The sequence below is a fragment of the Microbacterium karelineae genome, assembly GCF_009745985.1.
Lineage (GTDB): Bacteria > Actinomycetota > Actinomycetes > Actinomycetales > Microbacteriaceae > Microbacterium > Microbacterium karelineae.
In genome coordinates, this window is the sequence record NZ_WFIX01000191.1 from 516,890 (window position 1) to 560,653 (window position 43,764).

General features: G+C 72.6%; 37 protein-coding genes (1 of these 37 running past the window's edge). 23 read left to right on the forward strand and 14 right to left on the reverse strand.

From position 1 onward, the window contains the following. Both secA and GB932_RS18785 read right to left on the reverse strand, forming a co-directional pair. On the reverse strand, nucleotides 1-2,542 hold the 5' portion of the coding sequence (secA, locus tag GB932_RS18780) for a preprotein translocase subunit SecA (RefSeq protein WP_156762205.1). It extends 200 nt beyond the left edge of the window; 2,542 of the gene's 2,742 nt are visible here — the first part of the coding sequence; the start codon lies at nucleotides 2,540-2,542; the stop codon falls past the left edge of the window. A gap of 112 nt (nucleotides 2,543-2,654) precedes the next feature. After that, on the reverse strand, nucleotides 2,655-3,701 hold the full coding sequence (locus GB932_RS18785; protein WP_156762206.1) for a hypothetical protein: 1,047 nt from the start codon (nucleotides 3,699-3,701) through the stop codon (nucleotides 2,655-2,657). 156 nt (nucleotides 3,702-3,857) lie between these two features. On the opposite strand from GB932_RS18785, the gene GB932_RS18790 reads away from it, so the two are divergent. The 10 genes from GB932_RS18790 (at nucleotide 3,858) to GB932_RS18835 (ending at nucleotide 15,342) form a co-directional block, all read left to right on the forward strand. Next, complete coding sequence (locus tag GB932_RS18790; RefSeq protein ID WP_156762207.1) at nucleotides 3,858-4,466, forward strand: PadR family transcriptional regulator; 609 nt, start codon at nucleotides 3,858-3,860, stop codon at nucleotides 4,464-4,466. Further along, complete coding sequence (locus GB932_RS18795; RefSeq protein WP_156762208.1) at nucleotides 4,463-5,290, forward strand: ABC transporter ATP-binding protein; 828 nt, start codon at nucleotides 4,463-4,465, stop codon at nucleotides 5,288-5,290. The genes GB932_RS18790 and GB932_RS18795 overlap by 4 nt, the downstream gene beginning before the upstream one ends. Nucleotides 5,291-5,342: 52 nt before the next feature. Continuing rightward, the gene (locus GB932_RS18800; RefSeq protein ID WP_156762209.1) at nucleotides 5,343-8,234 is read left to right on the forward strand and encodes an FtsX-like permease family protein; all 2,892 of its coding nucleotides are present in this window, start codon (nucleotides 5,343-5,345) and stop codon (nucleotides 8,232-8,234) included. A gap of 34 nt (nucleotides 8,235-8,268) precedes the next feature. Beyond that, on the forward strand, nucleotides 8,269-9,588 hold the full coding sequence (locus GB932_RS18805) for a hypothetical protein (RefSeq protein WP_156762210.1): 1,320 nt from the start codon (nucleotides 8,269-8,271) through the stop codon (nucleotides 9,586-9,588). An 80-nt stretch (nucleotides 9,589-9,668) separates the two neighbouring features. After that, nucleotides 9,669-10,355, forward strand: a complete 687-nt coding sequence (locus GB932_RS18810) for a DUF1684 domain-containing protein (RefSeq protein WP_156762211.1) — start codon at nucleotides 9,669-9,671, stop codon at nucleotides 10,353-10,355. Nucleotides 10,356-10,424: 69 nt separating this feature from the next. Continuing rightward, a complete protein-coding gene (locus GB932_RS18815; protein WP_156762212.1) occupies nucleotides 10,425-11,960 on the forward strand; it encodes an ABC transporter substrate-binding protein in 1,536 nt (511 codons plus the stop codon). Between the two features lie 25 nt (nucleotides 11,961-11,985). Further along, the gene (locus GB932_RS18820; protein ID WP_156762213.1) at nucleotides 11,986-12,951 is read left to right on the forward strand and encodes an ABC transporter permease; all 966 of its coding nucleotides are present in this window, start codon (nucleotides 11,986-11,988) and stop codon (nucleotides 12,949-12,951) included. Further along, nucleotides 12,948-13,784, forward strand: a complete 837-nt coding sequence (locus GB932_RS18825; RefSeq protein WP_156762214.1) for an ABC transporter permease — start codon at nucleotides 12,948-12,950, stop codon at nucleotides 13,782-13,784. The genes GB932_RS18820 and GB932_RS18825 overlap by 4 nt, the downstream gene beginning before the upstream one ends. Beyond that, nucleotides 13,781-14,581: an ABC transporter ATP-binding protein gene (locus GB932_RS18830; protein WP_156762215.1), complete on the forward strand. Its 801-nt coding sequence runs from the start codon at nucleotides 13,781-13,783 to the stop codon at nucleotides 14,579-14,581. The genes GB932_RS18825 and GB932_RS18830 overlap by 4 nt, the downstream gene beginning before the upstream one ends. Continuing rightward, complete coding sequence (locus GB932_RS18835) at nucleotides 14,578-15,342, forward strand: ABC transporter ATP-binding protein (RefSeq protein ID WP_156762216.1); 765 nt, start codon at nucleotides 14,578-14,580, stop codon at nucleotides 15,340-15,342. Before GB932_RS18830 ends, GB932_RS18835 begins: the two co-directional genes overlap by 4 nt. Before the next feature lie 6 nt (nucleotides 15,343-15,348). Here the strand turns inward: GB932_RS18835 and hpf are convergent, their stop codons facing one another. The 5 genes from hpf to mtrA all read right to left on the reverse strand — a co-directional run bounded on the left by hpf (nucleotide 15,349) and on the right by mtrA (nucleotide 21,003). Continuing rightward, nucleotides 15,349-16,011: a ribosome hibernation-promoting factor, HPF/YfiA family gene (gene hpf / locus GB932_RS18840; protein WP_156762217.1), complete on the reverse strand. Its 663-nt coding sequence runs from the start codon at nucleotides 16,009-16,011 to the stop codon at nucleotides 15,349-15,351. A gap of 130 nt (nucleotides 16,012-16,141) precedes the next feature. Next, complete coding sequence (locus GB932_RS18845) at nucleotides 16,142-16,804, reverse strand: ComF family protein (RefSeq protein ID WP_156762218.1); 663 nt, start codon at nucleotides 16,802-16,804, stop codon at nucleotides 16,142-16,144. 91 nt (nucleotides 16,805-16,895) lie between these two features. Beyond that, nucleotides 16,896-18,623, reverse strand: a complete 1,728-nt coding sequence (locus GB932_RS18850; RefSeq protein ID WP_156762219.1) for an LpqB family beta-propeller domain-containing protein — start codon at nucleotides 18,621-18,623, stop codon at nucleotides 16,896-16,898. Continuing rightward, nucleotides 18,620-20,314, reverse strand: a complete 1,695-nt coding sequence (gene mtrB, locus GB932_RS18855) for an MtrAB system histidine kinase MtrB (RefSeq protein ID WP_156762220.1) — start codon at nucleotides 20,312-20,314, stop codon at nucleotides 18,620-18,622. Before mtrB ends, GB932_RS18850 begins: the two co-directional genes overlap by 4 nt. Nucleotides 20,315-20,322: 8 nt before the next feature. Further along, nucleotides 20,323-21,003 carry an MtrAB system response regulator MtrA gene (gene mtrA, locus GB932_RS18860; RefSeq protein WP_156762221.1) on the reverse strand — a complete coding sequence of 227 codons (681 nt, stop codon included), beginning with the start codon at nucleotides 21,001-21,003 and terminating at the stop codon, nucleotides 20,323-20,325. Between the two features lie 100 nt (nucleotides 21,004-21,103). Between mtrA and GB932_RS18865 the strand changes: the two genes are divergently transcribed. The 6 genes from GB932_RS18865 to GB932_RS18890 are packed head-to-tail and all read left to right on the forward strand — an operon-like array spanning nucleotide 21,104 to nucleotide 27,044. Beyond that, nucleotides 21,104-22,351 carry a DUF7847 domain-containing protein gene (locus GB932_RS18865; protein WP_156762222.1) on the forward strand — a complete coding sequence of 416 codons (1,248 nt, stop codon included), beginning with the start codon at nucleotides 21,104-21,106 and terminating at the stop codon, nucleotides 22,349-22,351. Then, the gene (locus GB932_RS18870; RefSeq protein ID WP_156762223.1) at nucleotides 22,348-22,998 is read left to right on the forward strand and encodes a DUF4129 domain-containing protein; all 651 of its coding nucleotides are present in this window, start codon (nucleotides 22,348-22,350) and stop codon (nucleotides 22,996-22,998) included. Before GB932_RS18865 ends, GB932_RS18870 begins: the two co-directional genes overlap by 4 nt. Beyond that, nucleotides 22,995-24,176 carry a DUF4350 domain-containing protein gene (locus GB932_RS18875; protein WP_156762224.1) on the forward strand — a complete coding sequence of 394 codons (1,182 nt, stop codon included), beginning with the start codon at nucleotides 22,995-22,997 and terminating at the stop codon, nucleotides 24,174-24,176. The genes GB932_RS18870 and GB932_RS18875 overlap by 4 nt, the downstream gene beginning before the upstream one ends. Further along, nucleotides 24,173-25,240 carry an AAA family ATPase gene (locus tag GB932_RS18880; RefSeq protein ID WP_156762225.1) on the forward strand — a complete coding sequence of 356 codons (1,068 nt, stop codon included), beginning with the start codon at nucleotides 24,173-24,175 and terminating at the stop codon, nucleotides 25,238-25,240. Before GB932_RS18875 ends, GB932_RS18880 begins: the two co-directional genes overlap by 4 nt. Nucleotides 25,241-25,250: 10 nt before the next feature. Next, on the forward strand, nucleotides 25,251-26,561 hold the full coding sequence (locus tag GB932_RS18885; RefSeq protein ID WP_156762226.1) for a DUF58 domain-containing protein: 1,311 nt from the start codon (nucleotides 25,251-25,253) through the stop codon (nucleotides 26,559-26,561). A 48-nt stretch (nucleotides 26,562-26,609) separates the two neighbouring features. After that, the gene (locus GB932_RS18890; RefSeq protein WP_156762227.1) at nucleotides 26,610-27,044 is read left to right on the forward strand and encodes a Fur family transcriptional regulator; all 435 of its coding nucleotides are present in this window, start codon (nucleotides 26,610-26,612) and stop codon (nucleotides 27,042-27,044) included. 99 nt (nucleotides 27,045-27,143) lie between these two features. On the opposite strand, the gene GB932_RS18895 is transcribed toward GB932_RS18890, so the two are convergent. After that, nucleotides 27,144-28,139, reverse strand: coding sequence for a stage II sporulation protein M (locus tag GB932_RS18895; protein WP_156762228.1), 996 nt, complete (start codon nucleotides 28,137-28,139; stop codon nucleotides 27,144-27,146). A 16-nt stretch (nucleotides 28,140-28,155) separates the two neighbouring features. Between GB932_RS18895 and GB932_RS18900 the strand changes: the two genes are divergently transcribed. Beyond that, nucleotides 28,156-29,022, forward strand: coding sequence for an RDD family protein (locus GB932_RS18900; protein WP_156762229.1), 867 nt, complete (start codon nucleotides 28,156-28,158; stop codon nucleotides 29,020-29,022). A 14-nt stretch (nucleotides 29,023-29,036) separates the two neighbouring features. Here the strand turns inward: GB932_RS18900 and GB932_RS18905 are convergent, their stop codons facing one another. Further along, nucleotides 29,037-29,243, reverse strand: coding sequence for a DUF3499 family protein (locus GB932_RS18905; RefSeq protein WP_156762230.1), 207 nt, complete (start codon nucleotides 29,241-29,243; stop codon nucleotides 29,037-29,039). Nucleotides 29,244-29,266: 23 nt separating this feature from the next. Between GB932_RS18905 and GB932_RS18910 the strand changes: the two genes are divergently transcribed. Then, nucleotides 29,267-29,731 carry a hypothetical protein gene (locus GB932_RS18910; protein ID WP_231916309.1) on the forward strand — a complete coding sequence of 155 codons (465 nt, stop codon included), beginning with the start codon at nucleotides 29,267-29,269 and terminating at the stop codon, nucleotides 29,729-29,731. A 27-nt stretch (nucleotides 29,732-29,758) separates the two neighbouring features. Here GB932_RS18910 and GB932_RS18915 read toward each other — a convergent pair whose 3' ends face one another. From GB932_RS18915 to manA, 4 genes are all read right to left on the reverse strand, one after another. Beyond that, on the reverse strand, nucleotides 29,759-31,156 hold the full coding sequence (locus tag GB932_RS18915; RefSeq protein ID WP_156762231.1) for a DUF5719 family protein: 1,398 nt from the start codon (nucleotides 31,154-31,156) through the stop codon (nucleotides 29,759-29,761). Beyond that, nucleotides 31,153-33,960, reverse strand: coding sequence for a glycosyltransferase family 2 protein (locus tag GB932_RS18920; RefSeq protein ID WP_156762232.1), 2,808 nt, complete (start codon nucleotides 33,958-33,960; stop codon nucleotides 31,153-31,155). The genes GB932_RS18915 and GB932_RS18920 overlap by 4 nt, the downstream gene beginning before the upstream one ends. A 67-nt stretch (nucleotides 33,961-34,027) precedes the next feature. Further along, nucleotides 34,028-34,363 (reverse strand): WhiB family transcriptional regulator, encoded by a 336-nt coding sequence (locus GB932_RS18925; RefSeq protein ID WP_156762233.1) that lies wholly within the window; start codon nucleotides 34,361-34,363, stop codon nucleotides 34,028-34,030. 149 nt (nucleotides 34,364-34,512) lie between these two features. Continuing rightward, nucleotides 34,513-35,664, reverse strand: a complete 1,152-nt coding sequence (gene manA / locus GB932_RS18930) for a mannose-6-phosphate isomerase, class I (RefSeq protein ID WP_156762234.1) — start codon at nucleotides 35,662-35,664, stop codon at nucleotides 34,513-34,515. Nucleotides 35,665-35,726: 62 nt separating this feature from the next. Here manA and GB932_RS18935 point away from each other — a divergent pair, with 62 nt between their 5' ends. From GB932_RS18935 to GB932_RS19300, 5 genes are all read left to right on the forward strand, one after another. Then, complete coding sequence (locus tag GB932_RS18935) at nucleotides 35,727-37,202, forward strand: O-antigen ligase family protein (RefSeq protein WP_197517568.1); 1,476 nt, start codon at nucleotides 35,727-35,729, stop codon at nucleotides 37,200-37,202. 10 nt (nucleotides 37,203-37,212) lie between these two features. After that, entirely contained in the window at nucleotides 37,213-38,559 is a 1,347-nt protein-coding gene (locus tag GB932_RS18940; protein WP_231916310.1) for an O-antigen ligase family protein, read from the forward strand. 66 nt (nucleotides 38,560-38,625) lie between these two features. After that, nucleotides 38,626-40,536, forward strand: coding sequence for a glycosyltransferase (locus GB932_RS18945; protein ID WP_156762236.1), 1,911 nt, complete (start codon nucleotides 38,626-38,628; stop codon nucleotides 40,534-40,536). After that, nucleotides 40,533-41,531, forward strand: coding sequence for a glycosyltransferase family 2 protein (locus GB932_RS18950; RefSeq protein ID WP_156762237.1), 999 nt, complete (start codon nucleotides 40,533-40,535; stop codon nucleotides 41,529-41,531). Before GB932_RS18945 ends, GB932_RS18950 begins: the two co-directional genes overlap by 4 nt. 7 nt (nucleotides 41,532-41,538) lie before the next feature. Beyond that, nucleotides 41,539-41,997, forward strand: coding sequence for a DapH/DapD/GlmU-related protein (locus GB932_RS19300; protein WP_231916311.1), 459 nt, complete (start codon nucleotides 41,539-41,541; stop codon nucleotides 41,995-41,997). A 13-nt stretch (nucleotides 41,998-42,010) separates the two neighbouring features. On the opposite strand, the gene GB932_RS18960 is transcribed toward GB932_RS19300, so the two are convergent. Beyond that, complete coding sequence (locus tag GB932_RS18960) at nucleotides 42,011-43,609, reverse strand: HNH endonuclease signature motif containing protein (protein ID WP_156762239.1); 1,599 nt, start codon at nucleotides 43,607-43,609, stop codon at nucleotides 42,011-42,013. Nucleotides 43,610-43,764: the final 155 nt, after the last annotated feature.

Genomic DNA, 43,764 nt, shown 5'->3' on the forward strand with positions numbered 1-43,764 from the left:
CCTTCGCCTCGACCTGCTGCGCGGATCCGTCGGGCGCCTCGTTCACCTTCACCTCGAGGTTGAACAGGTACCCGGTCGCCTCCTCCTTGACCTGCGACATCATGGTCGCGTACATGGAGTGACCCTCGCGCTGGTACTCGATGAGCGGGTCGCGCTGCGCCATCGCGCGCAGTCCGATGCCGTCCTTGAGGTAGTCCATCTCGTAGAGGTGGTCGCGCCAGCGGCGGTCGAGCACCTGCAGGACGACGCGGCGCTCGAGCTCGCGCATCGCCTTCTCGCCGAGGGCCTCCTCGCGCTTGTCGTACGCGATCTTCGCATCGCTGAGGATCTCGCGGATCAGCCCGGCCTGGTCGATGCCGCCCTTGCGGCCGCGCGCCTCGGCGGCGACCTCCTCGATCGTGACCCCCACGGGGTACAGCGACTTCAGCTCGGTCCACAGCGCGTCGAAGTCCCAGCTCTCGGTGTGCCCCGTCGATGTGCGCTCCGTGATGACCTGGGTGATCGCGTCCTCGCGGAAGTGCTCGACGCGCTCGGCGATGTCGTCGCCCTCGAGGATGACGCGACGGTCGGAGTAGATCGCGAGGCGCTGGCGATTGAGCACATCGTCGTACTTGAGGACGTTCTTGCGCGATTCGGCGTTGCGCGTCTCGATCTGCGCCTGCGCGTTCTTGATGAGGCCCGTGATGGCGCGCCCCGTGATGACCTGCGAGTCGTCGAAGTCGGTGCGGGCGAGCATCGCATCGGCGAGCGGCGACCGGAATCGGCGCATGAGCTCGTCCTCGAGCGAGAGGTAGAACCGGCTCTCACCCGGGTCGCCCTGGCGGCCCGAGCGTCCGCGCAGCTGGTTGTCGATGCGGCGCGACTCATGGCGCTCGGTGCCGAGCACGTACAGCCCGCCGACCTCGCGGACCTTGTCGCCCTCCTCCTCGACGCGCTTCTTGGCGGCCTCGAAGACCTCGTCCCAGGCGTCCTCGTACTCCTCGGGGGTCTCCTCGGGGTCGAGGCCGCGCGAGCGCATCTCCTGCACGGCGAGGAACTCGGCGTTGCCGCCGAGCATGATGTCCGTTCCGCGGCCGGCCATGTTCGTCGCGACGGTGACGGCGCCGAGGCGACCCGCGAGGGCGACGACCTCGGCCTCGCGCGCGTGGTTCTTCGCGTTGAGCACCTCGTGGCGGATGCCGCGCTTCGAGAGCATCGCGGAGAGCCGCTCGCTCTTCTCGACGCTGACCGTGCCGACGAGGACGGGCTGGTCCTTCTCGTGGCGCTCGACGATGTCGTCGACCACCTGCGCGAACTTCCCCTCCTCCGTGCGGTAGATGAGGTCCTGCTCGTCGCGGCGGATCATCGGCTTGTTCGTCGGAATCGGGATCACGCCGAGCTGGTAGGTCGAGACGAACTCGGCCGCCTCCGTCTCGGCGGTGCCCGTCATGCCGGCGAGCTTGTCGTACAGGCGGAAGTAGTTCTGCAGCGTGACGGTCGCGAGGGTCTGGTTCTCGGCCTTGACCGGAACGCCCTCCTTCGCCTCGATCGCCTGGTGCATGCCCTCGTTGTATCGGCGGCCCGCGAGGATGCGCCCCGTGTGCTCGTCGACGATCTGCACCTCGTCGTCGATGACGACGTAGTCCTGGTCGCGGTGGAAGAGCGAGACGGCCTTGATCGAGTTGTTGAGGAACGAGATGAGCGGCGTGTTGGCCGACTCGTACAGGTTGTCGACGCCGAGGTGGTCCTCGATCTTCTCGATGCCGGGCTCGAGCACGCCCACCGTGCGCTTCTTGAGGTCGACCTCGTAGTCGACGCCCTCCTCGAGGGTGCGGGCGATCTTCGCGAACTCGGCGAACCAGCGGTTCGCCTCGCCCGCGGCCGGCCCCGAGATGATGAGGGGCGTGCGCGCCTCATCGATGAGGATCGAGTCGACCTCGTCGACGATCGCGAAGAAGTGCTCGCGCTGGACGAGATCCTCCTTGCGGAGCGCCATGTTGTCGCGCAGGTAGTCGAAGCCGAACTCGTTGTTCGTGCCGTACGTGATGTCGGCCGCGTACTGTTCACGGCGCTGCGCCGGGGTCTGGCCGGAGACGATCACACCCGTCGTCATGCCGAGCGCGCGGAACACGCGCCCCATGAGCTCGGACTGGTAGCTCGCGAGGTAGTCGTTGACCGTGATGACGTGCACGCCCTTGTTGGCGATCGCGCCCAGATAGGCGGGGAGCGTCGCGACGAGGGTCTTGCCCTCACCGGTCTTCATCTCGGCGATGTTGCCGAGGTACAGGGCCGCGCCGCCCATGACCTGGACGTCGTAGGGGCGCATGCCGAGGGTGCGCTTCGCGGCCTCGCGGACGGCGGCGAACGCCTCCGGCATGAGGTCGTCGAGCGACTCGCCCTTCTCGAAGCGCGCGCGCAACTCGGCCGTCTCACCGCGGAGCTCGTCGTCCGTCAGCTCGGTGTAGCTCTCCTCGAGGTCGTTCACCGCGCTGACGACGCGCTGGAGGCGGCGCTTGACGCGTCCCTCGCCCGCGCGGAGAAGCTTCTCGAACGGATTTGCCACGTGTCACTCCCAGGTCGAATGCGGCGGGTGCGTCGGCGACCCGCCGGACCCCTCGCGCCAGGCGGCGCGAGGCATACCCGCCCATGCTATCCGCAGCACCCTATGCGCGCGCTCACACGCCCGGATCCAGCTCGTCCGCCGGCGCGAGGGACCAGACGGACACGGCGCGAGAAGCGTCGTCGTAGACGAAACGGAGGAGGGTGCCGGGGTCGTAGTCGTCCGACACGAGGCCGGGGACGTACTGGCCGTCCCCATCCTCCTGGACGAACATGTCCATGCTGAGCTCCACTCTGCGCGACCCACAGCCCGCGTTGCCCCGCATCGCCGAGCCGCTCTCGTCGTGCTCATAGACCTGCATCACGCGCATGCACACGACATCGGACTGCGCCTCCTCCGCTCCCCACAGGGTGCTCGAGACCACGACATGCGCCCCAGCGCCCAGGTCGCCGAAGTACATCGACCGGTTCTCGCCGACGATCTCGCCCGTCGCCGGATCCGCTTCCACGATCGACCAGGCGTTGTCGCCCATCGATTCGATCACCTCCTCGGTGAGCTCCACCTCCTCGAGAACGGTCACGAACTCCATCCCATCCGCGGGCGACGCGGCGCGCGCCCACCCCGCGAGGAATCCTCCGCCCCACCCGGCCGCGCCCGCGACGAGCATGACGACCACGGCCGCGACCGCCGATGTCACCACGATGGCCGACGAGAACCAGCGCGGGCGGGTGCGCTCGGCATCCGGCGCGGGAACCTCTCCCTCCGTCGCGCGCGAGCGCGCGGCCCGCGCGGCGAGATCCTCAGATCCGGCCGCGGGGTCCACGACGCCCGGTCGCGCGATCGGCCGCGGTCGATATGCACCTTCGAACGCCGAGCCGCTCGTACCGTGCCCCGACTCCGCGGGTTCGCTCACGTCGTCCCACCGTGTCGTGGCGTTCACGCCGCTCGGGCCGTCGCGCTCCCCGGCCGCGGGATCCGTCGCGTCGGGATCGGCCCGAGCGCCGTCCCGACCGTGGCGGTCATCCGCCGTCGCGCCCGCGCGCCCGGCGCGCTCGAGCTCCGCGAGCCTCGCGACGGCGGCCGGGTCCCCGGCGAGATCGGCATCGGCCCCGTACACCCGCCGTCGCAGCTCGGAGAGCTCGCGCTCCGCATCCTCCGCCATCCCCCGACCCTATCCACCTGCGCGACGCCCGCTTCACGAGTGCCGAACGGTCATTCAGACCCGAGATATCGACCACGCGGCACCCGTGAACCCGCTCGACTCATACATACTCGGTATGCATATACTCGGTATACACGATATGGGTGAGGAGATGCGATGTCGGTCAAGCAGAGCCTGCTGGCGATCCTGGATCAGGGCGCCTGTTACGGATACCAGCTGCGCGCGGAGTTCGACCGCCGCACCGGCGGCACCTGGCCGCTCAACGTCGGCCAGATCTACAACACGCTCGAACGGCTGGAGCGCGACGGCCTCGCGGCGCGGGGCGAGACCGACGACGAGGGCCACGTGTTCTGGTCGATCACGGGCGCGGGTCGCGACGCCGTGGCCGAATGGCTCGGATCGCCCGTGCCGTCCGCGAAGGGCACGCGTGATGAGCTCGCGATCAAGCTCGCCCTCGCGGCGACCCTGCCGGGCGTGGACCTCGCCGGCGTCATCCAGACGCAGCGTCGCGCCTCGCTCACGCGCCTCGGCGAACTCAACCGCGCGAAGTACGCCGGCGCGCACCCCGACAGCGCCGAGGAGCTCGCCTGGTCGCTCGTCGTCGACTCGATGATCTTCCAGGCCGAGGCCGAGGTGCGGTGGCTCGACCACACCGAGCAGCGCCTCGCGATGCGGCCGGTCGCGCCCCTCCCCCTCGATGAGGCGCTCCCGGCGCGGGGCCGCGCGGCCGAACGCCGCGCCGCCGTGAAGGGAGCGAGCGCATGAGCGACGGGCTCCGGCGCGACAGGCGCGGCAGTCGCGACCTCCGGGACGTCGAGCGGCGCATCGACGACGCCGCGCGCGCCGCCTCGCTCCCCGGGGGATGCGCGGACTCCGACGCGATCGTGCGCCTCGTCGGCGTCTCCCGCGTGTACGGCGAAGGCGAGACGGCCGTCACGGCGCTGGTCGGCGTCGACCTCGAGATCGCCGCGGGCGAGCTCGTCGCGGTCATGGGCGCCTCGGGCTCCGGGAAGTCGACCCTGCTGTCTATCGCGGGCGGCCTGCAGCCGCCGTCGTCGGGCGAGGTGATCGTCGAGGGCCGCGCCCTGTCGCGGCTCGACGCGCGCGCCACGGCCCGCCTGCGCCGCCGCTCGCTCGGCTTCGTGTTCCAGGACTTCAACCTCATCCCCACCCTCACCGCGATCGAGAACGTCACCCTGCCGCTCGAGCTCGACGGCGAGAGCGCGCGGCGCGCGCGGCGCCAGGCGCAGGTCGCGCTCGACGCCGTCGGCCTCGAGGCGAAGCACGACGCCTACCCCGACGATCTCTCGGGCGGCCAGCAGCAGCGCATCGCGATCGCGCGCGCCGTCGTCGGCGGCCGCCGCCTGATCCTCGCCGATGAGCCGACCGGCGCCCTCGACTCCGTGACGGGCGAGGCCGTGATGCGGATGCTGCGGGCGCGCGTCGACGACGGCGCGGCCGCGATCCTCGTCACGCACGAGGCCCGCCACGCCGCGTGGGCCGACCGGATCGTGTTCCTGCGCGACGGCCGCATCGTGGACGAGTCGCGCCGCGACAGCACCGACGCCCTGCTCGGCGGCATCCGATGAGCGGCGCGGGCGGGGGCGAATCGAACGTGGCCGACGTGGTCGGGAGCGCGCCATGACGGCGACGGCGAGCGGCCCGCGCGTCGCGCGGACGACGTGGCCCGATCCGGTGCCGCTCGAGGCCCCCGAGCGGCACGTACTCGCCCCGTGGCGGATCGCACTGAAGATGGCAGTTCGCCAGAGCCTGCGCTCCTGGCCGTCGTCGCTCCTCATCGTCCTCCTCATCTTCCTGCCGATGGCGGGCGTCGCCGGCGCGGTGACGCTCGCGACGAGCATCGGCCCGACGCCCCAGCAGCGGGTGGATGCCGAGCTCGGGAACGCCGATGCGTGGGTGCAGGCGGTCTCGATGGGCGAGGGCATGCGCCAGCAGCTCGACGAACCGACGTCGTCATACTCCACCGGGCCCGCCTCGGACGAAGGGATCCCGCCGGCCGACGATGTCCGCGCGCACATCGACGCCGATCGCCTGATCGAGATCGCCCACGGCGACGCCGTCGTCGAGACCGACGACGGGATCGCGTCGCTCCCGGTGACGATCGGCGACGCGTGGGATCCCCTCCTGGACGGGCGCTACACGCTGCTCGAGGGCCGCGCGCCGGCGAGCGACGACGAGATCCTCGTCTCACCCCGCGCCCTCGAACGGCTCGGGGCGCGGATCGGCGACACGCTCGTCGCCACCGATCCCGAGGCATCCCCGACCATCGTGGGGACGATGTCGAGTTCGCTCGAGCCCGATGCCGCGGCCGTGGTCTTCGCACCGGAGTCCGGTCCCTTCGCCGCCGACGAGAACATCGGCTGGACCACCTGGTACGCCGAGGGCTGGCACGCGACGGCCGACGAGGTGTACGCGCTCAACGGCGAGGGGATCGTCGTGTTCGATCGCGCGCTCGTCCTGGATCCCGGCGACGGCGCGCGCGGGGCGTTCGACTCCATGAGCGGCACCGCGTGGGCCCTGTTCTCGGCGGCCCTCGCCGCGCTCGCGTTCAGCGTCTACCTCGTCGCCCTGCTGGCGGGCGCCGCTTTCTCGGTCAGCGCGAAGCGCCAGCAGCGCTCCCTCGCCGTCGCGGCGAGCGTCGGCGCCGATCGACGCGACGTGTTCCGCATCGTGCTGTTCCAGGGCACGATCCTCGGGCTCGCGGGCGGCGTCGTCGGATCCGCCGCCGGGGTCGGACTCGGGGGCGCCGCGCTTGCGATCCTCGACACCGGCGAGACGCTGCAGTACTCCTGGGGTCTCCGGATCCCCTGGCTCGCGCTCCTCGCGCTCGCCGCGATCGCGGGCATCGTCGGCACGCTCTCCGCGCTCGCGCCCGCTCGGCGGGCGACCACGGGCGACACCCTCGCGGCGCTGCGCGGCGCGCGGCGACCCGTGCGGGTCTCCGCCGCGCGCCCGCAGGCGGGTGCGCTGCTGATCGTGCTCGGGATCACGATCGTCGCGGTGAGCGTCATCGTGCTCGTCGCGACATACAACTCTCCGCTGCATGGTACGCCCCGCGCCGACCCGATCTATCTCGTCTTCACGTTGTGCATGATCGTCGGCCCGCTGCTGCTGCAGATCGGCGTCGTCATCGCGGGGCACTGGCTGCTCGCGCTCGCGTCGCGTGCCCTGTCACGTCTCGGCCTCGGAGCACGGCTCGCCGTGCGCGACGCCGTCGCGAACCCGGGCCGTTCGGTCCCCTCCTTCGGCGCGATCGCCGCGTGCGCCTTCCTCGCAACGGCCGCGTTCGGGGGCGTCGCGACGATCAACGCCATGCGGGTCGATGCCTTCCAGGGAACCGACCCCGTCGGCAGCGCCGTCGTGCAGGTCGGGGCCGACACGGCGTCCGCGGGTGGGGATCCGCGCGATGCGCTCGCGGTCACCGAGGCCGCCGCCGAGAGGGCGACGGAGATCCTCGTCGAGCACGGCGCGGCCGCGACGGCCGTCCTCGCGGGGGTGTCCGGCCCCGTCATCGACCCGGAGACCGGCGACGTCCTCGACGGGGATACGCAGACCGTGACCTGGCCGGAGGTCCAGACGCCCGAATGGTGCGCCGGCGACGACGACTGCGAGCCCTCGGCGTGGGAGACGACGGGCATGAGCGCAGAGCCGATCGTCGTCGCGCCCGACGACCTCGAGACCGCCCTCGGCGCGGCGGTGCCCGCCTCGACACGCGAGGCGTTCGCACGCGGCTCCGTGGTCGTGACGGACCCGCAGTGGCTGACCGACGACGGGAGGATCGTCTTCAACGAGTGGCGGGCGAACGACGTGTACGGCCCTGACCCGTCCGATGACGAGGTGCCCGACGCTGTGTCGTCCCGCGCGGTCGACGCCGTCCTCGTCGACAGCCCGTGGCAGTTCACGTCGTGGAGCCAGGCGTATCTCTCGCCGGAGGGTGCCGATGTTCTCGGCGTCGATCACGCGCCGCGCCGCGTGATCGGCGCCTACGACGGCGGCCCGACGACGGCGCAGCTCGACGGACTCATCGCGACGGCCGACGAGCTCACCGCCGCGCACAGCGGAGACGAGGTTCCGACGTACTTCTCCGCTTACGAGGCCGTTCGCCCCCCGGAGGCGGCGGGGTGGCTCTGGCTCATCCTCGGCGCCGTGAGCGTGCTCGTCGTCGCCGCGAGCGCGGTCGCGCTCGGTCTGTCGCGGATCGAGAGGCGACCCGACGACGCGACGCTCGCGGCGGTCGGCGCGCAGCCGGGCGTGCGGCGGTCGGTCTCGGCGTGGCAGGCGCTCGTCATCGCGGGCTTCGGCTGCGCGGCGGGCACGCTCGCGGGCCTCATGCCGGTGCTCGGCCTCGTCGGGATCCTCGCGGGGACGACGGGTGACGGGCTCACCGTCGACGCGGCGCCGTGGGGCTTCTGGGCGATCCTCGCGTTCGCCCTTCCCCTCGCGATCGCGCTCGTGAGCTGGCTCGTCCCCCTGCGACGTCCCGATCTCACCCGCCGCACGGCGATCGCATAGATCCCCCGGCCCCCACCCCACGTAGGATCGAGCCATGGTGTTCTGGGGCAAGAGGAAGCGCGATCAGCAGGAGCAGCAGGACGCCGCGGACGCGGATCTCGCCCTCCGCGCGCAGAAGTCACTCGTCGAGACGGACGAGCGGATGCGCACGACGAAGGACGAGCTCGCCTTCGCCTCCGCCGAGCTCGGCGACGCCGCCACGAAGGATCTGCGCGAGGGGCTCGACGCCGTCGCGCGCCACATGCGCGAGGCGTTCGAGCTGCATCAGCTCAACCACGACCACATCCCGGACACCCCGGAGGAGCTGCGCACGCGCAACGCGCGAATCGTGCAGCTCTGCGACTGGGCGGAGGACGTGATCGACGAGCGCACCGAGGTGCTGCGCGAGCGCATCGAGAAGGTGCGCGAGGCGCCGCACACCCTCGAGCGCGTCCGCCGACAGGCCGAGACCCTCGCCGAACGCGTCCCCGCGGCCGAGCAGGCGATCGAGCGCCTGCGCGGGCGCTACTCGCCCGAGGCGCTGCAGCGCATCGGGGCCGGTCCGGAGGAGGCGCGCCAGCTCCTCGACTTCGCGCGCCACTCCGCCGACGTCGCGGGTCGTCGCCGCGAGGCCGGCCGCCGCGATGACGCGATGGTCGCGCTCGAGACCGCGACCGAAGCCGTCCGCCGCGCGACGACGGTCCTCGACGCCGTCGACGACTTCGAGATCGAGGCGATGCGCACGCAGTCGACCCTCGCCGACGTCGTCGCCGACTCCCGGAGCGACATCGTCGAGGCGCGCTCCGAGCGCCAGACGGCGGGTGTCACGGCGGCGATCGCCGAGCTCGAGGCGGCCCTCGCCGGCCTCAGCGCGCCGGGCACCCCGGCGGATCCGTTCGCCGAGCTCGCGCGTCTCAGCGAGAAGAACGCGGCGCTCGACCACGCCCGCGAACGCGCCGCCCGCCACATCCCGCCGATCGAGCACGTGCGTCACGACGTCGACGCCGCCGATCGCGCGATCTCGCACGCGCGCAGCCTCATCGAGAGCCACCGCGGCGCCGTGGGCGCCGACGCCCGCACGCGCCTCGCGGAGGCCGAGCGCATGCGGATCGACGCCGGCACGCTCGTCGCCGACGAGGACACCCGCGAGCGCGCGCAGGAGCTCGCGCGCCGATCCGCGCAGCTCGCGAACGAGGCCATGCAGCTCGCCCAGCGCGACATCGACACCCGGCGCCAGGACGATTGGGGCGGCGGATACGGGCAGCCAGGCGGCTATCGCGGCGGGTACCGCGGCGGCATGGGCGGCGGCGACATGCTCGGCGGCCTCATCGGCGGTGCACTGCTCGGCGGGCTCATCGGCGACATCTTCGACTGACCCGTTCCTCGGCCCGGGCACCCGGGCACCGGGCACGCCCTCGCTGCCGTGCGCGCCCCACGCGCCGTAGAATCATTCGGATGACTGAATCCACAGCTCGCGCCGAATGGCAGGCCTGGCACATCGCGCGCATGGCCAGCCTCGTCGGGACGCACGGCAGCCTCGCGCTCGTCGAGACCCGCTGGCTGCCCGCCGGCGAGGAGCCCGACCTCGCCGCCGCGCGCGCCGATCTCGCGCCCACGATGTCGGTGACGGCGCTCACGCGCGAGAACATCGACACGGGGGCGCCCGAGCACGGCCTCCGCTTCTGGGACGTCGCGAGCGACGCGATCTCCCGCTTCGAGACCGTCGACGTCTACGGCTACGACCCCGAGTGGGTCGTCGAGGCCGCATACGAGAAGGCCGAGGACGGCCACACGGTCGCGTTCGAGCATCTCCGCGACAACGGCGGATCCCGCGACAAGGCCGTTCCCGGCACCATCACGGCGACGATCGGCGGAGAGGCGTACGCGCTGAGCGCCTTCGATGACGACGGCCGCCTGCTCCTCGTCTTCGGCGACCCCACGAACGGCGCCGAGACCTACGGCGCCGGCCGCTTCCTGTTCGTCGACGAGCCTGCGGACGGGCGCGTGACCCTCGACTTCAATCGCGCCTTCGTCCCGCCGTGCGGGTTCAGCGATCAGTACAACTGCCCCATGCCGCCTCCGCAGAACCGCCTCGCGGTCGCCGTCCGCGCGGGCGAGCAGAACCCCCGCTTCCGCGCCTGACCTCCCGCCCGCGATCCGCGCGGAGCCGACGCCTCGGCGACCGCAGCGCACGACAGAAGGATCCCTCCCATGCGCCTGACGACACCAGCGGCCGCGGTCGCCGTCGCCCTCGCCGCGACGATCGCGCTCGCATCCTGCTCCCCCGCCGAATCGGGCCCGACAGACGGTGCCGAGCCGCCCGCCGGCGCCCAGGTCGACCCCGAGGCGACGATCGACATCGGGTCGATGTACGAGCCGCAGAACCTCGACAACACCTCCGGCGGCGGCCAGGGCGTCACCGAGGCCCTCACGGGCAACGTGTACGAGGGGCTGTTCCGCCTCGCCGACACGGGCGAGGTCGAGCCGCTCCTCGCCGCGTCGCACGAGATGAGCGCAGACGGCCTCATCTACACCTTCACGCTGCAGGAGGGCGTCTCGTTCCACAGCGGCGCTCCGCTCACGGCCGATGACGTCGTGTACTCGATCGAGAAGGTCATCGCCGAGGACTCGCAGTCGGCGCGCAGGAGCCAGCTCGCGGTCATCGACGCGGTCACGGCCCTCGATGAGGGCACGGTGCAGGTCACGCTCTCCGAGCCGTCGATCTCGTTCATCTACAACCTCTCGTACGTCTGGATCGTGAACGGCGCGTTCGAGGGCGATCGCAATGCCGTCGCCGACGGGACCGGCCCGTACACGTTCGGCCAGTGGACCCGCGGATCCGCCCTGAGCCTCGACCGCAACCCGGACTACTGGGGCGAGCAGGCCGCGAACGCCGGGGTCGTCTACCACTACTTCAGCGACGCGACCGCCCTGAACAACGCCCTGCTCACCGGCGCGGTCGACGTCGCGACGAGCCAGCAGTCGCCCGATGGGCTCGCGCAGTTCGAGATGACCGACGATTTCGTCATCAATGACGGCGACTCGACGACGAAGCTGCTGCTCGCGTTCGATGACACCGAGGCGCCGTTCGACGATGTGCGGGTGCGCCAGGCGGTGTCGTACGCGATCGACGACGAGAAGCTCCTCGAATCCGTCTGGGGCGACTACGGGACGCTCATCGGATCGATGGTGCCGCCGACCGATCCCTGGTACGAGGATCTCACCGACCTCGACCCGTACGACCCCGAGCGCTCGCGCGAGCTGCTCGAGGAGGCGGGCCTCGAGGGCGGCTTCACCTTCTCGCTCGACACCCCGAACTACGACCCGCACCCCACCGCGGCGACCTTCATCCAATCGCAGCTCGCCGAGGTCGGCATCACGGTCGAGATCAACTCGATCACGGCCGACGAGTGGTACACGAAGGTGTACCAGAACCGCGACTTCGATGCGACGATGCAGGAGCACGTCAACGACCGCGACCTCGTCTGGTACGGCGACCCCGACTTCTACTGGGGCTATGACAACGCCGATGTGCAGGAGTGGGTGCAGCAGTCCGAGCTCGTCGCGAGCGAGGCCGAGCAGACCGAGCTGCTGAAGCTCGTCGCCCGCACGACGGCCGAGGAGGCCGCGAGCGAGTGGCTCTTCCTCTACCCGCAGATCGTCGTCGCGTCGAACGCCCTGTCGGGGTACCCCCTCAACGGGCTGAACTCGCAGTTCTTCGCGTACGACATCGAGAAGTCGGTGTGATCCGGGTGCGACCGGCGGCGACCGCGTGACGCGCTACCTGCTGCGCCGCGCGGCGTTCCTCGTCATCTCGCTCGTCCTCGCGAGCGTCGTGCTCTTCCTGCTGCTGCGCGTGCTCCCCGGGGATCCCGCGAACGCGCTGACGGCCGTGGGGGCGACCGAGGAGCAGATCCAGGCGGCACGGGCGCAGGTCGGATCCGATCTGCCCCTGCACCAGCAGTTCGTCGCCTGGATCGCATCGGCCTGGACGGGCGACCTCGGCGAGAGCTTCGTGAGCGGCCTGTCGGTCGGCGACGAGGTCGCCCAGCGCCTGCGGGTCACCCTCCCCCTCACGTTCGCGGCGTTCCTCGTCGCGATCGCGCTCGCCGTCCCCGCCGGCTACGTCGCCGCGACCCGCGCGCGCACCTGGTACGGCTGGCTGCTGAACGCGGTCGCGCAGATCGGCATCGCCGTGCCCGTGTTCTGGCTCGGCATGATCCTCGTCGTGCTCTTCGCCCTGCAGTGGCGCGTGCTGCCCGCAGGGGGCTTCCCGATCGACGGCTGGGCGGACCCCGTCGGATCCGCCACGGCGCTCGTCCTGCCCGTCGTGACGGTCGCGATCATCATGAGCGCGTCGCTCACGCGATACATCCGCTCGGCCGTGCTCGACGTCGCGGGCAGCGACTACGTCCGCACGGCCCGCGCGATGGGGGCCTCGTTCGGCGAGGCGATGATGCGGCACGGCGCGCGCAGCGCTGCGGTGCCCGTCGTGGCCGTGCTCGGGATGGAGCTCGCCTCGACGCTGCTGGGCGCCGTCGTCGTCGAGCAGGTGTTCGCCCTGCCGGGGCTCGGGTCGATGCTCGTCACGGGCATCGCCGAGCACGACTACCCCGTCATCCAGGGCGTCCTGTTCGTCTCGACGCTCGCCGTGCTCGTGATCGGCTTCGCCGCCGACATCGCGCAGCGCCTCATCGACCCGCGGCTGCGCGACCGGCTCTCGGAGGCGAGCGCATGACCCGCCGCGATGTCACCCTCTGGATCGGCGTGATCCTCGTCGCGGCCATCGCCGCGATCGCGGTCGTCTCACTCGTCTGGCTGCCGCATCCCGTCGCCGACACGTCGGGCGGCCGCCTCGACCCGCCCGGTACCGACGGCCACCTCTTCGGCACCGACCGCCTCGGCCGCGACCTGGCGACGCAGTTCATGATCGGCGCGCGCATCGCGATGCTGTCCGGCATCGGAGCCGTCGTGATCGCGGGCGTCGTCGGCATCGTCTGCGGCATCGTCGCGGCGTTCGCCCAGGGATGGATCGACGACACCCTCGCGGCGCTCCTCGACATCCTCATCGCGTTCCCGACGCTGCTGCTCGCCATGCTGATCGTCGCCGCCCAGCCCGCCACCCTGTGGACCGCGATCCTCGCGATCGGCCTCGCGCAGAGCGCGATCGTCGCCCGCCTCACACGGATCCTCGTGAAGCGGATCCTGCAGACGAGCTTCGTCACGGCGGCGCGCACCTCCGGCACCTCGTGGACGGGGATCGTCGTCGGCCACGTGCTCCCGAACATCTGGACGACGCTCGCCGTGAGCCTCGCCCTCCAGTTCGGCCTCGCCGTGCTCGCGGAGGCGAGCCTGTCGTATCTCGGGCTCGGCGCGCCGCCGCCCAATGCGTCGTGGGGCCGCCTGCTGCAGGAGGCGCAGCAGACCGTGCTCGTCGCGCCGATGGGCGCGATCGTGCCGGGCGTCCTGCTCATCGTGCTCGTCATCGGCGTCAACCTCACGGCCGACGGGCTGCGCGACGCGCTGGATCCGACGGCGCGACGCGTGGTCCGGCAGGAGGTCGCCCCGTGACCGCGCCCGTCCTCGAGATCGACGCCCTCACCGTGCGGGCGGGATCCGCGACCCTCGTCGACGGCGTCTCACTCGCGCTTTCGCCGGGAGAGCGCCTCGGCCTGATCGGCGAGTCGGGGGCCGGCAAGTCGCTCACGACGCTCGCCATCCTCGGCCTGCTCCCCGACGGCCTCGCGGCCACGGGATCCATTCGGCTCGACGGCGCGGAGGTCGTCGGCGCCCGCGAGCGCGACCTCGTCCGCCTGCGCGGGCGCGCCGCCGCGCCCGTCTTCCAGGAGCCGCGGACCGCGCTCGACCCCCTCATGCGCGTCGGCCGGCAGATCGCGCTGCCGGCGCGGCGCCGCGGCGCCTCCGGTCGTGCGCTGCGCGACCGCGTGCGCGAGCTGCTCGCTCAGGTGTCCCTCGGGGACTCGGATCGCATCGCGCGCGCCTTCCCGCACGAGCTGTCGGGCGGCCAGCGCCAGCGCATCGCGCTCGCGATCGCGCTCGCGGGCGAGCCGCGGATCCTCCTCGCCGACGAGCCGACGACGGCGCTCGACGTGTCGGTTCAGGCCGACATGCTCGCGCTCATCGACCGGGTCGCCGCCGAGCGCGGCATGGCCGTGCTGTTCGTCAGCCACGACCTCGCCGTCGTCTCGCAGGTGGCCTCCCGCGGGCTCGTGATGCGCGGGGGTCGCGTCGTCGAACGCGGCAAGATCGCGCGGATCCTCTCCGCCCCGCAGAACGACTACACGGCCGGTCTCATCGCGAGCGCGCGGCGGTTCGAGGACGCCCTCGCGAGGAGGATGCACCCATGACCGCTCCCCTGTTGTCCCTCGAGGACGCGTCGCTCGCGTACCGCCGCGGAGAGCGGCCGGCCGTCGACGCGGTGTCGTTCGCGGTCGAGCGGGGCCGCAGCCTCGCGATCGTCGGCGAGTCCGGCGCGGGCAAGTCGTCGATCCTCAGCATGCTGCTCGGGCTGCGCGCCCCGACCACGGGGCACGTCCGCTACGGCGAGCGCGACCTCGAGCGGAAGGATCGCTCCCTCATGCGCGAGTTCCGTCGCGATGTGCAGTGCGTGTTCCAGGATCCGTACGCATCGCTGGACCCGCGCCGCAGGGTCGGCGCGATCGTCGGCGAGCCGCTGCGATCGCTCCGTCTCGCGGGCCGCGCCGAACGCGCGGACCGGGTCGCGGCGGCCCTCGCCCGGGTCGGCCTGCCCGCGGACGCGGCGCGCCGCTTCCCCCACGAGTTCTCGGGCGGCCAGCGCCAGCGTATCGCCGTCGCGCGCGCCATCGTGTGCGAGCCGCGCGTGCTGTTGGCCGACGAGCCTGTGAGCGCACTCGATGTGACCACGCGCGTGCGCGTCGTGGACCTGCTGGCCGGGCTCGTCGCGGGCGGCGACATGACGCTCGTGATGGTCTCGCACGACATCGGCGTCGTCGCCGAGCTGTGCGATGAGGCGCTCGTGCTCGAGGGCGGCCGCGTCGTGGAGCGGGGCGCGACGAGCGATGTGCTCGGCGCGCCCCGCCACCCCTACACCAGGCGCCTCATGGGCGCCGTGCCGCGGCTTCCCTGACCTGGATCAGCTCGCGAGCTCCTCGCGCATCGGCGGCGCCTCGGTCTCGAGCGAGATGACGCCGTAGTCCCATCCGCGGCGGCGGTACACGACGCTCGGGTGGTCGGTGCGCACGTCGACGAAGAGGAAGAAGTCGTGCCCGACGAGCTCCATGCGGTCGACAGCGTCTTCGACGGTCATCCACTCCGGTTCGAACGTCTTCGTTCGGATGACGACGGGCGAGTACTCCTCCTCCGTCTCGACCGCCCCGATCGGCACCGTGCCGGTCGCGACGGCGTGCAGCGTCTCGACGTCGACGGGGGTGATGTCGATGCCCTCGAGCGAGCCCGTGCCCTTCTCGAGGTGCGCCCCGTGCGGGCGCTGGCGCCCGGTGACGCGCCTGTCCTTCGCCCGACGCAGCTGGGTCGTCAGCTTGTCGAGCGCCATCTCGAGCGCCGCGAACTTGTCTTCGGCGCGGGCCTCAGCGCGGGCGACCTTGCCCTTGCCCGTGACCGTCAGCTCGACCTTCGCCTCTTCGACCCGGCCCCGGTGGTGGGCCGACTGCGTGACCTTCACATCGAGGCCTTCGGCGCGGGGAGCGAGAGTCTCGACACGCGCGAGCTTCTCATCGACAACGGTTCGGAACCTCTCGGTGATGCTGACGCCCACACCGACGATGCTCGTGTCCATCTTGTGCCTCCCATTCCGGTTCGCCCGGAGTGAGCGAACCATGTCTCGCTACTGGCCTCCCACCGTATTCCCAGATCGCCTCCGTGTCACTCATTTCTTTTCTGAAGATCATGAGCGCGTCACCTGAGGTTCATGTGCGTGTGGGGACACGCGCGGGCGTGCTCGCGAGGGTCGCCGCCCCGCACACCATCGCTCCGGCGCTCTCGAGGGCGCGGCGCGCCTCGACGAGCGTCGCGCCCGTCGTCACGACATCGTCGACGAGGACGATCCGGGCGCCGTGCGGAAGGCGGCGCGGGGCGAGGGCGCCGGCCATGTTCCGCGCCCTGCCGGCCCGGCCCAGCCCGCGCTGGTCCTCGGCTCCGCGCGCCCAGCGCAGACCGCGTGTCGGCGGGATCCCCGCGGCGCGCAGCAGCTGCTCGACGACGCGATACCCGCGCGAGCGCGCCGCCCCTGGACGGGACGGCACCGGGACGGCCAGGACATCGCGCTCTCCGCCGGCGGCCGCCGCGAGGCTCGGGCGCAGGGCGGCGCCGCAGGCACGGGCGAGATCGACGCGCCCGTCCTCCTTCAGCGCGCGGATGGCGGCCGCCGCGGCCCCCGCATAGGAGAGGGAGGCATGCACGATCAGCGGGTCGGCCGGCGGCCCGACGCGCACGACGCGGACGTCGGGGCGCAGCTCGTCACGGCACGCGCCGCACAGCGCCGCCCCGGGCTCGCCGCAGCCCGCGCAGACGACGGGGAAGAGCAGGGCCAGCGCGTCCGCGGCGGCGCGCGCGAGTCGAGATCCGGTCATTCCCCGATCCTCCGGCGCCCGTGGGCGTGGACGGCGGAATGTGGAGAATCCGTCCCGTGTTCCGCGCCTGTGAGCACGCTGCCCGGCGGCATCACTCCGCCGGCGGCGGGGCCCCCATCTGGGTCGCGAGCACGACCGCCCCTCCGCCCGCCTGCTGCCACTGCGTCGTGTTGCGGACGTAGATGAACCCGTCGTCTCCGAGAAGGCGCTCGCGCGACCGCGGGTTGCCGTATGTGATCTCGGTCGCGACGAGCGCCGCCGTGATGCGCTCGGACGTGCCGCCGACCTGCTGCTCGCGGATGATCGTGCGGCCTTCTCCGGCGGCCGTCACCGCGACGATCGTGTCCGAGACCCAGGCCACGTCCTCCGCGTCGTCCAACAGCTCGACGACGTCCTGCACGGCCGTGAGCGCGATCGGCGCGCCGTCGTCGTCCCGGCGGATCCCCGCGACGACGAGCGCGGGCTGGTTCTCCTGCCGCCCCGTGATCGCGATGCGCGCACCGTCGCGCGAGACCTCCAGGCCCGAGATCTCCGTGAGCTCGCCGAGCCCAGGGACCGTGGCCGGATCCGGCTCTCCGTCGGCCCACGCCCGCAGCTGGCCGGGCTCGTCGGGCCGGGCCGACCACGCGTAGCCGAACGCGTCGAGGGAGGGCTCGACCCAGTCGGACTCGAAGCTCAGCACCTCCCACGTCGCATCATCCGCGTGCACGCGGACGAGAGTCCCCGACTCCGTCTGCAGGATCGCGTGGCTGAGGTCGGGCGCGACGGCGATCGATGTCGCGGGGTCGTCGCCGTCCCCTTCCGGGGCGAACTGCTCCGCGATCGGCTCCGACAGGCCCGGGATCGGCGTGATGTCGCCGGCCGTGAGATAGCCGAAGGCGTCGTCTGTGAGGACGATCGCGCGCGAATCGGGCTCGGTCGACACGACCTCGTCGCCCACGGCCGCGAGGCGATCGCCCACCGACGTCATCCGCACCGCCTGCACGCCGATCGGCGTCAGGGTCTGCTCGAGCTGCGTCTGCATGCGCGCCCGCTGCGCGAGCCCGACGTCCGCTGCCTCGCTCGAGAGCGCGACCGTCGCCACGAGGTCGTCGTCGAGCTCCACCCCGCGCAGGTCGACGCCGTCGAACGCCGACCTGACCGCGCCCTCCAGCCAGGGCGACGGACCGTCGTCGACGAGCGCCGCCACGATCCGGTCCAGCAGCTCGGCCGTGTCAGGGAACCAGCGCACATCGGGCACGAGACGGTCGCCCGGAGCCGAGAAGACCAGCGACGTCGAGGTGAAGATGCTCGCGAAGGTGCCGCTCTGCACGACGACGCCGTCGGGCGCCGACGAGATCCGCCATTCCCCGTCGACGAGCGCGAGCTCGAACTCGAGCGGGCGCACACCCCCGTCGGAGAGGTCGTAGCGGCCGTTCTCGTCGACCGTCGCCGTCGGCGTGACCCGCACATCCGCCTCGCCCCGGTTCGCCGCTCCCTCCGCCGCGGCGAACTCGCCCACATTGCGCTCGTTGATGTCGTCGATCGTGATCCGCGCGTTCGGATCCCACCCCGCGGCCGCCTCATCCGTGAGGAACTCGCGGGCGATCCCCCAATCATCCGCCGGGCTCTCCCCCGCGTCGAGGAAGCCGTAGACGATGTCCGCGGGGCTCGCGCCCTCCGCGGGGCCGTCCGGCGTGAACTGCCACCGCAGCTCCGGCGCGTCGGCGCCCACCTCGTCGCCCGGCTGGAAGGTGCCGTCGATCGGCAGCCCCGCGCATCCGCCGAGGACGAGGATCCCGGCGAAGACGGCGGCGATCGCGCCGCGCCGCGCCCTCACGACGCCTCCCCGCCGTCGCGCTCGTCCGGTGACCGACGGACGACGAGCGTCTCGGTCTCCGGCCCGTTGCCGGCACGGAGATCGCCCGCCGTCACCTCGTCGACGGGCTCCACGGCGATCGGCGCGACGATCTCGGCGCCGTCGTCGGCGCGGGGCAGGGTCACGACGAAGTGCGTTCCGCGCCCCGGATGCGACCAGACGTCGATCGATCCGCCGTGCAGGGTCGCGTCGCCGAGCGCGATCGACAGTCCGAGCCCCGTGCCGCCGAGCGTGCGCCGGCGCGACGGATCGGCGCGCCAGAAGCGATCGAACACGCGGGTGACCTGGTCGTCGCGCATCCCGAGGCCGTGGTCGCGCACCCCGACGGCGACGGCGGTGGGGTTCTGCGCGACCGTCACCTCGACGGGGCGGTGCTCACCGTGCTCGATCGCGTTCCCGAGGAGGTTGCGCAGGATCCTCCGCACCCGCCGCGGATCCATCGACGCGACGTCGTCGCCGTCGGCGCCGCGGAACCGCACCTCCGTGTCGTGCTGCCACGCGACCTGCCGCATCGACTCGCACACTCCCTCGACCACCTCGCTGAGGCTCGCCTCCTCGCGCTCGAGCTGTACGGATCCCGCGTCGTACCGGCTGATCTCGAGCAGGTCGGTCAGCAGCTGCTCGAAACGCGCGACCTGATCGTAGAGGAGCTCAGCGGATCGCGCCGCGACCGGCTCGAACGACTCGCGCTCGCCGTGCAGCACGCCGGCGGCGAGGCGGATCGTCGTGAGGGGCGTGCGCAGCTCGTGCGAGACATCCGACACGAAACGCTGCTGGACGAGCGACAGCTCGGCGAGCTCGCGGATCTGCGATTCGATCGAATCCGCCATCTGGTTGAACGAGCGCGCGAGCGTCGCGAGCTCGTCCTCGCCGCTCGGCTCGAGACGGGCCGACAGGTCGCCCGACGCGAGGCGCGCGCTCGTACGCGCGACGTCGACGATCGGCGCCGCCACCGACCGCATCACGAGCCACATCACGCCGGCGACGATGATCACGAGCGCGATCCCCGTCATCCACAGCGTGACCTGTACGAACGCGAGCGTCTGGGCGACATCCGAGAGCGGATACGCGAGGTACACCTCGTAGACGCCGACGTTCGGCACATCGAGCTGGCGGCCCACGACGATCGTCGGCACGGGGAGCCCCGAGGTCGACGGGAGCCCGATCGACTGCCACCACTGGCTCTCGGGACGCGTGCGCACCTGCTCGCGCAGCCCCTCGGAGAGCATCGGCTCGTCGAAGCGGTCGGCGTCGCTCTTGAAGCCGGACGGCACGTCGTCGGGAGACTGCTCGGCGATCGGCATGCCCACGATGAGGTCGGTCGTCGCGGCCGTCGCGAGGTCGTCGAGCATGTCGCTGCGCAGCGACTGCACCCCCGCGCGGTCCGTGGGCACGGTCGCCGCGGCGGCGCGCGCCTGCGCGAACTCGACGGCGCGGTTCGTGTCGTCGAGCACCTGAGCGCGCCGCGAGTCGAACAGGTCCGACTGGATCGCGAGCGCGATCCACGCGATCGCGACGATGATCGCTATCGATGCGGCCGCGGTCGTGATGAGGATCGTGCGGAAACGGAGGGATCCCCGCCACGACTCCAGCGGGCGGCGCCACATCCGGCGCGCCGCCGCGGCGAGCGGGCGTGCCGGCGCGTGCGTCATCTCGAGCGTCAGGAACTGGCGCCGGCGCGATACCCCACGCCGCGCACCGTCATGACGACGCGCGGGTTGTCGGGGTCGATCTCGACCTTCGAGCGCAGGCGCTGCACGTGCACGTTCACGAGGCGCGTGTCGGCCTTGTAGTGGTACCCCCACACCTGCTCGAGCAGCTGCTCGCGGGTGAACACCTGCTGCGGCTTCGACGCGAGCGCCACGAGCAGCTCGAACTCGAGCGGCGTCAGGGCGATGAGGTCGTCGCCGCGCCGCACCTCGTGCGCCGACACGTCGATCGACACATCGCCGACACGCAGCACCGCGCTCTCCTCGGGGAGGGCGGGGCGCAGCCGCGTGCGGATGCGCGCGACGAGCTCCTTCGGGTTGAAGGGCTTGACGATGTAGTCGTCGGCCCCGGCCTCGAGCCCCGAGACCACATCGGTCGTGTCGGAGCGGGCCGTGAGCATGATGATGGGCACGCCCGACTCGGCGCGGATCTCGCGGCAGATCTCGATGCCGTCCTTGCCGGGCAGCATGAGGTCGAGGAGCACGAGGTCGGGCTTCTCGGTGCGCCACACGTCGACGGCGGCCTCTCCGTCCGCGCAGAAGGCGGTGCCGAAGCCGTCGCTTGTCAGCACGATGCCGATCATCTCGGCGAGTGCGGTGTCGTCGTCGACCACGAGAATGTGACCAGTCATGGGTCAACAGCCTAATCGGCGCGCGCCCGAATCGGCGGTCCGACACCGCGGGCGCCGACGGTCCCACGGTATGGAACGATGGGCACGGGGAGGAGACATCGTGACCGATCGCATGCCCACGGGGTGGGCGCCCGCGCCGCGCCAAGGGCTCGTCCCCCTGTATCCGTACGGATTCGGGACGATCCTCGGCAAGTCGTTCGCCGTGCTGAAGGGCAACCCGAAGGTGCTCCTGCTGTTCGTCGTGGGCGTGCAGACCCTCGCGATGGCGATCATGCTCGCCGCGATCGGCGGGATCGCGTTCGCGGCGTTCTCCCGCGCCGACACCGTCCCCGAGAACTCCCCCGAGTTCGACCAGCTGATGTGGGGATCCGGCGCGATCGTGCTCATCGCGACGCTCGTTCTCTCGCTGGGTCTCGTCGCCGTCACGACGATCGCGCAGGGCGTCGTCGTCGCGGAGGTCGCGCACGCATCGCTCGCCGAGAAGGCGACCCTGTCGCGACTCTGGCGCCGCGTCCGCCCCGCCTTCTGGCGGCTCGTCGGCTATTCCGTGCTGCTCTCGATCGCCTCCACCGTCGCCGTCGCGATCCTCGCCGTGCCGCCGATCTTCTCCGCGCTCCTCGGCACCACGAGCGGATGGATCCTCTTCGTGTTCGCGCTCATCTTCGCCCTGCTCGGCGGAGCCGTCCTCGCGGCGTGGCTCGGCACGAAGCTGTTCCTCGTGCCGTCCGCGATCGTGCTGGAGGGCGTCGGGCCGATGCGCGGCATCCGGCGATCGTGGGAGCTCACGCGCGGCCGCTTCTGGTCGACCTTCGGCGTCGTGGTGCTGCTGTACCTCATCACGAACGTCGCCTCCAGCATCGTGTCGGGCGTCTTCTCGCTCGTCTCACCGCTCATCACGTCGACGCTCATCCCCCTCGGCATGGGCGAGTCGACCTCGGCCGCCGCGACCGTCATCGGCATCGTCGTCATCGCGCTGACCTCGATCGTGTCGTTCGCGATCGGCGCGATCATGCTGATCGTGCTGTCGGCGGGCGGCACGCTCGCCTACATCGACGCGCGCATGCGCGACGAGGGGATCGACCTGCGCATGCGGCGCTACGTCGACGCGGGCGGTGCCGCCGAGGATCCTTACACCTTCATCCGAGGCGCCGCACCATCGCCCTACGCGGCCGGCCCCGCCGCGCCGGCGCCCGGGTACGGGCAGCCCGCCCCGGCGTACGCGCCGGCGCCCGGATACGCACCGCCCGCGCCGCCCACCGCGCCCGGGTACGCGCCGCCCGCGAACCCGCCCGCCCCCGGCCCGGCCGCGCCCCCGGCACCGCCGCATCCGCCGGCACCGCCCGTATGATCGCCCGCCTGGCCGCCCTCCCCGATCGCGACGAGGCGCGCGAGTGGGCCGAGCGCGAGCTCGAGAAGCAGATCTACCGCGAGGCGGAGCCGACGCTGTTCGACCGCGTCGCGCAGCGGATCGGGGAGTTCTTCCAATCGCTCTTCAACCCCCAGATCGACGGCGCCGGCTGGAGCCCTGTGTGGACCGCGATCATCGTCGCGGTGCTCGTCGCGGGCATCGTCGTCGCCTTCGTGATCTGGGGCATGCCGCGGGGCGAGGGCCGCTCCCGCGCGCGCGCCTCGACCGACCTGTTCGACGCCGACGAGCGGTCGGCCGCCGAGCTGCGCGCTGCATCGACCGCCGCGCGGGATCGCGGCGACTGGGACGAGGCGATCATCCTCCGGTACCGGGCGATCGCCCGGGGAATCGACGAGCGCGGCCTCCTGCACGGTCCCCCCGGCATGACGGCGCGCACGTTCGCCGTCTCCGCCGCCGGATACTTCCCGGCGCACGCCGCGGGCCTCGACGCGGCGGCCGGCATGTTCGACGATGTGCGGTACCTGCGGCGCCCCGGCACCGCCGAGGCCGCGGCGAGCGTCGCGGACCTCGACGACACGATCGCGTCCGCACGCCCCGCGAAGGCCGCAGAGGCGGCCTTCGCATGAGCCTGCTCGCGACGACCGAGAGCGCCGAGCGCGCCCCCCGCGGATCCCGCGCCCGCCGCGCGTGGGGATGGATCGCCGTGATCGCGGCCATCGTGATCGTCGGATCGCTCATCGCGGTGTTCGAGCGCGACTGGTCGGCCCCCGACCGGTTCGACGCCGACAGCCCCCGCTACGACGGCGCGCGGGCGATCGCGACGCTGCTCGGCGAGCAGGGCGTCGCCGTCGAGCAGCTCGACCGCGTGGCCGATGTGCGCGAGCGGATCGGATCCGGCGCGACCCTCGCGATCACCGACGCGTCGATCCTCGACGTCGACGTGCTGCGCGAGCTCGCGGGAGCGGCGAGGAGCACCGTGATCCTCGACGCCGACTTCGCGAGCATGGACGTGTTCTTCCCCGGCATCGGCTACGGCGGCTCCGGGTCCGGCGCCGTCGCCCCGGACTGCGGGCTCCCCGCGGCGTCGAACGCCGGCGCGATCCTCCCCGGAACCCTCTACTCGTCGGGCGATCCCGCCATCGCCGCCTGCTACCCCGCCGGCGAGGGGTACGCGCTGCTGCAGGCCGATGTCGACGCCGACTCGACCCTGACGCTCCTCGACGGCGAGGCCATCCTCGTCAACGACGCGCTCGACCAGGAGGGCCACGCGGCCCTCGCCCTCGGCCTGCTCGGTCAGGCAGACGACCTCGTCTGGTACACCCCGACGTACGCCGACCCGGAGGCCGCCGACGGCGCGCCCGTGCTCGGCGACTTCGTGCCGACATGGGTGACCCCGGCGATCATCCTCGGCGCGTTCGTCGCCGCGGCCGCCGCCGTGTGGCGTGGGCGGCGCTTCGGCCCCCTCGTCGCCGAGACGCTGCCGGTGACGGTGCGGGCAGGCGAGACGCTCGAGGGACGCGCGCGGCTCTACCGCGCGGGCGGGGATCCGGCGCACGCGATGGCCGCCCTGAGGCGCGGCGCGCGGGTGCGGATGTCCCGCCGCCTCGGGCTGCCTGCCGACGCCGACGCCGCGCAGCTGGCGCGCGGTCTCGGCGGCGTGCTGAACCGCGATCCGCAGGCCGTGCACGCCGTGCTCACCTCCGAGCCACACGATGACGCGGAGTTCGCCGACGCGGGTGCGCGCCTGCGCGAGCTCGAAGACGCCCTGGAAGACGCAGACCCCTGGGAAGGACGCACACGATGACCGATGCCGCCCCGCTCCACCCGGCGCCCCCGAAGCAGGCCGCGCCGCCCGCGCCTCAGCAGCCCGCGCCGCCCCAGCAGGCTGCGCCACAGCAGCCCGCGCCGCGGCTGGATCCCGACGCCGAGCGCCTGCGGCAGGCCGTCGCGCGCGTGCGCACCGAGGTCGGCAAGGCGGTCGTCGGGCAGGACGGCGCCGTCAGCGGCCTGCTCATCGCGCTGCTCGCCCGCGGCCACGCGCTCCTCGAGGGCGTGCCCGGCGTCGCCAAGACCCTCATGGTGCGCAGCTTCAGTCGCGCGCTCGGGCTCGACACGAAGCGCGTGCAGTTCACGCCGGACCTCATGCCGGGCGACGTCTCGGGATCCCTCGTCTACGACGCCAAGACGGGCGAGTTCGAGTTCCGCGAGGGCCCCGTCTTCACGAACGTGCTGCTCGCCGACGAGATCAACCGCACGCCACCGAAGACGCAGTCCGCGCTGCTCGAGGCGATGGAGGAGCGCCAGGTCTCGAGCGACGGCGTCACGCGGCCGCTGCCCGAGCCGTTCCTCGTGGCCGCGACGCAGAACCCGATCGAGCACGAGGGCACCTACACGCTGCCCGAGGCCCAGCTCGACCGATTCCTCCTGAAGCTGTCCATCCGGGTGCCCGAGCGCGATGCCGAGATCGACGTGCTGCGGCGCCACGCGTCGGGCTTCACGCCGCGCGACCTCGGCGCGGTCGAGGCGGCCGTGACGCCCGAGGAGATCCTCGAGGCGCAGCGTTCGGTCGACCGCGTCTCGGCGACCGACGATGTGCTCGCCTACATCGTCGACCTCGCCCGCGCGAGCCGCGAGGCCGCGTCGGTGGCGGTGGGAGCGAGCCCGCGCGCCGCGACGGCGCTGCTCGCGGCGGCGAAGGCCTGGGCATGGCTCGGCGGCTACCCGGCGATCACACCCGACCACGTGCAGGCGATGCTCACGCCCGTGTGGCGGCACCGCATCCAGCTGCGCCCGGACGCCGAGATCGAGGGCGTCTCGGTCGACGCCGTGCTCGCGTCGGTGCTGCGCCAGACGGCCGTCCCCCGCTGATCCGGCGCGCGTGTTCCTCTCCGGCCGCTTCCCGCTCCTCGTCGCCACGGGCGTCGTGCCGCTCGTGCTGCTCACCGCCGTCGGCGCGGACCCGTGGCTCGTGCTGGGCGGGTGGATCCTGCTCGCCGCGATCCTCGGCGCGATCGACGTGCTCGCCGCGCCGGCCCCGGGCGCGCTGCGCGTGTCGCGCGATGTCCCGGCGCGCGCGAAGCTCGGCGACGACGTACGCACCCGGGTGCAGCTGATCAATACGGGCGCGCGCACGATCCGGGCGCGCGTGCGCGACGCCTGGCAGCCCACGGCGGGGGCGACTGGTGGGCGGACGCGCGTCGTGATCCCCGCGCGCGAGTCGCGCACGATCGATGTGCCGCTCCTCCCACGGCGGCGCGGCGAGCTGCGCAGCGAGTTCGTCGCCGTGCGGATCCTCGGGCCGCTCGGCTTCGCGGGTCGACAGGCGAGTCTCGACGCTCCCGGGGCGATCCGGATCCTCCCGCCGTTCCGCGCCCGCCGCCACCTCGCGAGCCGCGTGCAGCGTCTGCGCGAGCTCGACGGGTCCACGTCGCTGCAGGTGCGCGGTCAGGGCACGGAGTTCGACTCGCTGCGGGAGTACGTGCGCGGTGACGATGTGCGCTCGATCGACTGGCGTGCGACGGCCCGCGCGACGACGACGATGCTGCGCACGTGGCGCCCCGAGCGCGACCGCCATGTGACGATCATCCTCGACACGGGGCGCACGGCGGCGGCCCGCGTGGGCGACGAGACGCGCCTCGACGCGACCTTCGAGGCGGCGCTGCTGCTCGCGGCGCTCGCGAACAAAGCGGGCGACCACGTGCACGTGCTCGCCTTCGATCGCTTCGTCCGGGCGCGCGTGACGGGCGTCGACGGACCGCGGCTGCTGCCCGAGATCACCGACGCGCTCGCGCCCGTCGAGGCGCAGCTCATCGACACCGACTGGGATCACGCGCTGCACGAGGCGGGGCGCCTCGCGCGGCGGCCGAGCCTCGTCGTGATCCTCACGGCGCAGGAGTCGCTGTCGAGTTCGCGCGACTTCCTCACCCGTCTGCAGGCGCTCCCGGGCGGATCCACGACGGTCCTCGTCGGCACCGTCACCGACGCGGCCCTCACGGACGCGGCGCGCGGCGGCGGATCCGTCACCGACCTCTATCGTGCGGCGGCCGCCGAGGCGACGGGTCGCGACGCCGAGCTCGTCGCCCGCGCCATGTCACGCGCCGGTGCCGAGGCCCTCGCCGATACGCCGGAGAAGCTCCCACCCCGCATCGCCGACCGCTACCTCGCGCTGAAGAAGGCCGGGCGGCTGTAGGGCCGGGCCACAGAACCGAATCATTCAGAACAAGCTAGGATCGTGGGGATGACCATCCCCGCGACGCGAGAGCCGGCCGCCCCGGACATGCTCCGCCGCGCCGGCCTCCGCGTGACGGCCCAGCGCACGGCGGTGCTCGACGCGCTCTCGGGGATGCCGCACGCCGCCGTCGACGAGCTCCACGAGCGGGTGCAGGACCGGATCCCGGGCATCGCGCTGCAGACGGTCCACGGCATCGTGAACGACCTCACGGCGGCGGGCATCGCGCAGCGGGTGAGCCTCCCGGGCGCGGCGAGCGCGCTCTACGAGCTCGCGCGCGGCGACAACCACCACCACGTGCAGTGCGTGGTGTGCGGACGGGTCGAAGACGTCGAGTGCGTCGTCGGCGAGGCCCCGTGCCTCCATCCGAGCCACACCCACGACATGCGCATCCTCGAGGCGACCATCACCTTCCGCGGCATCTGCGCCGGCTGCAAGAGCTGAGCCGCGTTCTGAGGCGAGGCGAACTCGTCGAGGAAACGCATTCCGCGCCCGCATCCGCCTCGTCTCGGCGAATCCGCCTCATCTCGGAACCGACGCGCCTCAGCCGGCGACGAGGCGCTCGGTGCCGGCCTCGTACTCCGTGAGGTCGCCGGTCTCGCCGGCGGCGACCGCGCGGCGGCCGACGAACAGCATGTAGAAGACGAAGACGCCGAGCGCGAGCGCGCCGATGCCGATCTTGACCGCGTGCGGCCAGTCCTGGCGCGTGATGTAGCCCTCGACGAGGCCGGAGAGGCCCAGGAACACCACGAGGCCGATGACGACGGTCGCGAGAGCCCGCCCCTCGGTCGCGAGGGCGGATCCGCGCGAACGCGCGCCGGGAGCGATCCAGGCCCAGAAGATCCGCAGCCCCGCGGCGCCGGCGACGAAGATGCACGTCATCTCGAGCTGGCCGTGCGGGAGGATGTACAGCAGGAAGTCGTCGCCGTGGCCGAACCAGCCCATCACGGCCGCGGACGTCCCGAGGCCGACCGCGTTCTGCATGATCACGTAGACCGGCCAGATGCCGGTGATTCCGAACATGATGCACTGCGCCGCGATCCACGCATTGTTCGTCCACACCATGCCCGCGAAGACGCCCTCCGCGTGCTCGCTGTAGTAGGCGACGAAGTCCTCTTCGGCGTACTTCTCGAGCTGCGCCTCGTCACCGAGGGCCGCCATATACGCGGGATCCTGCTGCACCCACCATCCGACGAGCGCCGTGATGCCGACGAACGCGAGCGCGACGACGAGCACGTCCCAGCGGATCCGGTACAGCGCCGCGGGCAGCTGGCGCGCGAAGAAGCGCGGAATCTGACGCATCACGTTCTCGGGGGCGCCCGTCAGCTTGAGCCGCGCACGGGCGAGGATGTTCGACACGTAGTCGCCGGCCGGGGTGCGCCCGACCGAGGTCTTGATGTCGGCCAGGTCGGCCGACGCCGCGCGGTACAGGTGCACGAACTCGTCGGTCTCCGGCCCCGTGAGGCGGCGACGGCGCGCGAGTTCGTCGAGGCGGTCCCACTCCGGGCGGCGCTCATCGATCATCGCGTCGAGGTTCACCTGATTAACTGTACGCATGTCCACGTCCGCTCTCACGGGCCCCAGGGGACCCCGCGCGCTCGTCGCGGACGACGAGGTCCTCACGGGCGAGGCCGTCGCCCTCGACCTGCAGCCGATCGGCCTCGGCATGCGCGTGCTCGGCGGCTTCATCGACGCCGTGCTCGCCTGGGCGATCTACCTCGTCGTGCTGCTGTGGGGCGTCGCCTCGCTCATCGATGCCGGGATCCTCGGGCCGGGCACCTTCCAGATCTTCGCGATCGTCCTCCTCATCGTGAGCTTCGCGGTCGTCCCGATCACGGTCGAGACCCTCACCCGCGGCCGCAGCCTCGGCAAGCTCGCCGCGGGAGGGCGCATCGTGCGCACCGACGGCGGCGCGATCGGCTTCCGCCACGCGTTCATCCGCGGCATCGTCGGCGTGCTCGAGGTGTACATGACCGTCGGCGGCATCGCCCTGCTCGTCGGCGTCTTCACGCCGCGCGCGCAGCGCCTCGGCGACCTCGTGGCGGGCACATACAGCGAGCGCGCCCGGCGCCCCCCGCTGCCGCCGCCCGCTCCCGGAATCCCCGAGCCCCTCACAGGATGGGCCGAGATCGCCGACGTCGCGCGGCTGCCCGACCGACTCGACGCGCAGGTCACGCGGTTCGCGGCGGGCGCGGCGCGCATGAACCCCGCGGTGCGCGCCCGGATCTCGGCCGAGCTCGCGAACGACGTGCGCCCGTTCGTCTCCCCTGTGCCCGATGTGCCGCCCGAGCTGCTCCTCGCGGGCGTCGCCGCCGTGCGCCGCGAGCGCGACCGCGCGACCCTCCGCACCGAGCGCGAGCGCGCGGCGATCCTCGGCGGCGAGGATCCCATGACGGGCGCGCCGCTCGACGCCGCGCGCTGACGGGCGCGCCGCGCTCAGCCGCGGAACGCCTCGTGGCGCAGGACGACCCAGCCCTGCGGCACGGACAGCCGGTCGGTGTGCTGCGCGCAGAGGTCGTGGGCGTGCGGATCATCGCCCGCGCCGAGCGGCCCGAGCGCGGCCATGCGCCCCTCGTAGTCGAAGGTCAGCGTCGACACCGCCTCACGGCGGCAGCTGACCTTCGAGCAGATTCGTTCACCCACACACGAGAGCATATGCTGGCGGCATGAGATGGTTCGATCGTGCGCGCCGCGATCGCCAGGATCCACAGGTTCCCGCCCCGCGTGCCGCCAGACATGGAAGGCACGGCCGCGTCGGCCGAAGCCTCGTCACCAAGCCGCCGCTCCCCTCGGTCGGCTCGCGGTTCGACCGCTTCGACGTCGCCGTGACGTCGACGGCCGACTTCCTCCGCGCGACGTGGCCCGAGCTGCAGGGGGTGCGCTTCGAGGTCGGCAGCATGCCGATCCACGAGTCGGACGGCGAGGTGCCGCGCTGGTCGATCGACCGCGAACGCGCGCTCATCGTCATCTACCGCGTCGCGGTCGAGCGCCTCTCGAAGGCGCACGGCGTGCCGATGCACCGCGCCGACGCGTTCCACCGGCGCGTGCTCATCGAGGGCGCCGTCTTCCGCGCCGCGGGCGAGTACCTCGGCAAGGATCCCTGGGATCTCGGGGCGGATCCCTTCCACTGACGCGCGGTGAGCGTCACGCGGCGCGCGTCACGGCGCGACGGTGATCGCCTCGGGCTCGGCGGGGTCCGGCTCGAGGGGGAACGACGCGATCGCGCCGTCCGCGGCGACACCGGCGGATCCCGCGACCCGGCCGCTCACGACCGTCACGCGGTAGGTCTGTGCGTCGTCGACGACGTGGGTCGTCGAGCGCCCGGGCCCGATCTCGATCGACTGCGCGTCGCCGCCCGACACCGGTTCGACCGCGACCTCGGCCGGATCGTCGCCGAGGTTCGCGAAGCTCAGCGCGAAGGCGCCGTCGGGGCCCGCCGGCACGCTCGCGAGGCTCTCCGCCGTGAGCGGCTCTCCCGGCGCGAACCAGGCGTAGTCGTCGCCGGCGACCTGGCGCACGGCCGCGACGAACGGCGTGTCGCCCGACAGGCGCACGGCGTAGCTGCCGGGTTCGAGCGCGTCGAAGCCGACGCTCACCGGCACATCGGGCGACAGCTGCGCCGTCTGCTCGACCACCCGCTCGCCCGTCGCCTCGTCGACGATCGCGACGTCGACGGATCCCTCGACGCCCGCCGTGCCGAGCAGGCGCAGCTGCGTCGGGTCGTCGTCCGATTCCGCCGCGGATCCCGTCACGAGCACGCGCGGGATCACCGCGTCGGTCGCCGGGATCGTGCCGGGCTGCAGGTCGACGCCGCGCGGATCGAGGGTGACGACGCGGCTCGACTGCAGGGTCGTCCGCACGGGCGCGCCCTCGGCGGTCACGCGGATGACGGGGCTCTGCTCCTCGCCCGCGATGCTCGCCACGGGGATCGCGCGCTGCGAGCGCGGCGGGAGGGCGATCTCGCCGTTGGACGGCGTGCGGTGCCCGTCGACGCCGTACACCGACACCGACACGGTCGCCGCGACGTCGGAGGGGTTCGCGATCGTGAGGATGTCGGTGGTGCCGGTCGCGACCGTCGCCCCCGCGATCCACGATTCGGGGCTCGCGGATCGGCAGGCCGACGCGACGAAGCCACGCATATCGGTCTCGTCCGCCGCGGCGGATCCGGCGGCCGCGATCGAGACCGCGTCGCCGCCCTCGGGGAGCTGCGAGACGACGAGCGAGGAGGCGACCCCCGGCAGCTCGACGGCGGCTTCCGATGCGGGCTCCTCGTCGAGCGAGCTGCGCATCGTGAACGACAGATCGGTCGCCGCGTCGAGCCCGGAGGCGTCGCTCGCGTTGCGCCCGAGCGCGAGGAGCGGGCCGTCGCACGCGAGCACGGTCTCCGCCGCGACGGGCGTGACGTCGACGCGGGGCGCCACGGGCGCTCTGTCCGACGGGCCGGTCGCGCCGATGAGCGGCCACGGCTGCACGGCGGCGCCGACGGCGGCCGCGGCGAGGAGGATGCCTGCGGCGGATCCGGCGATGCGGCGCGTCAGCCTGCGGCGGTCGGTCATGCGGTCTCCTCCCCCTGCGGCCCGATCCGGCGCGACACGAGCCGCGCCTCGTCGCGCGTGCGCCGCGTCGGGATCGCGAGGAGCAGCGCCGCCACGAGGATCACGGCCTGGCCGGTCGTGACGAGCCACGCGGTGGTCGCCTCCGCGCCGCTCGGCTGCGCGCGCTCCGCTGGCGCCTGGTCGAGGCGCCACAGCACGCCGCGCGGCGTCTCGCCGACGCGCACGAATCCGCTGCGCTGGTCCATCGACGCCTGCGCCGTGAGCGCCATGATCCGCTGGCTCGCGTTCGGATCCGCGCCGTCCTGTCGCAGCAGCACGAACGACAGGCCCGATTCGGCGAGCGGCTCCGTCACCGAGACGGCGCTGCCCGAGATGATGTCCCCCGCGACCTCTGCGAGGCGCTCGTCGGCCTCGGTCGGCTCCGCAGCCGAACGCGCGAACGTCGACGCGCCGGAGAGCGTCTCACTCGCGCCCCAGACGACGTCGGTCGCGACGGATCCGTCGGCGAGCGGCGTGAGGACGAGGGTTCCGATCGGGAGGTCGTCGCGGGCCTCGGCCGTCACATACGCGGGGAGCGTCGTCGCGTCGCCCGCGTGCAGCGGGGTCGCGCCGCGGTGCAGCGCCGTCACCTGCGGGGCGACGGCCACGACGACGCACGCGATGGCGACGAGGGAGGCGATCCCCGCCCAGCGGCGCCGGGAGGAGAGCGCCTCGAGCGCGACGGCCGCGGCGAGGACCACGCCCATCCATGCGAGGCTCAGGGCGCTCCCCGGCCACACGGGCACGAACGCGCCTCCCGCGGCCACGAGCTGAGACTGCGCCGCCAGGAGCGCCGTCGCCACGCCGAGCGGCACGGCGGCGAGCGCGAACACGGCGACGCCCCCGCGGCGCACCGCCGGGGCGGCGAGCGCGAGCAGCGCGGCGGGCGCGAGGAGCAGCGGGACCCACCAGGTCGCGGTCGGCGCCTCGGCGGACCCGATCCCGAACTCGGCGAGGGCTCGCGCCCACGCGGCGACGCCGTCGACGAAGCCCGCGGCGAGGGCTCCCCGGTCGGCCACGGCGAACGGCACGGTCGCGCCCGGATCCGCGAACAGCGCCCAGCCGGTCCCGCGCGACAGCTGCTGCGACGCGAGCGGCGCGAACATCGCGATCGAGGGCACGAGCAGCCACACGACGCGGACGATCCCGCGGCGGGCGCACGCCGCGGCGACGACGATCCCCGCGAGCCACAGCGCAACGGCCGCGGGCGCGAGCGAGGGGGCGCACGCGAGCACGCCCGCGAGGAGCAGCGAGGCGGCACCCGCCGTCGTCCACGAGCGATGCGCGGCGGCCGCGGAGAAGACGAGCCACGGGAGCAGGATGTGTGCGAGCACGGCCGCCGGGCGCCCCTGCATGAGGGCGTCCCAGAACGGCGGCGCCGCGCCCCACATCAGGGCGAGGCCGATGCGGGCGGCGCCCGAGTCGGCGACCCTGGTGGCCGCGAACCACCCGCCCGCCACGGCGAGCGGCAGCGCCAGGAGCCACAGCAGGACGAGGGCGTACGAGGGCGCCGCGGGCCAGACGGTGCCCAGCAGGGCGAGGACGGCCGAGAACGGATCGGCCGCGCCGACGTCGGCGACGCCTTCGGGGCGGAGGCCGTACAGCGCGTCGGACCAGAGGCCCGACACCGTGCGGCGCAGCGGCAGGAGGGCTCCTCCGGCCATGGCGGGCCAGGTGAGCAGCGCCACGAACGCGGCTACGCTCGCGACGAGCGCGCCGAGCACGGTCCATGCGCCGCCGCCCGAGAAGAAGCGCAGGGGCGAGCGCACGGCCACCGCCGAATCGTCGGCTGCCTGCTGGTGCTCGCGCAGCTCGCCGCGGGTCAGCCGGAGAGGATCCACCTGCCGCCAGGGGCCGGTGCGGAACCGGCGCAGGCGTCCCCGCGAGCGGGCGATCGACGCGAGGCGCACCATGACCGTCGCGGCGGCCATCCACTCGGGCGCGACGCGCCCCGGCCGCTTGGCGAGGAGGGAGATCGCGGTCGCCCAGAGGGCGAGAGGCAGCAGCAGCAGCCACTGCACCGGAAGGGCGACGAGGGGCGCGTAGGCGAGGCGGCGGTGCAGGCGTGCCACGCGCGCGGTGTAGGCGCGGGTGAGGGCGTGCTGCCGCGACGGCCACACGGCGACCCGTGCCTCGGGCGCGAGCGCGACGCGCCGTCCGCCGAGCCGCGCGCGCACGCCCATGTCGAGGCCCTCGTCGGCGCCGAGGAGCGCGCGGTCGGGGACGAGGTCGTGCAGCACGTCGGCGCGCACGAGCATCCCGCGGATGTCCGCGCCGAGCACGTCGTCGGCGGCGTCGTGCTGGCCCTGGTCGTACTCGCCGCGCGCGAGCTCGATCGAGCGCCCGGACCGAGTCATCGTCACGCCGAAGGATTCGATGCGGCGGCGGTCCCCAGCGCGCACGAGCTTGGGTGCCGCGAGCGCGACCGAGGGCTGCCGCTCGAGGGCGGCGAGCAGCCGCGCGAGGGCATCGGGCTCCGGCGCCGAGTCGTCGTCGAGCAGCCACGCGGCCCTGCCGTCCGGCACGCGATCGAGCGCGAGCTCGACGGCGCCGGCGAACGGGATCCGCTCCGGCGCCTGCACCGCGACGTCCACGCGCGACGCGTCGACCGCGTCGCGCAGGGGCGACGGGTCGCCGCAGACGACGACCGAGACGCCCGCGATGGGCACGGTCTGCGAGCGCAGCGCGGCGAGCGCGCGCTCGAATCGCGACGCGGCAGCGGGGGTCGACCGCGCGACGAGGACGACGTGAACTGGGGCGGGCATGACCCGGCAAGCCTACGGCGGGCCGCTCGCGGACCCGATCACAGACACGCCCGCGTGGGGGCGGAACTCAGGAAGCGCGCTGCTCCTGCTGCGCGCGCTTGAGACGGCGGCGCTCGCGCTCGCTCAGACCGCCCCAGATGCCGAAGCGCTCATCGTTCTGCAGCGCATACTCGAGGCACTTGTCGCGCACCTCGCACGACTCGCAGATGCGCTTGGCGTCGCGCGTCGATCCGCCCTTCTCGGGGAAGAACGCCTCGGGATCCGTCTGCGCGCAGAGCGCCTCGCTCTGCCAGGAGAGCGCGCCGTCGTCCTCCGCGGGAGGCTGAGCACCGGGGACGCCGAGCTCGACGGGGTCGACGAACCAGTCCGATGGTGCCTCGGAACGATAAAACGGTGCGGTCATGGTGCTCTCCCCCTTGGTCAGTCCCTGGTGCTGGGTACCTTCCCTGGGTAATTACACCCGTGTGATTCGCGAATTTCAAGTCGTAGATCGTAGAGCGGTTCATCCGCACATTGAAGGTTTGACGGATATCGGCGTGTCACGCCGGCGTGTCACGCCCCCGGCTGCGCGACGAAGACCTCGCCCGACCCCGTCACCGTCAGGCGCTCCTCATCGCCCGAGACGAACGCGGCGCGCCCGGGAGCGAGCCGCTCGCTCCGCCCGCCGGCCTCGACCGTCACCTCGCCCGCGACGCAGAGGGCGATCGTCGGGCCCGAGGGGGCGAGGTCGACGACGTCGTCGCGGTCGAGCTCGGCGCGCAGCAGACGGAAGTCCGGGATGTCGACAGGGAACTCCTCGAGGCCGCCGCGCCCTTCCGACGCCGCGACCGGCAGCACCACCGGCACGGGGCCCGATCGGCGCTCGAGCACGCGCATCAGCTCGCCGACGTCGATGTGCTTCGGCGTGAGGCCCCCGCGCATCACGTTGTCGCTCGCGGCCATGATCTCGATGCCGAGCCCCGACTGGTAGGCGTGGAGCTGTCCCGCGCGGAGGAACAGCGCCTCCCCGCGGCCGAGCGTGACGAGGTTCATGAGCAGCCCGACGATGACGCCCGGATCCCCGGGGAACTCGGCGGCGTTGCTCCGCGCGTTCGCGAGGTCGGCCGCGAAGCGGGTCGAGCGCGCGTCGGCGAGCGCCGCGATGACGCCGTCGACGAGATCCTGCGCATCGCCCGAGAGCAGCCAGCCGACCGCGTCGGCGAGCGTGTCGTCGTCGCGGATCCGCTCGCGCAGCGGCGCGGCGGCCGCGCCGATCTCGTCGAGCAGCTCGCGCGTCGCGGCGACGTCGCGCAGGCCGCACAGCGCGACGAAGCGGTCGCTCAGCGCGACGATCATCTCGGGCTTGTGGTTGTCGTCGGCGTAGTTGCGGGGCGCATCGTCGGCGAGATCGCGCTCGGCCGCGAAGCCCTCCTCGGCCTGCGCCTTCGTCGGGTGCGCCTGGATCGACAGCGATCGCGACGCCGCGAGGATCTTCAGCAGGTACGGCAGGCGGCCGGACGCGCCCACCTCGACGCCCTCGTCGCGGATCCACTCGTCGAGCGTGCGCCCCGTGCCGTCCTCGACGTCCGCCGGGTCGGACGGGTGGTCGCCGAACCACACCTCGGCCTCGGGGCCGCTCGCCTCGTCGCGACCCTCGAGGGAGGCGATCAGCGAGCGCGAACCCCAGTCGAACGTGCGGGGGGCGTTGGTGAGGCGTGCCAGCATGCTGCCAGCTTATGGGGTCCGGGCACAGCGCCCCGCACCCGACTCCCCGTAGTCTGAGACCCATGGCGCAGCACTCCCGCTTCCCCGTCGCGCCGCCGCATCGCGCCCCCGAGCGCGAGGCCACGTCGCACCTCGCGCTGCGCGCGTACGCGACGTTCTCGATGTTCTCCGCGCTCGCCTATTCGTGGTGGTACAACCTCCTCGGCGAGATCGGCGCCCTGGTGCTCCTCGGCATACTGCTCGTCGCGACGCTCGCCATCTGGATCCCGAGCCTCTCCCGGCGGCGCGGCGCACAGGCCTATGCCTGGCGCCGGCTGCCGTGGATCGCGCTCGGCTACGTCGGGCTCGCCCTCGCGTCGGCGATCTGGTCGCAGTGGCCCGTCGCGACCCTGCTCACGTGGGTCGCCCTCGCGGGCGTGACCCTGCAGGGCCTGTTCCTCGCCGACATGCTCACCTGGGGCGAGATCGTGCGCGCGCTCGAGGTCGCGCTGCGCTGGATCGTCGGCGGCTCGCTCGCCTTCGAGGCCTGGGTGGCCCTCGCCATCGGGCACCCGATCCTCCCGAACTTCTTCCGCGTCTCGGGTGACCCCGATCCGCACTGGTACTGGGTGCGCGGCAACCTCTTCGACGCCTGGCTCGTCGGCGACCGCGTGCAGGGCATCGTCGGAAACTCGAACCTGCTCGGGATGCTCTGCGTCGTCGCCCTCATCGTCTTCGCCGTGCGCCTGCGCGTGTCGATCATCGACCGCCTCTCGGCCGAGGTCGTCACCTCCCGCGTCGTGTGGATCGTCCTCGCCGCGTGGCTGCTCGTGCGGGCCGGATCCGCCACGAGCGCCGTGTCGGGCGCCGCCGCCGTCGCCGTGCTCGCGGCGGCGCTCGCCATGCGCCGCCAGCGGACGCCGGGCGGGCGCACGCGCGTGTACGCGGCCCTCACGGCCATCGCCGCCGCGGGCGCGGCGATCTGCTGGCTGGGATACGACCGGATCGTCGGGCTCCTCGGGCGCGACGGCGGCCTCACGGGTCGCGCCGACATCTGGTCGGCCGTCATCGAGAGGGCGCTCACCCACCCCGTCGCGGGGAACGGCTTCTCGTCGCCGTGGGTGCCGTGGGACCCCGCCTTCGACGGCTGGATCGTCGACCACGACATCACGGTGTTCCAGGCGCACAGCATGTGGCTCGACGCGTTCCTCCAGCTCGGCGTCCTCGGCGTCGTGCTCATCGCGGGCGTGTTCGGATCCGCCGTCTGGCGCGCGTGGTTCATCGCCGTCGACCGCCCCCGCTGGGACGCGCACGACGACCGCGCCTACTCGCCCCTCACGCTCGTCCCCCTCCTCGTCATGTGGGCGCTGCTCGCGCAGGGCCTGGCGGAATCGAACCCGATCATGCTGTGGGGCTGGATGCTGATGGTGATGTTCGTCAGCAGGATCAAGGTGACCCCCGAGCTCACGCACCCCGACCGCGATGCCGAGATCGGCACGCGGGCGCCTCGGCGCGGCGTGCATCGCACGGCCGACCCTGCCGTGCGCGCCGAGAGCTGAGGCGCGCCGCATGACATCGATGCGCCGCGCGGCGGCCGACGCGATCGCCGACAACCTCCGGTCGGCGGCGTTCGCCCGCGCCTACACCCTCACGGCCCTCACCGCGGCGTTCCTGACGACGGCCGTGCACAACGTGAACGGGATCGTCACGCTCGCCGCGATCGTCGCAGGGCTCGCCGCGGTCGGGACCGCGATCCTGTTCGTCCGGCGCGACGAGCTCTCGCTGATCGGCTTCGCCCCCACGAGCCTCGCGCTGCTCATCGTGTGGGCGCTCGCGAGCGTCGCGTGGAGCCTCGACGGCGCGCAGGCCCGCACGATCGCGGCCTGGCTCTCGCTCGCCGGCTGGGCGGTCGTGGCGATCACGATCGCCCATGTGCGCGACACGCTGCAGATCGCGCGCGCGATGGGCGACGTGCTCCGATGGATCCTCACCGCCTCCCTCGCGGTCGAGGTGCTGTCGGGGATCGTCTTCGACGTGCCGTTCCCGACGATCGGCGTCGAGGGGCTGATCGCCTTCGGGGGGCCCGTGCAGGGCCTGTTCGCGTCGCGCAACCTGCTCGGATTCGTCGCGGTGCTCGCCCTCATCGCCTTCGTGATCGAGTGGCGCGCGCGGGCCGTCGAACGGCATATCGCCGTCTACTCGATCGCCCTCGCGGCCCTGCTCGTCGTGCTGTCGGGCTCGCCGACGGCTCTCGTGCTCGTCGTGATGCTGCTGCTCGCGGAACTCGCCCTCGCGTTCGCGCGGCGGACACCGCGCGAGCGCCGACGCCGCGCGAACATCGTGATCGCGTCGCTCTCGACGGCGGGCTTCGTCGCCGCCCTCCTCCTGCACCGCCAGATCATCGACTTCTTCGCGGCGCGCTCGGGGTTCGCGGCGCGCGCCGATCTCTGGAGCGCCGTCATCTCGTGGGTGCGGCACCGCCCGATCAACGGGTGGGGGCTGTTCGGCACCTGGGAGGGCGAGCCGTTCCCGACGAACATCATCAACCTGTCGCTCGACGTGCCGAACGCGTCGGCGCTCGACACCTATCTCGATGTGCTCCTCCAGCTCGGCTGGGTGGGCCTGCTCCTGTTCTGCGCGTTCTGCGCGATCGCGCTCGTGCGGGCGTGGCTCGCCGCCGCGGACCGGCGCTCCGTCGTGTACGCCTGGCTGCCCCTCACGCTGGTCGCGCTCCTCGTCGAATCGGTCTTCGAGAGCTACACGTTCAGCGACCTCGGCTGGATGCTCCTCGTCCTGTGCGCCGTGCGGGCGGGGCGCGAGCGCTCGTGGCGTACGCGCATGGATCCGACGGCCCCGATCCCGCCCGCCGTCGGCGGCCCGGCCGCGCCTCAGGACCGCAGAGGATCCGCCCGGTAGGCTCATGGCGGCCTCATCGCGCCCCGCGCGCGGCCGCCGCCACCGAACACGCCGGAGCTGCCACCTATGCCGTTCGTCCTCCAGAACGTCGTCTTCCCCACCGACCGCGACCCCGACCTGCTGTCGCTGTACGTCGACGCCGACACATGGTCGACGATCGATGAGAAGCCTGTGCGGGTCACGAACGACGCCCACATCGGCGACGTGCACGGACGCGGCAGCGTGCGCGTGGGCGCGGGACGGCGCACATCGTTCGCCAGCTACTTCAACGCCTTTCCCGCGTCGTACTGGCAGCACTGGACGAGCGTGCGGTCGATCTCGCTCACGGTGCGCACCGACGGGCCGGCGACGATCCTCGTGTACCGCTCGAACGGATCCGGCGTGCAGCAGCGCCTCGACACGGCCGAGGTGACGGGCGAGGCCGAGACGAGCTTCGACATCGCGCTCACGCAGTTCTCGGACGGCGGCTGGATCTGGTTCGACATCGTCGCCGATCGCGAGCCCGTCGTCCTGGCGGGCGCCGAGTGGTCGACCGACACGGAGCCGGTGCGCACGGGCAAGGCGTCGCTCGGCATCACGACCTACAACAAGCCGGGCTACTGCACCGAGACGCTCGCGGCGCTCGCCGACAGCCCCGACGTCCTCGCGGTCGTCGACCGCATCTTCCTCGTCGATCAGGGCACCGAGCGCGTCGACGAGCAGCCCGACTTCCCGGCGCTCGCCGACGCGCTCGGCGAGCAGCTGCAGATCCTCACGCAGCCGAACCTCGGCGGATCCGGCGGCTTCGCCCGCGCGATGAGCGAGACGATGCGGCGCGAAGAGAGCGACTTCGTGCAGCTCCTCGACGACGATGTGCGCATCGAGCCCGAGTCGATCCGGCGGTCGGTCGTCTTCGCCCGCTACGCCACGAAGCCCGTCATCGTCGGCGCCCACATGTTCGACCTGCTCGACCGTCCGCGCCTGCACGCGTGGGCCGAGGTCGTCGACGAGGCGCCGTTCATGTGGCGCACGCTCTACCAGGAGCAGATGCCGCACGACTTCCGCGAGGCGAATCTGCGCCAGTCACCCATGCTGCACATGCGCATGGACGCCGACTACAACGGCTGGTGGATGTGCCTCATCCCGAAGGCCGTGATCGCGGAGGTCGGCCTGCCGATCCCCGCCTTCCTCAAGTGGGACGACGCCGAGTTCTGTCTCCGCGCGGGCGACGCCGGCTTCCCGACCGTGACGCTCCCGGGGGCGGCTCTGTGGCACGTGTCGTGGGTCGGCAAGGACGACGCGATCGACTGGCAGGCGTACTTCCACGCCCGCAACCGCATCGTCTCGGGGCTGCTGCACTCCTCCGCGCCCGCCGGCGGCACCCTCATCCGGCACAGCAGGCGCGTCGACCTGAAGCACCTGCTGATGATGCAGTACTACCCGGTGGCGCTGCGCAACCGGGCCCTGCGTGATGTGCTGTCGGGGCCGGACCACATGCGGCGCACCCTCGCGACGCGCATGCCGGAGGCGCGCGAGCTCGCGAAGCGCTTCCCGGAGACCGTCGTGCACCGTGATCCGGACGAGGTGCTGCGCTCCCGGCGGGGGCGGCAGGTGTTCGAGCTGCGCCGGCGCCACGACCTCGACAATCCGACGGGGATGCAGCTGCGGATCTTCACGGCCCGCGCCCTGCTGAGCCACTTCCTGCGGCGCCCCGCGCCCGAGAACGTCGAGATGCCGGAGGTCGAGTTCGGCAAGGAGGACGCGCACTGGTGGCGCGTGCCGGCGTTCGACTCGGCGCTCGTGAGCGCGGCCGACGGATCCGGCAAGCAGGTGTACACGCGCGATCGCGGCAAGTTCCGCGGCATGCTCCTCGACTCGATCCGTCTGCACCGCCGCCTGCAGCGCGAGTGGCCGCGCCTCGCGCGGGAGTACCGCGAGGCGCTCCCCCGGCTCGTCGCTCAGGAAGAATGGAACGCGAGCTTCGAGGCCGACGCATGACCCTCCCCTCCCAGAAAGCCGACGACGTGACGACACCCGCCTTCGACCCCGCGACCGCGACGATCGTCGTCGTCACCTACAACCGCGCGGCTCTCCTCGCCCGCCACCTCGAGTCGGTCGGCCGCATGGATCCGAAGCCGGGGCGCGTCGTCGTCATCGACAACGCGTCGACCGACGACACGGCGGACGTCGTCGAGCGCCTGCGCGAGCAGGCGGGCGCGGAGATCGTCTATCGCCGTCTCGACGAGAACACGGGCGGATCCGGCGGGTTCAGCGCCGGCATGCAGACGGCATATGAGCTGGGCGCCTCGTGGATCTGGCTCATGGACGACGACGTCGAGGTTCTCCCCGACGGCCTCGCCCGCATGGGCCGGTGGACGCCGCGCTTCCGCCACATCCAGGGGCGCCGCTACGACTACGACGGATCCGAGTTCTACTGGCAGTACCGTGTGTCGACCTCGCTCGGCATCCCGATCCCCTTCGCCCCGGCGGGCTTCGACGACTCGGGCTACCGCGAGATGAACTCGGGCTGCTTCGAGGGCATGTTCATCCACCGCGACCTCGTCGCGCAGCTCGGCCTGCCGGATCCGCGGTTCTTCATCTACTGGGACGACACGGTGTACGGCTACCTGGCGTCGCTGCGCACGCCGTGTGTGATCGTCGACGAGTTCGTGCTGCAGCGCACGCGCGAGATCAAGCAGTGGGACATGGGCACCCGGCACCTCAACGCGTCGAGCGACATGTACCGCTACTACATCATGCGCAATCGCGGCATCATGGCGCACTACTACGCGGCGCACGGCGACTACCGTCCCGTCCTGTTCGCGATCGGGACGGCGGCGACGTTCGCGAAGGAGCTGATCCGGCTGGCGTTCGTCGAGCGGAAGATCACGAAGAAGGGCTGGGGAAACCTCTGGCGCGGCATGCGCGATGGGCTCGCGATCGCACGCGACCGCGACTTCGAGATCATGCCGCCTCTGGCGCCCGTGGAGTGACGCCGCGATGGTGCTGACGACGGGCGAGGACGCCCGCATCCACAAGCAGGTGCAGTTCCTCCACAACGACTCCACCGAGATCCGCATCGGCGATCGGCCGAACTTCTATCGCGGGACCGAGATCATGGCGCCCGTGACGATCGGCGATGACGTGTTCATCAACCGCGACGCGTACATCCGGCCGCAGACGACGATCGGCGACCGGGTCAACATCGGCCCCTTCGTGCGGATCGTGACCGATACGCACGACATCGGGCCGCACGAGAAGCGGGCGGGCGCGGTGCGCCACGACCCGATCTCGATCGGCGACGGATCCTGGATCGGCGCGTCGTCGACGATCCTCGGCGGCGTCACGATCGGCGCGGGATCCATCGTCGCGGCCGGCTCGATCGTCACGGAGGACGTGCCGGACGACGTCGTCGTCGCGGGCGTCCCCGCCCGAATCGTGAAGCGCCTCGGGGCGTAGGGGCAGCGGCCGCTCAGCCGAGTACGTCTTCGCCCCAGTCGGGGATGTCGACTTCGCCGTTCGCGAGGGCCTGGGCGAACGCGTGCTCCCGCGCCTCGTGCTCGGCCTCGATCCGGTCCAGCGCCCGCGCGATGCTCGCCCGCTCGATCTCCCGCCGCTCGCGTGCCCGCTCCTCACATCGCGCCTCCTCGGCCTCGCGCCGCTCCTCCCGCGCCTCGTCCTCCGCGGCTTCCGGGGTCTCCTGGAAGAACACCCGGGACACCGGCTCGTCGGTATAGACCATCCCGGCAGGGCTCGTCCACTCGATCACCCCGCCCCCGACCTGCCGCAGCCGCCACCCGGAGTGATGCTTCATCATGTGGTGTGGCTCACACAGCGCGGCCAGGTTCTCGATCGTGGTCGGCCCGCCGCGGGCATACTCCCGCGAGTGATCCAGGTCGGCCTTCCGCGCCGGGGTCGTGCATCCCGGGAACCGGCAGGTCATATCTCGCCCGATCAACGCCCGCCGCTGCGCCTCCGAGGGTCGATACCGGTCGACCGCGACGATCTCGCCCGTCTCGGGTCTCACGAACAGCCTCTCCCACCCGGCCGCGCTCCCGGCGACGATGCGGGCCGTGTCGGGCGAGACGAGCCCGCCGTCATCGGCCCAGGCCGTTCCCTCGTCCGGGTCGAGGATCTGCGTGACCGGGATCGTCACCTGCACCGTTGCCGCGATCCCCGTCAGGGTCGCCCCGGTGCCGGAGGCGTGCAGCTCGTGCCCGGTCGGCTCCGCGGACAGCAGGACATCGGCGATCAGGTCGGCCCGCAGCTGATCCATCGTCCGCCTGTCACTCGCCGCGACGGCGACCGGGTCGGTGCCGTCGAGTGTGCCGGTCACCGGGGCGGCCCATCCGTCTTCGGGCGCGAACCCGTGGTCGCGGTCGAACGCGCGGCGGGCTCGCCGCCGGTCGGTCTTGATGATCTTCGCCATCTCGGTGGCGCGGTCGTAGATGGCGCGCGCCTCGAACGTGGGCAGATACGCCCACAGCTCGCTCATCCCGTCCTCACGATCGGTCACGACGACCCGACGCTCCTCCCGCGCGGCCTGGTGCCGTTCCCGCAGGGATGTCGGGGCGAGGACCGCGGCCTGCTTCTGCGTGATCTTCTCCAGCTCCCGCGGTGTCCGGGTCTCGGCGAACGGCACCGCCAGGGCATCCAGCGACGCCCGCGCGCCCGGGTCGAGACCCGCCCCGGTGGCGGCGATGACGTCGGCGTGCCGCTTCGAGATCCGCCCCGACTTCAGCGCTTCGTGCGTGACGGGGTAGTCGCTTGTGAGGCGTTCGGCCTGCTCGATCCGGTTCTTCGCCGCCGACGGGTGGACCCGTGTCGCGGCCGCGACCTCGGCGGCCATCGCCCGCCGCGCATACTCCGGGCCGTCCGACGCCACCGACCGCCGGCCCTCCGCGTCCGCGATCTCCGCGAGCTGGGCCAGCAGCTCGGCCTTCTCACCCTCGGCCCGCGCGATCGTCCGGTCCCGCTCAACGACCTGTTCGACGAGGCCGCGCACGCGCGCCTGCTCGGCCGGGGTCAGCCCCAGCCTCTCGAGCCGCGTCTCGTGCCGTTCCTCGTCCATGACCCGAGGCTACGAGGGACCACCGACAAACGAAGCGGACACGGAAGATGTCGGCTCCGCCATCCCTCACTTCCCGCTGACGTGCGCCCCCGCCACGTCCGCCCGGATCAGCGAGTACACGACGAGGTCCACGCGCCCCGCGTCCGTGAACCCCG

What these genes read in the sequence shown, in the direction of transcription:
- GB932_RS18785 (WP_156762206.1), bottom strand. Translation starts at nt 3,701, where the DNA reads ATGGCGGAGGATGCGGAGCGCGAGCTCTCCGAGCTGCGACGGCGGGTG.
- GB932_RS18790 (WP_156762207.1), top strand. Translation starts at nt 3,858, where the DNA reads ATGTCGGTCAAGCAGAGCCTGCTGGCGATCCTGGATCAGGGCGCCTGT.
- GB932_RS18795 (WP_156762208.1), top strand. Translation starts at nt 4,463, where the DNA reads ATGAGCGACGGGCTCCGGCGCGACAGGCGCGGCAGTCGCGACCTCCGG.
- GB932_RS18800 (WP_156762209.1), top strand. Translation starts at nt 5,343, where the DNA reads ATGACGGCGACGGCGAGCGGCCCGCGCGTCGCGCGGACGACGTGGCCC.
- GB932_RS18805 (WP_156762210.1), top strand. Translation starts at nt 8,269, where the DNA reads ATGGTGTTCTGGGGCAAGAGGAAGCGCGATCAGCAGGAGCAGCAGGAC.
- GB932_RS18810 (WP_156762211.1), top strand. Translation starts at nt 9,669, where the DNA reads ATGACTGAATCCACAGCTCGCGCCGAATGGCAGGCCTGGCACATCGCG.
- GB932_RS18815 (WP_156762212.1), top strand. Translation starts at nt 10,425, where the DNA reads ATGCGCCTGACGACACCAGCGGCCGCGGTCGCCGTCGCCCTCGCCGCG.
- GB932_RS18825 (WP_156762214.1), top strand. Translation starts at nt 12,948, where the DNA reads ATGACCCGCCGCGATGTCACCCTCTGGATCGGCGTGATCCTCGTCGCG.
- GB932_RS18835 (WP_156762216.1), top strand. Translation starts at nt 14,578, where the DNA reads ATGACCGCTCCCCTGTTGTCCCTCGAGGACGCGTCGCTCGCGTACCGC.
- hpf (WP_156762217.1), bottom strand. Translation starts at nt 16,011, where the DNA reads ATGGACACGAGCATCGTCGGTGTGGGCGTCAGCATCACCGAGAGGTTC.
- GB932_RS18845 (WP_156762218.1), bottom strand. Translation starts at nt 16,804, where the DNA reads ATGACCGGATCTCGACTCGCGCGCGCCGCCGCGGACGCGCTGGCCCTG.
- mtrB (WP_156762220.1), bottom strand. Translation starts at nt 20,314, where the DNA reads ATGACGCACGCGCCGGCACGCCCGCTCGCCGCGGCGGCGCGCCGGATG.
- mtrA (WP_156762221.1), bottom strand. Translation starts at nt 21,003, where the DNA reads ATGACTGGTCACATTCTCGTGGTCGACGACGACACCGCACTCGCCGAG.
- GB932_RS18870 (WP_156762223.1), top strand. Translation starts at nt 22,348, where the DNA reads ATGATCGCCCGCCTGGCCGCCCTCCCCGATCGCGACGAGGCGCGCGAG.
- GB932_RS18875 (WP_156762224.1), top strand. Translation starts at nt 22,995, where the DNA reads ATGAGCCTGCTCGCGACGACCGAGAGCGCCGAGCGCGCCCCCCGCGGA.
- GB932_RS18880 (WP_156762225.1), top strand. Translation starts at nt 24,173, where the DNA reads ATGACCGATGCCGCCCCGCTCCACCCGGCGCCCCCGAAGCAGGCCGCG.
- GB932_RS18890 (WP_156762227.1), top strand. Translation starts at nt 26,610, where the DNA reads ATGACCATCCCCGCGACGCGAGAGCCGGCCGCCCCGGACATGCTCCGC.
- GB932_RS18900 (WP_156762229.1), top strand. Translation starts at nt 28,156, where the DNA reads ATGTCCACGTCCGCTCTCACGGGCCCCAGGGGACCCCGCGCGCTCGTC.
- GB932_RS18910 (WP_231916309.1), top strand. Translation starts at nt 29,267, where the DNA reads ATGAGATGGTTCGATCGTGCGCGCCGCGATCGCCAGGATCCACAGGTT.
- GB932_RS18915 (WP_156762231.1), bottom strand. Translation starts at nt 31,156, where the DNA reads ATGACCGACCGCCGCAGGCTGACGCGCCGCATCGCCGGATCCGCCGCA.
- GB932_RS18920 (WP_156762232.1), bottom strand. Translation starts at nt 33,960, where the DNA reads ATGCCCGCCCCAGTTCACGTCGTCCTCGTCGCGCGGTCGACCCCCGCT.
- GB932_RS18925 (WP_156762233.1), bottom strand. Translation starts at nt 34,363, where the DNA reads ATGACCGCACCGTTTTATCGTTCCGAGGCACCATCGGACTGGTTCGTC.
- manA (WP_156762234.1), bottom strand. Translation starts at nt 35,664, where the DNA reads ATGCTGGCACGCCTCACCAACGCCCCCCGCACGTTCGACTGGGGTTCG.
- GB932_RS18935 (WP_197517568.1), top strand. Translation starts at nt 35,727, where the DNA reads ATGGCGCAGCACTCCCGCTTCCCCGTCGCGCCGCCGCATCGCGCCCCC.
- GB932_RS18940 (WP_231916310.1), top strand. Translation starts at nt 37,213, where the DNA reads ATGACATCGATGCGCCGCGCGGCGGCCGACGCGATCGCCGACAACCTC.
- GB932_RS18945 (WP_156762236.1), top strand. Translation starts at nt 38,626, where the DNA reads ATGCCGTTCGTCCTCCAGAACGTCGTCTTCCCCACCGACCGCGACCCC.
- GB932_RS18950 (WP_156762237.1), top strand. Translation starts at nt 40,533, where the DNA reads ATGACCCTCCCCTCCCAGAAAGCCGACGACGTGACGACACCCGCCTTC.
- GB932_RS19300 (WP_231916311.1), top strand. Translation starts at nt 41,539, where the DNA reads ATGGTGCTGACGACGGGCGAGGACGCCCGCATCCACAAGCAGGTGCAG.
- GB932_RS18960 (WP_156762239.1), bottom strand. Translation starts at nt 43,609, where the DNA reads ATGGACGAGGAACGGCACGAGACGCGGCTCGAGAGGCTGGGGCTGACC.